This window comes from Chlorogloeopsis sp. ULAP02, from assembly GCF_038404745.2.
Taxonomy (GTDB): domain Bacteria; phylum Cyanobacteriota; class Cyanobacteriia; order Cyanobacteriales; family Nostocaceae; genus Chlorogloeopsis.
Genome location: NZ_JAYKTT020000061.1, coordinates 1 through 57,671, shown reverse-complemented (window position 1 = coordinate 57,671; position 57,671 = coordinate 1). Strand labels below are relative to the sequence as shown.

General features: G+C 40.5%; 41 protein-coding genes, 1 tRNA gene and 1 pseudogene (1 of these 43 running past the window's edge). 17 read left to right on the top strand and 26 right to left on the bottom strand.

From position 1 onward, the window contains the following. The 3 genes from U2718_RS20900 to U2718_RS20890 all read right to left on the bottom strand — a co-directional run. Positions 1 to 5,220 carry the 5' portion of a beta-ketoacyl synthase N-terminal-like domain-containing protein gene (locus tag U2718_RS20900; protein WP_342000732.1) on the bottom strand. The gene continues 282 nt to the left of window position 1, outside the view, so only the first 5,220 of its 5,502 coding nucleotides appear in the window; the start codon lies at positions 5,218 to 5,220; its stop codon lies off the left edge, out of view. A gap of 203 nt (positions 5,221 to 5,423) precedes the next feature. Continuing rightward, on the bottom strand, positions 5,424 to 5,702 hold the full coding sequence (locus U2718_RS20895) for a hypothetical protein (RefSeq protein WP_342000734.1): 279 nt from the start codon (positions 5,700 to 5,702) through the stop codon (positions 5,424 to 5,426). 872 nt (positions 5,703 to 6,574) lie between these two features. Continuing rightward, positions 6,575 to 7,933: a ParB/RepB/Spo0J family partition protein gene (locus tag U2718_RS20890; RefSeq protein ID WP_342000737.1), complete on the bottom strand. Its 1,359-nt coding sequence runs from the start codon at positions 7,931 to 7,933 to the stop codon at positions 6,575 to 6,577. Positions 7,934 to 9,141: 1,208 nt separating this feature from the next. Between U2718_RS20890 and U2718_RS20885 the strand changes: the two genes are divergently transcribed. The 6 genes from U2718_RS20885 (at position 9,142) to U2718_RS20860 (ending at position 16,075) form a co-directional block, all read left to right on the top strand. Further along, positions 9,142 to 10,338 (top strand): ABC exporter membrane fusion protein, encoded by a 1,197-nt coding sequence (locus tag U2718_RS20885; RefSeq protein ID WP_342000739.1) that lies wholly within the window; start codon positions 9,142 to 9,144, stop codon positions 10,336 to 10,338. A 52-nt stretch (positions 10,339 to 10,390) separates the two neighbouring features. Next, the gene (devC, locus tag U2718_RS20880; RefSeq protein ID WP_342000741.1) at positions 10,391 to 11,569 is read left to right on the top strand and encodes an ABC transporter permease DevC; all 1,179 of its coding nucleotides are present in this window, start codon (positions 10,391 to 10,393) and stop codon (positions 11,567 to 11,569) included. A gap of 88 nt (positions 11,570 to 11,657) precedes the next feature. After that, on the top strand, positions 11,658 to 12,665 hold the full coding sequence (locus U2718_RS20875; RefSeq protein ID WP_342000743.1) for an NAD(P)-dependent oxidoreductase: 1,008 nt from the start codon (positions 11,658 to 11,660) through the stop codon (positions 12,663 to 12,665). 217 nt (positions 12,666 to 12,882) lie between these two features. Then, the gene (locus tag U2718_RS20870; protein ID WP_342000745.1) at positions 12,883 to 13,353 is read left to right on the top strand and encodes a DUF2141 domain-containing protein; all 471 of its coding nucleotides are present in this window, start codon (positions 12,883 to 12,885) and stop codon (positions 13,351 to 13,353) included. Between the two features lie 159 nt (positions 13,354 to 13,512). Next, on the top strand, positions 13,513 to 14,772 hold the full coding sequence (locus tag U2718_RS20865) for a glycosyltransferase family 2 protein (RefSeq protein ID WP_342000747.1): 1,260 nt from the start codon (positions 13,513 to 13,515) through the stop codon (positions 14,770 to 14,772). Positions 14,773 to 14,809: 37 nt separating this feature from the next. Continuing rightward, on the top strand, positions 14,810 to 16,075 hold the full coding sequence (locus U2718_RS20860; protein ID WP_342000749.1) for a glycosyltransferase: 1,266 nt from the start codon (positions 14,810 to 14,812) through the stop codon (positions 16,073 to 16,075). A gap of 225 nt (positions 16,076 to 16,300) precedes the next feature. On the opposite strand, the gene U2718_RS20855 is transcribed toward U2718_RS20860, so the two are convergent. The 4 genes from U2718_RS20855 to U2718_RS20840 all read right to left on the bottom strand — a co-directional run bounded on the left by U2718_RS20855 (position 16,301) and on the right by U2718_RS20840 (position 24,656). Beyond that, positions 16,301 to 19,318 carry a type ISP restriction/modification enzyme gene (locus U2718_RS20855; RefSeq protein ID WP_342000751.1) on the bottom strand — a complete coding sequence of 1,006 codons (3,018 nt, stop codon included), beginning with the start codon at positions 19,316 to 19,318 and terminating at the stop codon, positions 16,301 to 16,303. Between the two features lie 303 nt (positions 19,319 to 19,621). Beyond that, entirely contained in the window at positions 19,622 to 21,163 is a 1,542-nt protein-coding gene (locus U2718_RS20850; RefSeq protein ID WP_342000753.1) for a GMC family oxidoreductase, read from the bottom strand. Between the two features lie 572 nt (positions 21,164 to 21,735). After that, complete coding sequence (locus tag U2718_RS20845; protein ID WP_342000756.1) at positions 21,736 to 22,569, bottom strand: SDR family NAD(P)-dependent oxidoreductase; 834 nt, start codon at positions 22,567 to 22,569, stop codon at positions 21,736 to 21,738. An 857-nt stretch (positions 22,570 to 23,426) separates the two neighbouring features. Next, on the bottom strand, positions 23,427 to 24,656 hold the full coding sequence (locus U2718_RS20840; protein ID WP_342000758.1) for a hypothetical protein: 1,230 nt from the start codon (positions 24,654 to 24,656) through the stop codon (positions 23,427 to 23,429). Between the two features lie 264 nt (positions 24,657 to 24,920). On the opposite strand from U2718_RS20840, the gene U2718_RS20835 reads away from it, so the two are divergent. Continuing rightward, on the top strand, positions 24,921 to 25,511 hold the full coding sequence (locus tag U2718_RS20835; RefSeq protein ID WP_342000759.1) for a chromophore lyase CpcT/CpeT: 591 nt from the start codon (positions 24,921 to 24,923) through the stop codon (positions 25,509 to 25,511). A 103-nt stretch (positions 25,512 to 25,614) separates the two neighbouring features. After that, a tRNA-Cys gene (locus U2718_RS20830) sits at positions 25,615 to 25,686 on the top strand. Positions 25,687 to 26,460: 774 nt separating this feature from the next. On the opposite strand, the gene cas12k is transcribed toward U2718_RS20830, so the two are convergent. Beyond that, positions 26,461 to 28,407 carry a type V CRISPR-associated protein Cas12k gene (gene cas12k / locus U2718_RS20825; RefSeq protein ID WP_342000760.1) on the bottom strand — a complete coding sequence of 649 codons (1,947 nt, stop codon included), beginning with the start codon at positions 28,405 to 28,407 and terminating at the stop codon, positions 26,461 to 26,463. Between the two features lie 70 nt (positions 28,408 to 28,477). Between cas12k and U2718_RS20820 the strand changes: the two genes are divergently transcribed. The 3 genes from U2718_RS20820 to U2718_RS20810 all read left to right on the top strand — a co-directional run bounded on the left by U2718_RS20820 (position 28,478) and on the right by U2718_RS20810 (position 31,097). Next, positions 28,478 to 28,930, top strand: a complete 453-nt coding sequence (locus U2718_RS20820; RefSeq protein WP_342000762.1) for a MerR family transcriptional regulator — start codon at positions 28,478 to 28,480, stop codon at positions 28,928 to 28,930. Between the two features lie 91 nt (positions 28,931 to 29,021). Then, positions 29,022 to 30,092, top strand: a complete 1,071-nt coding sequence (locus U2718_RS20815; protein ID WP_342000764.1) for a DUF262 domain-containing protein — start codon at positions 29,022 to 29,024, stop codon at positions 30,090 to 30,092. Positions 30,093 to 30,107: 15 nt separating this feature from the next. After that, positions 30,108 to 31,097 carry a hypothetical protein gene (locus tag U2718_RS20810; RefSeq protein WP_342000766.1) on the top strand — a complete coding sequence of 330 codons (990 nt, stop codon included), beginning with the start codon at positions 30,108 to 30,110 and terminating at the stop codon, positions 31,095 to 31,097. Between the two features lie 53 nt (positions 31,098 to 31,150). Here the strand turns inward: U2718_RS20810 and U2718_RS20805 are convergent, their stop codons facing one another. The 6 genes from U2718_RS20805 to U2718_RS20780 form a co-directional block, all read right to left on the bottom strand. Continuing rightward, a complete protein-coding gene (locus U2718_RS20805; RefSeq protein WP_342000768.1) occupies positions 31,151 to 31,660 on the bottom strand; it encodes a TniQ family protein in 510 nt (169 codons plus the stop codon). After that, positions 31,660 to 32,496 (bottom strand): TniB family NTP-binding protein, encoded by an 837-nt coding sequence (locus U2718_RS20800; RefSeq protein WP_342000770.1) that lies wholly within the window; start codon positions 32,494 to 32,496, stop codon positions 31,660 to 31,662. Before U2718_RS20800 ends, U2718_RS20805 begins: the two co-directional genes overlap by 1 nt. Positions 32,497 to 32,499: 3 nt before the next feature. Then, positions 32,500 to 34,212 carry a Mu transposase C-terminal domain-containing protein gene (locus tag U2718_RS20795; RefSeq protein WP_342000772.1) on the bottom strand — a complete coding sequence of 571 codons (1,713 nt, stop codon included), beginning with the start codon at positions 34,210 to 34,212 and terminating at the stop codon, positions 32,500 to 32,502. A gap of 470 nt (positions 34,213 to 34,682) precedes the next feature. Continuing rightward, positions 34,683 to 34,949, bottom strand: coding sequence for a type II toxin-antitoxin system ParD family antitoxin (locus tag U2718_RS20790; protein ID WP_342000774.1), 267 nt, complete (start codon positions 34,947 to 34,949; stop codon positions 34,683 to 34,685). Between the two features lie 174 nt (positions 34,950 to 35,123). Further along, positions 35,124 to 35,921, bottom strand: coding sequence for a dienelactone hydrolase family protein (locus tag U2718_RS20785; protein ID WP_342001286.1), 798 nt, complete (start codon positions 35,919 to 35,921; stop codon positions 35,124 to 35,126). Between the two features lie 96 nt (positions 35,922 to 36,017). Beyond that, positions 36,018 to 36,926, bottom strand: coding sequence for an AraC family transcriptional regulator (locus tag U2718_RS20780; protein WP_342000776.1), 909 nt, complete (start codon positions 36,924 to 36,926; stop codon positions 36,018 to 36,020). Between the two features lie 223 nt (positions 36,927 to 37,149). On the opposite strand from U2718_RS20780, the pseudogene U2718_RS20775 reads away from it, so the two are divergent. Then, a pseudogene (locus tag U2718_RS20775) lies at positions 37,150 to 38,320 on the top strand (RNA-guided endonuclease InsQ/TnpB family protein). A 161-nt stretch (positions 38,321 to 38,481) separates the two neighbouring features. On the opposite strand, the gene U2718_RS20770 reads toward U2718_RS20775, so the two are convergent. Together U2718_RS20770 and U2718_RS20765 are read right to left on the bottom strand one after the other, a co-directional pair. Then, positions 38,482 to 39,420 carry an isopenicillin N synthase family dioxygenase gene (locus U2718_RS20770; protein WP_342000780.1) on the bottom strand — a complete coding sequence of 313 codons (939 nt, stop codon included), beginning with the start codon at positions 39,418 to 39,420 and terminating at the stop codon, positions 38,482 to 38,484. 133 nt (positions 39,421 to 39,553) lie between these two features. Beyond that, the gene (locus tag U2718_RS20765; RefSeq protein ID WP_342000781.1) at positions 39,554 to 40,366 is read right to left on the bottom strand and encodes a DNA adenine methylase; all 813 of its coding nucleotides are present in this window, start codon (positions 40,364 to 40,366) and stop codon (positions 39,554 to 39,556) included. 93 nt (positions 40,367 to 40,459) lie between these two features. Between U2718_RS20765 and U2718_RS20760 the strand changes: the two genes are divergently transcribed. Both U2718_RS20760 and U2718_RS20755 read left to right on the top strand, forming a co-directional pair. Continuing rightward, entirely contained in the window at positions 40,460 to 40,972 is a 513-nt protein-coding gene (locus tag U2718_RS20760; RefSeq protein WP_342000783.1) for a GNAT family N-acetyltransferase, read from the top strand. A gap of 141 nt (positions 40,973 to 41,113) precedes the next feature. Continuing rightward, complete coding sequence (locus U2718_RS20755; RefSeq protein WP_342000785.1) at positions 41,114 to 41,854, top strand: dienelactone hydrolase family protein; 741 nt, start codon at positions 41,114 to 41,116, stop codon at positions 41,852 to 41,854. Positions 41,855 to 42,180: 326 nt separating this feature from the next. Here the strand turns inward: U2718_RS20755 and psb34 are convergent, their stop codons facing one another. From psb34 to U2718_RS20740, 3 genes are all read right to left on the bottom strand, one after another. After that, on the bottom strand, positions 42,181 to 42,351 hold the full coding sequence (psb34, locus tag U2718_RS20750; RefSeq protein ID WP_342000787.1) for a photosystem II assembly protein Psb34: 171 nt from the start codon (positions 42,349 to 42,351) through the stop codon (positions 42,181 to 42,183). 169 nt (positions 42,352 to 42,520) lie between these two features. After that, positions 42,521 to 42,931 (bottom strand): hypothetical protein, encoded by a 411-nt coding sequence (locus U2718_RS20745; protein WP_342000789.1) that lies wholly within the window; start codon positions 42,929 to 42,931, stop codon positions 42,521 to 42,523. Continuing rightward, on the bottom strand, positions 42,921 to 43,814 hold the full coding sequence (locus U2718_RS20740; protein WP_342000791.1) for a pirin family protein: 894 nt from the start codon (positions 43,812 to 43,814) through the stop codon (positions 42,921 to 42,923). The genes U2718_RS20745 and U2718_RS20740 overlap by 11 nt, the downstream gene beginning before the upstream one ends. 299 nt (positions 43,815 to 44,113) lie before the next feature. Between U2718_RS20740 and U2718_RS20735 the strand changes: the two genes are divergently transcribed. Further along, positions 44,114 to 44,650 carry a PadR family transcriptional regulator gene (locus U2718_RS20735; protein ID WP_342000793.1) on the top strand — a complete coding sequence of 179 codons (537 nt, stop codon included), beginning with the start codon at positions 44,114 to 44,116 and terminating at the stop codon, positions 44,648 to 44,650. A 162-nt stretch (positions 44,651 to 44,812) separates the two neighbouring features. Here the strand turns inward: U2718_RS20735 and U2718_RS20730 are convergent, their stop codons facing one another. From U2718_RS20730 to U2718_RS20710, 5 genes are all read right to left on the bottom strand, one after another. Then, complete coding sequence (locus tag U2718_RS20730) at positions 44,813 to 44,983, bottom strand: hypothetical protein (protein ID WP_342000795.1); 171 nt, start codon at positions 44,981 to 44,983, stop codon at positions 44,813 to 44,815. Between the two features lie 95 nt (positions 44,984 to 45,078). After that, positions 45,079 to 47,073, bottom strand: a complete 1,995-nt coding sequence (locus U2718_RS20725; RefSeq protein WP_342000797.1) for a PAS domain S-box protein — start codon at positions 47,071 to 47,073, stop codon at positions 45,079 to 45,081. A 208-nt stretch (positions 47,074 to 47,281) separates the two neighbouring features. Continuing rightward, positions 47,282 to 47,677, bottom strand: coding sequence for a XisI protein (locus U2718_RS20720; RefSeq protein ID WP_342000799.1), 396 nt, complete (start codon positions 47,675 to 47,677; stop codon positions 47,282 to 47,284). 374 nt (positions 47,678 to 48,051) lie between these two features. Further along, the gene (ychF, locus tag U2718_RS20715) at positions 48,052 to 49,143 is read right to left on the bottom strand and encodes a redox-regulated ATPase YchF (protein ID WP_342000801.1); all 1,092 of its coding nucleotides are present in this window, start codon (positions 49,141 to 49,143) and stop codon (positions 48,052 to 48,054) included. An 85-nt stretch (positions 49,144 to 49,228) separates the two neighbouring features. Continuing rightward, positions 49,229 to 49,453: a gamma-aminobutyric acid A receptor, epsilon-like protein gene (locus U2718_RS20710; RefSeq protein ID WP_289791675.1), complete on the bottom strand. Its 225-nt coding sequence runs from the start codon at positions 49,451 to 49,453 to the stop codon at positions 49,229 to 49,231. 83 nt (positions 49,454 to 49,536) lie between these two features. Here U2718_RS20710 and U2718_RS20705 point away from each other — a divergent pair, with 83 nt between their 5' ends. Together U2718_RS20705 and U2718_RS20700 are read left to right on the top strand one after the other, a co-directional pair. Continuing rightward, the gene (locus tag U2718_RS20705; RefSeq protein ID WP_342001288.1) at positions 49,537 to 51,069 is read left to right on the top strand and encodes an aminotransferase class I/II-fold pyridoxal phosphate-dependent enzyme; all 1,533 of its coding nucleotides are present in this window, start codon (positions 49,537 to 49,539) and stop codon (positions 51,067 to 51,069) included. Between the two features lie 95 nt (positions 51,070 to 51,164). Then, on the top strand, positions 51,165 to 54,743 hold the full coding sequence (locus U2718_RS20700; RefSeq protein WP_342000804.1) for a PAS domain S-box protein: 3,579 nt from the start codon (positions 51,165 to 51,167) through the stop codon (positions 54,741 to 54,743). A gap of 413 nt (positions 54,744 to 55,156) precedes the next feature. Here U2718_RS20700 and U2718_RS20695 read toward each other — a convergent pair whose 3' ends face one another. Then, complete coding sequence (locus U2718_RS20695) at positions 55,157 to 55,897, bottom strand: MlaE family lipid ABC transporter permease subunit (RefSeq protein ID WP_342001290.1); 741 nt, start codon at positions 55,895 to 55,897, stop codon at positions 55,157 to 55,159. 213 nt (positions 55,898 to 56,110) lie between these two features. Next, positions 56,111 to 57,109 carry a tRNA dihydrouridine synthase DusB gene (gene dusB / locus U2718_RS20690; RefSeq protein WP_342000807.1) on the bottom strand — a complete coding sequence of 333 codons (999 nt, stop codon included), beginning with the start codon at positions 57,107 to 57,109 and terminating at the stop codon, positions 56,111 to 56,113. Positions 57,110 to 57,671 lie beyond the last annotated feature (562 nt).

The window sequence follows — 57,671 nt, the reverse complement described above, 5'->3', positions numbered from 1 at the left end:
TCCATTATTACCTGCTTCGGTAAGGGATTTTTTCAGGTGTTTCGCCATGAAGAAGACTTGTTTCACAATTGCTTTTTCTTCTGGGAAGTAAGCCACCGTGTTATTATCGCTTGCCTGGAAGATAGGGTGAATGTGGATAAATGCTCCTACCGCGCCGTAGTTGGTTGCGATCGCTGCTAGTTGTTGTTGCAGATGTTCCTCACTTGAGTCTTGTAAGGTTACGCGATTTACGCCTGGTGGTAAGGGGGATTTTTCGGGAACGAGGGAAGGCGGGAAATTTAAAACTACTACTTTCCGCCCTTGCTTGCTCAGTAACTCAGCTACTTTAGAGGTAGTGAGGGAACCATCATCGGTGATTAAGATAATGTGTCCCTCTGGTAATGAGAATTCCCAAAAATCCGGTGGAGGTAGAATTTGCAGTTGGGCTGGGCGACGCTGGATGTTGTGCTTTAAGCTGTCTGGCTTGTCACTAGATTCAGGCTGGTACTTTTTTTTTTCCGCCCCCGCAGCCAAGCGCTGGAGGTACTCAACAATTTGCCCGATTGTACGCAGTTCTGCTAGTTCTTCGACATTACTCGGTTTGGGTAAGTCGGGGTACTTTTCTTGTAACGCACCCATGATTTCTACCCGTTTAATCGAGTCAATACCTAAGTCTGCCTCCATGTCCATATCCAGTTCTAGCATTTCTACTGGATAGCCTGTTTTCTCGCTGGTGATGGCTAACAAGTCGTCTGACAAGTGGCTCAAATCAACATCTGCTGCGGGGGCAGACGCTTCGGCAACTGTGACGATAGTTTCTGCTGTAACTGCTACACTTTCGCTGACTGTGGTTGAATCATTGTTAATAACAGGCTCAATGAATGCAGGTTCGGGATTGCTAACTACAGCTGGTATAGGAGTGCTAACCACTTCAGTTACTGTTGCTACCGGGGTAGAAGCAGAAACCAGAGATTTCAAATATTCAACTATTTGCGCGATTGTACGTAGTTCTGCCAGTTCTTCTACGTTACTTGGCTTGGGTAAATCTGGGTATTTCTCTTGCAACGCACCCATGATTTCTACGCGTTTAATTGAGTCTATACCCAAGTCTGCTTCCATATCCATGTCCATATCGAGCATTTCGATTGGATAGCCAGTTTTTTCACTGGTGATGGCTAGCAGGCTTTGATCTAAGTCAGATACATCAATGGCTGGTGCTGGAGAAACTGTTGGCTGAGGTGGTGTGCTAACTGGAGTTGGAGGTGCAGAAAACTTACTTTCTTGAATTTCAGTAGTAGCAGGAACAGGAGTTTCTTTTTTTGCGACTTTCGTACCATTTGTAGCTACAGGTACAACAGGCTCAAGCTTAGTTTCCTGGATTTGGGTAGTGGCGGGAACAAAACTTTCTTCCTTGATTGCAGGAATGTCGCGTATGACTACCGATTCCGGCTTGCTCTCCTGAATTTTAGCTGTGGGGAGAACAGGAGTTTCTACTTTCGTAGTATTTGTAGTATTTAAAGATGGCAGGGGTTCTTGAGCTATAGGTAAGCTTACCTGAGCAGAAGTGCCATCCCCAACTAGCTGGGCGTACTCTTGCTGGACGACTTGGAAAAAGTTTTTGGTGTACTCTACTTGATGGTGGAGATATTGTTCGTGGATGCGTAGGGTTTCACTTTGTTGGGCGTGAAACTGCATCATGCTGCGATCTAAGCTGTCGATGATGCTCCCTTTAAGCTTGGCTGCTTGGGGTAATTGTTCTCCTTTGCCAAACAAGGAATTCTGCTGCTGCACAAGTTGGAAAAAGGTTCTAGCGTATTCCACCTGATGGTTGAGATATTGGGCGTGAACTTGTAAATTTTCACTTTGATTTTGTTGAAACTGCGTCAAGGCATACTCTAAGCTTTCTAAAACTCTTTGGTAATTTACAAGTTTATCTGGTACGTCATTCATTTTCGACCCTAGAACTGGTTGAGAGGAAGTAGGAGGGAGGGGAAGAGTGGGGGAGGGGGAGAGGGGGGGAGTGGGAGAGTGGGAGAGTGGGAGAGAATTTTTCTCCTTGTCTGGTTGTCTCCTTGTCTCCTTTTCCTCTTCAAGAACGGGTTTTTTACTATGTCCGTTATTTCCGTTTAACCCAATATGCCCGTTACTCTCTGGCATTGTTGAAATGGAAGTAGCTGCTGTTGCTGTCACCAGAGACTTGGAGGTAACTACTTCGCTTTTGTGCAGTTTCACCTGATGCCCATCCTGCAAAGCTTGCTCAAACCCCTTTTTCACTTTTTCTGATACGTAGTTAGTACCGTTTAACTTGACGCTCAACCCCTTGTTTTTCTGAGGTTCAGAGATAACTGGTGGCAGTTGGTAGGGATCGAGGTTTTTCAGAGACATACCAGCAACACGCAATTGTACAGCCGCTTCCCGGAGCGAGCGATCGCTGTTCTTTTGAGCACTGGGGTTAAGTGCGATCGCAATGTGGGGGCGATCGCTCAAGATTTCCCGTACTAAGTTAGTAAGTATGTTCCTCGGCCCAAATTCTACAAAACAGTAACCCCCCGCCGCATAAATATTTTCTATTTCCTGCTTAAACAACACCGAGTTCGAGAGGTGAGTTTCGAGAATTTTTTGAATTTCCGTTGGTTGTTTGGGATATTCTTTGCCTGTGACGTTAGTGTAAACGGGTAGTTGCGGATTTTGGAAGTTAACGTTTTTGATCGCGATCGCAAAAGATTTTTGAGCAAAAGCAATTAGCGGTGTATGGAATGCTGCTGAGACTGGTAGCAAAATCGCAGTATATCCCCGTTGTTGCAGTGCTTCCCGCACTTTCGCTATTTCCTCGGTGGGGCCTGCTAGTACCACTTGTCGAGGAGAATTGAGATTAGCGATCGCTACTTGCAGAAAATTCTTGAGAACTCCTTCCACTTTTTCGAGTTCTTCTTTTACCGCCAGCATGGCTCCCGTATCGTAATTCGGATCTTGGGGAGCTGCCATTGCTTGCCCTCTAGCTTTCACCAGGAAACAATAATCAGCGTCACTTAACACCCCTGCTGCCCACAAAGCCGTAATTTCACCAAAACTATGCCCGGCAACAAAATCTGCTTTAAATCCAGATTGTTGCAGTAATTTGTACATCCCAGCACTTAACATCCCAATTGCAGGCTGGGCATATTCTGTACGCTGCAATGCTGCCACTTGGGCATTCTTTTCCGCCTCTTCAAATACGGGATGGGGAAAAACTATTTCCGATAGCGGCTGAAAATTATCTTTGCGTAATAAGCTATCCATGTAGCCATAAAGCTGCCGCAGTTCGGGGAAATTCATTACCAATTCCCGCCCCATATTCAAGTATTGCGAGCCTTGTCCGGAAAATAAAGCGACTACTTTTCCGCCTAACTCCATACCAGAAGCGCGGTAGTAAATGCCTTGGGGATGTTCCCATGCTGGCGCAGAAGCTTTATTTTTCAGCAAGTCGATACTGATTTGTAGGAACTTGCAAGCTTCAGTAAGAGTTTCTGCGACAAAACCTATTCTGGCAGCATTTTGAGGAATTTCTTTGGTTTTGCAGTTTTCTACCAGTTCTAGATAGTGTTTGTCGCCTGCTTCAGACTGCAACTGGCTTAAAACTTCTTCACAACTGCTCAACAATTGGGCTGGAGTTGAAGCAAACAACAGCACCTCACCGGGAGCCTTATGCATCCGATAGGCGTTGTTGTGTTCGCCTGCGTACTCTTCTAGAACCACGTGGTAATTTGTACCGCCAAAGCCAAAGGAACTTACTCCCGCCCGCCTTGGTGGTTCTCCTTCCGAACGAATCCAAGGCCTAGTTTCGGTATTCAAATAAAAGGCAGAATTTTTGATGTTAAGCTTGGGATTGGGTTCAGTAACGTTAATCGTGGGCGGTAAAATCTTGTGGTGCAGTGCCAAAGCAGTTTTGATAATACTAGCCGCACCCGCAGCAGCTTTTGTATGTCCGATTTGGGATTTGACAGTACCAAGAGCAACTTGATGCTTTTTGGAGTTATGTTCCCCAAAAAAGTCCCGTAAAGAGGCGAATTCTGTGGGATCGCCAGCCATTGTACCCGTACCGTGGGCTTCAATCAGGCTGACAGTTTCTGGAGCAAAACCTGCATCCTCATAGGCACGGCGTAAAGCTTGCACCTGCCCTTCTTTGCGGGGAGCATAAATGCTCTTATAGCGTCCATCACTGGATGTGCCAATACCTTTGATGACTGCATAGATTTTATCATTGTCCCGTACCGCATCTTCTAAGCGTTTGAGGACTATCATGCCGATGCCTTCACCCAGCATCATCCCATCCGACTTGGCATCAAAAGGCTGGACTTTTTCGCTAGGAGATACGGCTGGCGTTTTACTGAAACTGATATAAGCCGTGATTGAGTTATCAGTATCAACCCCACCACTGAGCATCATATCGCAGCGATGCTCTACCAATTCGCTAACCGCCATTTTTAGGGCAGCGAAGGAGCTAGCACAAGCAGCATCAACTGTACAATTTATTCCGCCTAAGTTTAAACGGTTGGCAATGCGCCCGGAAATTACGTTAGCTAACATACCGGGAAATGCATTTTCATCCCATTTCACATAGGCGCTTTGGATTTTTTTGATAATTTTTTCTGTATCCTCATCGGATAAGCCGCTACTTTTAAGTGCTTTTTTCCAAATCGGATATTGCAGGCGAGCAGCAAGGGGAATTCCCAGTTTCAATGCTGCCGAACCCAAAATAACTCCAACTGTTTCGCGGTTAAATTCCCGGCTTTCCCCATAGCCGGCATCTTCCATTGCTTGTTTGGCAACTAACAAGCCTAACAGTTGCGAAACATCTGTAACTTCTAATATATTTGGTGGTATTCCAAAGTCCATTGGGTTAAAATCAACGTGGGGAAGAAATCCACCTTTTTTACAGTAGGTTTTATCTTCAGGTGTTCTGGGGTTTGGATCGTAGTAGTCTTCTACACTCCAGTGGGTTGATGGAATATCAGTAATGCAATCGAGTTTGTTAACAATGTTTTGCCAGTACTCTTGTACATTTTTAGCTTGGGGAAATAAAGAAGCTATGCCAATAATGGCAATAGGATTATGTTGCAATTTTCTGTTAATCTTTTCGACTGTCATTGATTGATCTGACATCTGTTTTTTGTCCTCAATAAACCTCACCAAAGCCTTTTCACAATCGTTTATCTGTTCTTCCAACTGCGTTAAGGCAATATCAATTGAATGAGCAGACATAAAAACTAGACTAATGTTTGGTAGTGTGGGTTGATAGAACAACTGCAATTTCTGTAGCGAAGTGATGCAGCAGCTATCTTATACATAAAGGTTCAATACTTGTATTGACATTAACTCAAAATAGTATATGTCACCCCGTTAAGTTGACGCTGTACCTGATCAAAATCATGGCGATCGCGTCTGGTAAAATTAAATAAAAAATATTACACAACGCTCGACTCCTGACATTCTGGCAACAAGTCAATAACGTTGTTGTAACTGCTAAAATAGTCTTGCAGTGCGTTAGCTGCCTGACCCGTGAACTCAATCCATTCGTAATGATGGAGATTGGGTGAGATGCTTTCCCACTGGAATAATGGAAACTTGGGAGTAACTAAAAGAATAGAAACGCTTTTTTCTCCAGAGCCAGTTTGATTATCTAGCTTAACTGCGGCAATGTGACTGGTGTTAATGACAACGTTCTGGATCTTGATGAATGCCATAGCAGTTTCGACTTCCAAGATAATTTATTCTATAGATTTTGTCAATGAATATTTGACAAATTAGCTACACTCCAAACACCACATTTCATCCGAACTCACGAGTCAATGCGATCAATCATAGAACTAGTAATTGACGATAGTATTAGGTGATTTTTAGTTGTCATTACTCAATCGACTAAATAATTGACCGTGCCGCTTTAAAGAATGAGAATTAATACCAAACTAGCATAATTGGCATCAACTATATTGTTCGTAGAAGGCAATTTTAAAAAAAATCTGATGTCCGTCTTGGACTAACTAAAAAAAGTAGCATTTCTGACTGTGAATTAGTAACAATAGTCTTGAAACTCAAATCCTTTAACATAAATATAGTCTGAATCAAAAAGACGATTATCAATGGTTTAATTTATTATTTTCACGAGGCTTTGAGTACATTAATGCTTTCAATGAGCTTCAGTATACTTCTTATAGATACATGATAATTTAGGCAGAAGTAGTATTGACTTTTTCCAAAAAATTAATTTGAGATATTCAGTGTATATACAAGTCAATAATAATTGACATTATATTGATTAGTATAAATCTAGTTTGTGAATGTTAATAAATAACAGAAATATTTATTTATTACTCTCATAAATAACAGTCTCTGAACCCCTGAATCGAGAGGTTATCGAGACTGCTGTGAAATTTTAATATATAACTTCTCAATTTTCAGATTGCAATTATACGAATATCGAAGAAAGGCAGAGGAGCCGTAGGGTGTGTTAACGCGAAGCGTAAGGCACCTTCTATCTATTAGGTGTAGGCGGTGTGTTACGGCGTTAAGCCTAACGCATCCTACTGGATAATTTATTTTTTGGCAGTCTCTAAAACTACTTGACATAACTTGTTGAATTGGTTTTTTCAGCTTGCTTTCCTGTCCATTTCTCCCAGCGCGTAATTCCACGACTAATAAATTCAGGATTCTCGTCTCCAATAAAACAGATACGTCCCATCCTTTCACAATTAATGAGGATTTCACCATCTCCCATAAACGGGGCAATGACAAAATTATCTTGATGACTGGTATACAAATTGATCAGGTAATTGATTGTTCCTTCTACGCCTTCAATATTAATTGGTATCTGAGGCTGGGTTTTAGGCTGGTGAGAAAAAATGCTTACATATAAGTTGCCAATCACAAATTCATATTGAAATGGCATTCGCACCCGACTGCAAAATTTGTAGATATTGCCCCCCGAACGTAGTACTGCCACAACCCGTGCTTCATCAATCAAGTAGTCATGATTCCAATTTGGTGAAACTGTCGCGATCGCCAAAGCTGCATTTGAGGGTAGCAGTTCCTTGAATTCTTTGCTGCTAGTATCGCCACAATAAACTAAATGCCGACCAAGTATCAATTCGTCACCCAATTTTACTTGCGACGAGTGCAGGGCGATCGCTCTTTTGTCAGGAGTTTTTTGTACCTGTGTAGGAACTTTCTTAAGAGCCGATTTTGTTTCCTTTTGAGCCATCGCACTTTGGAAAGCTACCAGTTGTAACTCTTTTTGCTTGGTTCGTGCTTGTTCGGCTACTTTCGCTTGTTTTTCGGCTTCTTGTTGCTTTCCCATCGCTTTAGCTAACTGAGAAGCTTTTTCTGCTTGTTCTGCCACAGCCCGTTCTTGAGCCGCAGATCTGGCTATCTCTAATTGGGCTGTAGTACTTTTGGCGATCGATGTCCCTTTAATTAGCTGTTTAATTTCTGGATGAATGCCTTTAGCAATCTGTAAACCTTGCTGGAGAGTACGTTCAGAAAAACCAGCTTTTTTAGCCATCTCCTTAGTAGTCTTAGGAGGAGGTGCAACCATTTCACCACCTTTGAGAGTGTGTTGGTTATCTCCTGGTTTTGCTCTCAGTCCCAACTTTTGCAGAATTTGTTCTCTTTCTAGCCAAAGTTCATGACGCTCCAGCGGCTCTAGCTCATTGCGGATTAAATTCTCATCAATCTCCGCTAAACGAGCTTGTTCAGTATCTTCGTAGTTAATGACATTGCACTCTATTTCGTTTAAACCCAGCATCTGACAGGCTGTCAAACGGTGCAGCCCAGCTATCAATTTATAATCTCCATCTACTGTGATTGGGTTTAGTAAACCCATTGCCTGAATAGATTCTTTTAACTCCTTCACTTTCTCGCCGTTTAATGGACGGCGATTCACACCTATTTTAATTTTGTCTATAGCTATTCTAGGCATAATTACTGTTTTTTGATGCCGTCAGTGAAATCATCAGCAAGACGATAAACCTAATATATTGCACCAGTATTCTTAAAAACGGAAATTTTGTGAGAACTTTGATGAGAATGTCTTATGACCTATAGTCAGCTTATCAACTGTTTATCAATTGAGAGCGGTATCCATTGATTTAGTAGCTCTATGAAGTGAGTCATCATCAAAAAGTTCCTGATCCGAACTTAGACATGATAACGAAAACTGATTGTTGGGTATTAGTTATCAATGATTCAGTTATTCAGTTATCCTTCACTATTCTTAGTTCCTATCCTCTAGTGAATAACTTGACAGCATCGCACTTCTTTGCCATACTGGAAAGCAAGTTTTTTGATTTTATTATTGTAGTCGCTTCGTTACTACTTAAGTTTTTTCAGAACGAAGAGTTTTTTATTTTACCTTGTTTTTAAGCCACCATTATCGGTGCAGGTCAAGAGTAAATTTGAAGAAACTTTGGCATCCATCAAGCCCTATTGATTTACCGAAAATTTACTCATACTATAATCCGCCTGAGCATCTCTTTTAGAGTTGAAAACTAGATAAAACCAGTCGCGTGTCTACGGTTACATAAATACATTTAACTTTGAGTGAGAATTGAAAAAAGGGGTACCTTGAGATTGGATTTAGTATTATTGACCAGTAGATAGGCATTATTAAGCATAAAATGCTTATTCCCAAAAACCAGATAGAATAGGCATTTTCCCTACTGTTATCTGCCTACTGCCATCTGTCTTGAAAATAGGGAAATCTTAACAGGGAACAGAAAAAGAAATATTTTCATTCCCTCGTTGTGTGATTTATCACATAATTGTCTGACTTGAAAGTCGGAAACAGGGAACAGTAAAAATTCCACTTTCATTCTTGGTGATAAAACTTGTTTCATTGGGACTACCCACGGAAACTTTATAAGCAGGCAAAAGTAGAGTTAGATTAAGGCCATTACTTATTGCAATCAAAACTTTTGTCATATTTGCTATTTTCACAATGACAAAATTGAAAGCTGAAATATTTTTTTTTGCAATCAAAATGACAAAAGAGGGATAGGTAAATAACGTATTTCTCTTGTAATTGTTCATGGTTAATAGCTAATGGCAATGAACAATGAACAATGAACAATTAACTATTAGCAATTGGCAATTAGCAACTAAAAACTAATACCAAATTGGGATGAAAATATGTCAGCAGACAAGAAAAGTTTTCTCTTTGTAAAACCTGCTAGTAGGTGGCCACTTTTTTTGGCAGCTTTTATAGCTTTAACTACAGGGTTGGTATCTTTCTTTAGTTTGTTACTTTTTCGCTCCAATGTGCAAACCCAACCACAAAAGCCCGTTAAAGCTGCACCCGCAAGAGTTGCTGTTACTGCTTTGGGGCGTATAGTACCCGAAGGTGAAGTGACTCAGTTGTCTGCTCCAAGCTCGCTAACTGGTGTAAGAGTAGAGAAGCTGTTAGTGAAAGAAGGTGAACAGATTAAAGCAGGGCAGGTAATCGCATTACTAGAAGGATATGCTCGCTCTCTAGCAAATGTACAACAGGCTCTAAGTAATGTTGATGTTGCTCAAGCTAAATTAGCACAAGTAAAAGCTGGGGCAAAAATAGGAGATATTGATGCCCAAAGAGCAACGATCGCCCGAATTGAATCGCAGTTACGAGGAGAAGTCACTGCACAAAAAGCAGCGATCGCCAGTTTACAAGCTCAAGCTGACAATGCCCAAACCGAAAATAGCCGATATCAGCAGTTATACCAAGAAGGCGCTGTTTCCGCCTCTACTGCGGCTAGTAAAGCTTTACAATATCAAACTGTACAGCAGCAACTTGTTGAAGCCAAGGCAACCCTCAACCGTACAGTAGATACCTTAGAAGAACAACTCAGCGAAGCAAGAGCCAAGCTGGGAAGTATTAAGGAGGTACGCCCAACAGATGTACAACTTGCCCAAGCTGAACTCAAAAGTGCGATATCAGCTGTTAAACAGGCAAAGGCAGAACACGATCTCACCTACGTTAAAGCTCCCATAGATGGTAAAGTTTTGAAGACTCACACTAAATCAGGAGAAGTAGTCGCCACAGCCGGAATTATTGAAATCGGCAAAACTTCCCAAATGTCCGTGATTGCAGAAGTTTATCAAACTGACATTCAGAAAGTCCGCCCAGGGCAAAAAGTCGTAATTACCAGCACAGCCTTCCCCAAAAAATTGCAAGGAACTGTCAGCGAGATTGGCTTGTTAGTTGACAGACAAAGCATCTTAAGTATCAACCCAGGAGCAGATACAGATCGTAGAGTCATCCAGGTAAAAATTCGCATCGATAATCCAGCAGATAGTGAACTAGTCGCTGGTTTAACCAACTTACAGGTAGATGTCGCCATTCAAATTTAACCGCAGCAGGCATTGTTAAATTACTCGCACACGATCGCATTTATCTTGAATCATGGTGTTTACAACTCCCGTAGCTTGGCTACAACTAGTCAGAAACAAAATTCGTTCTCTAGTGGCTATAGCTGGCATTGGTTTTATTGTGATTTTGATGTTTATGCAACTTGGATTTCAAGATGCTCTTTACTCCAGTGCTACCCAAGTACACCGCAATCTCCAAGGAGATTTATTTTTAGTCAGTTCTCAATATAAATCTTTGACTGCAATTCAAAGTTACTTTCGGTCTCGATTGTATCAGGCTTTAGGGTTTGATGGTGTAGAGTCCGTTAGCCCAATGTATTTGGGATTCGCCAAATTTAAGAATCCTGAAAATGGCGAGAAATATTCAATCTATGTGATTGGATTTGAGCCTGGCAGACCTGTGATGAATATACCAGAAGTGGAGAAAAACATAGACAAAATTAAAGTTCCTGATGTAGTACTTTTTGATCGCAATTCTCGACCAGAATTTGGCCCAGTTGCTCAAAAGTTTACTCAAGAACAAACAGAACAAATACTTGAAATTTTTCCCTTTGATTCATTAAGAGGATACAGAGTCAGAGTTGGTGGATTGTTCAGTTTGGGCCCTTCCTTTGGTGTAGATGGTAATTTGATGGTTAGTGATACAACTTTTCTCAGGATATTTCCTAATAGCCGTCCTTCAGAAATGATAGACGTAGGTGTAATCTCTCTCAAATCTGGTGCTAATCCTGAACGAGTCTTAAAAGAATTACAAGCTAATTTACCTGATGATGTGAAGATTTTTACCTACCAGGAATTCATAGATTTCGAGAAAAAATATTGGGCAACTAGAACACCCATTGGTTTTATCCTTAATCTCATGCTAACAATGGCTTCTGTTGTTGGTATAGTGATTGTCTATCAGATTCTCTACAGTAATATTTCTACTCAATTAATAGCCTATGCAACATTAAAAGCCATAGGTTATGCGAATAACTACTTCTTGCATTTAGTCTTTCAACAAGCTCTAATTCTGTCGTTACTAGGCTACATCCCAGGATTTCTTATTTCCTTATTCTTATATAATTTTGCGATGGATGCAACCAAATTACCTATCATGATGAGTCTTCATAACGCAGTCATTGTATTGATATCGGCAGTTTTAATGTGTATGACTTCTGGAGCACTTGCTATCAACAAACTTCGTTCTACAGATCCAGCTGATATTTTCTAAAGGATGAAGTCTAAAGTAATCAAATAATATTTACTCTTCTATCTTTTCCCTTCATTCTTCACTCTTCATCCTTTATCCTTTTTCTGATATGAACTTCAAAAATAAATCTCTTCTCATCACTGGAATTGGCGAATTTGTAGGCTTACGTGCAGCAGAAAGAGCTATAGCAAAGGAAATGAAAGTATCTGGGCTACAAAGTTCAGCAGATAAAGCTAAAAAAGCACAGAACTTAGGCGCTAAAGTGATGATTGGCAGTATCACCAATCCTATGACTACTGAGTCAGCTTGCCAAGGAATAGATATTATTTTACATACAGATGAAATAGCCAAAGAAGGTGGTTCCATAGAAGAATTTCGTGAGGTCAATGTTGGCGGAACTCTCAACATTGCTAAAGCAGCCAAGAGTCATGGTGTTAAAACCTTTATCTATATTTCAAGTGCTTTAGTCTATGGCTTTAACTATCCCGATCGCATTACAGAAGATGGGCCACTTTCTGGTGAAAATAACCCCTACTGCCAAACAAAAATAGAAGCCGAAAAAGCACTTTTAGAACTTAACGACCCATCCAATTTTGGTGTCATTATTATTAGACCAGGTGATGTTTACGGGCCTGGAAGTATTCCTTGGATTGTTCGACCATTATTGTTAATGCGGCAAAAATTATTTGCCTATGCTAATGATGGGCAAGGAGTAATCAATCACGTATATATTGACAATCTCATTGATGCTATATTTCTCGCCCTAGAAAAAGAAACTTACGGAGAAATTTTTAATATTACTGACGGGCAAGAAACTTCCTGGAAGGAATATTTTACCTACCTAGCAGAGATGGCAGGTTTACCAGCGCCATTTTCTTTACCAAAAGATGAGCTGAAATTATTTCTTAAATTACGCTACCAAGGACAAAAACTATTTCGCAAACAAGCTGATATTTTGCCAGAAGTAGTAGATTTTATGACTCGTCCCTATGCTTATTCAATAGATAAAGCTCAGAAAGTTTTGAATTACCAACCAACAATTAATTTGCAAGAAGGAATGCAGCTAACTCAAGAGTGGTTGAAGAAAACTGACCTCAAAAAAATGATGGCTCAATAATACACAAAGCTGACATAACAAGGTCAATTTTAATTGTAGTTAGTACTTTAAAAATAAAGTACTACTACAAAGTTAATAATCATAGGTTGAATTATAGCTAGTCTCGAAAAAATAGTACATAGTGAAACGCAACACATACTTTCTACACACTTTTATTACTGAGTCTAACTAAAGTCTATTGCTTCATAACCGATACTGCAAACTTATCAGGAAAAGTATGTTAATGAAAGCCTCTAAGATTGCTTATTTTTTACTGCCTGCTCTACTGAGCATGAGTTGTGGTTGCAAAGTCAATGCAGAGCCAACATCTACACTTACTGTAGTAGTAAAAGGTATAAAACATCAAAAAGGTCAGATTTGCATCCGAGTTTTTTCAAGCGAAAAAGGATTTCCTTTAGATAGTAGCGGCGAAGTAAAAAGTGGCTGTACTCAAATTGCAGGAAATTATGTAACAAAACAATTTACTGGTTTGAAACCAGGAACTTATGCAGTCGCTGTCATCGATGATCAAAACAGAGATTACAAACTCGACAGAGATTTTTTAGGTATTCCCAAAGAAGGTTTTGGTATTTCCAAAAATCCAACTGTTTCACTCATAACTGGTACACCAAAGTTTAGTGATGCTAGTTTTTCATTGCGAAAAAATAAAACAATCAACATTTTCATGAAATATGGACTCGATCCATAAGGTAGGGGATAGGTGATAGGGGACAGGGAACAGTAATTCCCTCGTTACCAGGTTGAACCTGGTAACGAGAATTAGAGCCTCTGGCTCTCTCACTACCCAGTACCCCCAGTACCTAATTTGCATAGATACACAGACAGAATGGGGCATGGAGAAAAACAAATGACAGAATTGGTACTATTGCTATTTAGGTTTTTAGTGGGTTGGCTAGCGATTCAGGCATCTATAACATTGGTATTTTTATTGTTTTTGCAATCGCCTCAAAAAAGTTCTTTACCAGACGAAGAATTACCGAAAGTAGCAGTGATTCTTTGTCTGCGGGGAGGCGATCCGTTTTTACCCTATTGTTTGCGATCGCTCTTGCAACAAAACTACCCACAATACGATCTCAAGCTCATCGTCGATAGTAAAGAAGATCCAGCTTGGAAAATTGCCAATGATGCGATCGCCTCTTTAGGAGCTACTAATGTCCAAGTCAGCCCATTGAGCATCAGAAGATACAACTGTAGCCTCAAATGCAGTTCACTGGTACAAGCAGTCTCAGAATTGGATGACTCCTACAAAGTAGTTGCCTTAGCAGATGGGGATGCAGTAGTTCATCCCAATTGGCTGCGTGACTTAGTCACGCCTCTAGACGATCCAAAAGTCGGGGCAACCACAGGTAACCGTTGGTACTTACCCACTGGCAAATATTGGGGAACTACGGTGCGTTACTTGTGGAACGCCTCCGCAGTTGTGCAGATGTTCTTTTACGGAATTCCTTGGGGTGGCACATTAGCTGTGAAAACAGAAGTTATCCACCAAACAGGACTGTTAGATAGATGGGCAAGAGCCTACGGTGAAGATACAATGATCCGTAGAGTCTTGGGACAACATGGGTTAAAAGTTAAGTTTGTACCTTCACTGCTAATTCTCAATCGTGAAGAGACAGACTTACCTCGATTACTAGAGTGGATGAAACGTCAACTAGTTTCTTCGCGCCTGTATCATCCTCAGTGGTGGGCTGTAATTGCTGACGCGATTCAAACTGTGATACTTCCTAATCTACTCTTGGTGTTATTTTTAGTGGCTTTATGCACCCAACAATGGGATGCTGCTATTTTGGCTTTAACCACTTTTAGTGGCTATATTTTAGGATTACTCTTGCTTGCGATCGCACTGGAAAAAGGAGTACAGCAAGTAATCAGCAAACATGGTGAACCGACAGCCAAATTGTCACCTGCCACAGTCGTAAAAATACTAATCGGTATTCTCCTCACAAATTGGACTCACGGGTTTGCACTCCTATCTTCCCTATGGATGTCAACAGTCAACTGGCGTGGTGCCATCTACCGAATTAAAGGCCCTTGGAACATCAAGCTCATCGAATATCGCCCTTATCAACTGCTAGATCAACCTGTTGATAGTAAAGTTTCTCTTTAATTTTTCTCTGAATAAATACAATTACCTCCTTGCAGCTATGAAAAAACAACCTCTTCGCATTGCGCTGATTACAGGATTGTATGCGCCATTCTTAACAGGGGTTTCGGTTGCAGTGCATCAACGGGTGCGCTGGTTGCTACAACAAGGACACGAAGTCTTTCTCATTCACCCAGAAATTAACGAGCAGTACCCCAAAGAGGTTGGTAGCCGTCCCATGCCAGGGCTGCAAGAATTACAGTCTTTTCCCAACTTTTCCTCTTATGCATTCCCCACCCAGCCCCTGATCTTCTACAAATCTCTCCCTCAACCCTTGAGCTATCGCCATTGGAGTGATGCCAAAGTCTTGGAGAGTTTTCAGCCAGATCTCATAGTGGTTGAAGAAGCGCCGCAAATGAGGGGATTTTATTCAATTTTCTTGCAAGGTTACGGACGCCCTGTCGGCTCAGAATACGCTCGGCGAACTGGCACACCAATTATCTCGCTATTCCATACCGATATCGTTGCTTATATTCGATATTACATGGGCAACCAATTTTTCAGCTTTATTCGTCCCATGTTGCCAATGTTTATCAAGCAATTCAGCGAAGCTTACGACTATAACTTCTTTCCTTCACGAGAACAGCTGGAAAAGTACAAAAATCTACAATCTCAACGCAGCGAATACCTAGCTTATCAAGGGATAGATTGCCAAAAATTTAATCCTAATAATATCTGTCATAACCCCATCCCCAAAGATAATCGCCCAACTCTACTCTTCGTTGGACGAATTGCCCCAGAAAAAAATGTTACCCAACTCCTAGACATCTACCCACTTGTTGCCGCCAAAATTCCCGACGTGCATTTAGTAATTATAGGCAGCGGGCCTTTACAGGAAGAAATACGCCACCGTGCCGCCAAATTTGGGCCGGGTGTGACTGTGTGGGGAGAATCGCATGGCACAGAACTGCTGGGTTGGTACTCACGAGCCGATGTATTTGTCAACCCCTCCATTACCGAAAACTTTTGCACCTCAAACAACGAAGCCTTAGCTTCTGGAACTCCTGTAGTTGCAGTTAAAGCACCCTCAACATCAGAACAGATATCCTCTAGTAGCAACGGCTTCCTTGCCGAACCCAACAATCCCTCAGATTTCGCCGACAAAGTGATTAGAATTCTCGAAAATCCTGAGCTTAAAGAAGAAATGTCTATGCACGCTCGCTTCTCTATACTTGAATATGATTGGTCTATGTGTATGGAAAAATTTGAAGATAAGCTATACGAAATAGTTAAAAAACCAAAAAAATTGGCAGCAACAACTGTTTAATTAATAGATAACTTGCACTACCCCTTAACAAGCCAGAGAATCAATTCTCTGGCTAATAGCACAAGTCCCTTTAAACGGACTCAAAGAATTTTCTAGTCAGATAAATCTGACTTAAGCTCTTAGCCAAGAAATTTATTTTTTAGCGAAATTAAAAGCTAATACAAGAATGACTAGTAGGGTGCGTTAGCGACAGCGTAACGCACCGCCATTACCAAAACACAAAATTTAATTATCCATCTCTTGAATAATCCGCATTGTTTCTACACTCACCGTGCAGACTCGTTGCAGTAAATCTATTACCTGTTCTTTGTAATCTGCAAAGCGGTAAGTATTGAATTTTTCAGCAATAGTCGGATCTTTTGGTTTTTTTTCCTTATATTGATCCAAAATCCACTCTAAAGCGCAACGGTTGCCAAGGTGATATTCCCAAGCAATTTTAGGGACACCTTCTAGGGTAGTCAATTCATCTAAAATTATCGTCCCCTTAGTTTTATCAGCTTTGAGTTTTGCCTTGGGAGTTATTCTACTGGATTCATCAAAAGGCAAATCAATTCGTTTTAAAGGATAGAGTGCGACAGTTTCATAATTGATGTGCAAATCCATCAACTGTTTACCCCAGCTAGCCCATTGGTGAAAGCCATCGTAGAGGGGTAAGCGGGGGAATTCTCGTTTGAGATTGAGTTCGTATTTTTGTCGATAAGCGGGATTGTTTAAGACGGCGTAGGTGTAGTGAAAAATATCTAATTTAGTGATTGTGGAATCTTTGTAATGGTTTTGGAATTGTGCTAATCCCCAATCGGTGATGTTATCGATGCGGTTTCCGTCTTTATCGTAGCGGTACAGAGGAAGGCATTGAGTTTTTTCAAGAAAATCTAAACAAGTAATATGATTGGTCATTAAGCACTGAAAAGATTTTGATGCACCAATTCCAGGTATACAGAGATATAGGTTTTGCTCACCCTCTTTGTAGAGATTAAACCATTGATAGGTTCTTCCATTGAAGTGCTTGTCAAAGTACAAGTACTCTTTGTAAAAAGGTCTATAGAGACTTTCTATAATACTACTTATAGTAAAGTTTTTTGTAATTCCTCTCCTTAAATAACTTCTTAAATCTTCATCCCATTTAATTGATATTGATAAATCATTTATATTCTGATTGTAAAGTTCATTTAGGTAAATTTGTACAAAAAATGACATTTTGTCAGCAAGATTTTGTTTAGATAAATCATAAGCCCATTCATCTCTCTGAGTTTTGATACCTGAAGAGAACAATTTAAACACCGCTTCCTCTGCTTTACCAGCTTTCACATCTTTATCAACTAATGGTAGCAGAGTATCAAAGTCATTATCAGCTTGATTAATCCAGTTATAATTTTTATCTGGTATGATGTGTTCAAAAACAAAATTTTGAAAAGTATTTTCTCTTAAATAACTAAGCTTATTCTCTCTCAGTTCATGAAGGTGAAATGGATTAGAATAAAAAATCTTACATCCTGGTGATTTGCTATCTTTAATAAGAAAACAAATTACAATACCAGTCATAGCACTTTTTCCAAAAATTGTATGTTTCTCGGAAATAAATATTCCATTTTTTTCTGATATTGCTCTAACATTACCTCCTAAATCAATGAAATATGCAAAAGAAAAATCATCTTGAATACATTTTCTGAATCCATCAAGTGCTATACCATCTAAAAGAGAAGAATTAGTAATAAAACATATAATGCCATCTTTAACTCTATCGGTAGCCCAGCGATAGAAACGTGTATACATATCATAAACAACATTCCTATTCTGAGCTTTACTATATTTTATATAAGTTTCTTTGATAAGCTTATCTATCGCTGGATAAGCACGATTAGCATTATTTTGATTAAAATTCTCTTGTTTGGCATTATAAGGAGGATTACCAATAATCACAGAAATATCACACTCGTTCTGCCGCCTAATCCTCTCTGTATTCTCCACCGACATCGCAAACAAATCTAATTGCTTGCCATCAAACGAGGTATGCTCTAAAGTATCAACAAAACAAATATTCTCAAACTCCTCATACACACCCATCTTTTGCTTATAGGTGTATTCAATATTTAAATTAGCAATGTAATAAGGCAAAATCGCTACTTCATTGCAATGGATTTCATGCTTATATTTATATGCCAAACTATCCTTAGATAAATATTCAATTAATTCAGTAACAAATGTTCCTGTTCCTGTAGCTGGATCTAAAATCTCTACCCCTTTATCGCCAAGCAGCTTACCAAAATGCTTATGAGTTAGATAATCTACACTTTCAATCATGAAGCGCACGATTTCGTTAGGCGTGTAGACAATTCCTAGCCTATCAGCAGCTTTAGGATTATACGCTTTATAGAAATTCTCATAAATAACCTTTAAAAACTTCTGCTTTTCATGATGATTGTAAATATTCGCAGCAGTTCTTCTAATCACTCCATAGTAACGCTCAATTGTACCGAGAGTATTTCTTTTGATACTGCCTGTAAAGAAAGTATCTATGACTCTTTGTAATTCTCGCGCTACATTATTTTCCTTATGAAACTGAGACTCACTAAATATATTGATAAAAATATCTTCTGTCAAAATATGCTGAATCATCATTTCCCGAATATCCAGCAAACTGATTTCAGGATTTATTGATTCCTTACAAATATCCCAAAACTTATTTCTTGTCTTTTGAAATTCAACATTCGTTTCAGCTTGATTGTCGATTAAATCTCGCAATGCCTCTAAAATAATCGGCAAATCTTCTTTAAAATTCTCAATAGCCTGCCGAAAATCTTTAACTTCCGGGCGAATATAGTTAATAAAAGTGGTGATGATTTCATCCAAACCGTCCGTATCTTTCATCAAGACGCGTTTAGTTTCTTGTCCACTTTGAATTAAAACTGCTGTTTGTGAATCTTCAAACAGAATATTACTATCTGGGTAGCCTTGGAGAAATTTCTTTTCAATTTCTTCGTCTAGTTTATCGTATTGGTCTTTACTTTCCCAATAACCCCAATCTAAACGTAATGCATCTTTGACTGTACCATCCGGATAAACAACTTTACCATTTGGCGTTTTATAATCTAATTCAGGAATCAGTCTAAAATCTCTAGGTTTACAATATTCATTGAGCAAATTCTGAAAAGCAACACGAATAGAAGTTTCTTTTCTAGAACCACCGTAATATATAATTTTTTCTACTTCTGCATGATATTGGCTAATCAGAAGCTTGGACATGATTATAATGATTTAATATTTATAATCCGTCCAATCTAGCCGCAATCAAGTTATGACTACCTCAGCAAATCTAGGTATACAAAACTCAAGCTGTTTATTATCTCCGTAAAAACCAAGAGACGCGATTTCTCGCGTCTCTACAAAATAAATTATGAATAAAGAACAAAGCCACGCTAGTAGTGACACGAGCCAGAGGCTCTAGTTCTCGTTACCAGGTTGAACCTGGTAACAAGGGTGATAGGCTGCGGCTTCCCCTAGTAACTACTAATTGTACAGACGCAAGTAACCGAAGCGTCTCTACTACTAACTCATCCTTTCTAACAAATGTTCTCCCACTCGCAAAGCATTCGCCATAATCGTTAATGATGGATTTAAAGCAGTACTAGACGGGAAAAAACTACCATCAACAACATAAAGATTATCCACATCATGAGTACGGCAGTTGATATCAAGTACTGATGTTTCTGGATTTTCACCAAAACGACAAGTACCGCACTGATGCCCAACATCTTTTAAAGACATTTTTTGAGGCATAAACACAGAAAAATGCCCTCTTTGAGAGTTCAATTTTATTGATTTTAAAACAGAAATCCAGCGCCGAATGAAACGATTAAATGGCTGTTCGTTGTTATTCGTATATTCAAGAATAATTTTCTCACCCTTAACACGCACCCGATTATTTGGATCTGGCAAGTCTTCAGTAATCAATAACCAAGAAACAGAATGATTTGCTATTTTTTCAGCTATTATATTGGGCGTAAAAGGTGGTGCATTAGCAGCTACTCTATCTTGATTAATATTGCCGAGTAATTGTATGCTGCCCATTGGATAAGGAAAATCCTTCTCTCCCCAATAAAAATCATTAACACCTATAGTTTTTTGAAAAACTGTAGGGTTAGCTTTTGTTGATAAAGCTATGACTACCCCAAATTTATGAGCCATATAATTTCGCCCTACTAAGTTAGAACTATTAGCTAAACCATTTGGGTATTTGTCGTTCGCGGATTTGAGCAACAATACGGCTGAGTTGATTGCACCACAAGCAAGAACAACGATATTCCCAGAGAAGATATATTGCTTACCTGCAATTTCTGTTTCTACTCCTGTTACTTCTCGCCCGGATGTATTTGTGTGCAGGCGTATAACTTTTGCTTGAGTGATTAAAGTCAAATTTTTATAAGCTACCGCTGGGCGAATACAGTTAATGTCAGCATCAGATTTAGCATTCAGAAAACAAGGGAAGCCATCGCAAGTCTCACAACGAATACAAGAACTTAAAAACCGATTAGCTTCATTCAATTTAATACCAAGCGGCAGATAGAATGGATGTAAGTTTTTGTATTTTAAGGCATCATTAATTTCTTGAATGTATGGTTCGTGGCTAATTGGGGGAAACGGATAGCCTTCATTAATCTGAGGCTCAGTAGGATCTAAACCTTGCTGACTATGTACTTCGTAAAGTTTTTCTGCTTGGGCATAGTAAGGGGCAAAATCCTGATACTTTAATGGCCATTCAGGAGAAATGCCTTCTTTATGAATAACTCTGTTAAAATCATTTTTGCGAAACCTAAATAACGCACCACCGTAAAATTTTGTGTTACCACCGACGTAATAGTGTGTTAGAGGGCGAATTGTTTTCCCGTGTTTGTCATACCAAACTTCTGCTGTGCGGTAGCATTCTTTTTTAAATATTTGGTGAGAATCCCAATTGGCTTTTTCTCTTGGTAGGAAATTACCACGCTCCAGAACTAAAATTTTTTTCCCACTTGGTGCTAATTTATATGCTAGTGTTCCACCACCTGCACCTGTACCAATGATGATAACATCATAATGACTATCAATCATTTTTTCTCCATTTGTTGAGTTAATGGTGATGCACCAGGTGTAAGGAGATAAGAAATAAGTTTGAGAATTTTGATGAATAAAATTAATACAAAATAATCCCTGAAGAGTATCAATTGCATCTGTGTAAATACATCTAAGCAAGTAGAGTAGTTATATGTCTAGCTGCTTACATGGATTTGGGTTAATTAGCCGCTTATGGTATTAGTCAAGTGCAAACTATTAATGGGAGTAAATTCATCAAAAAGCAAAAGGTTGGAGTTTTCAGTAATAAAGTTTGCAGTTTTAGATGGAAAAATGATTAATTTTTATTTAAAAATCTGTGTTTTAGTTGCTAGATTAGTATAATCTGCATCTTGCAACAATCCCAACAGCCTGGAGGCAAAGCCTCGAAATCCTCGTTACCAGGTTGAACCTGGTAACGAGAACTAGAGCCAGAGGCTCTCTTAATCAAACGGTGCCAGTCAAAATACCCTCACTCTGGAAAAGTGGGGCTAGACAAACAAAGGCTGTCTTCACAATACCAGGTGGGCTTTGTTCCTTTAGCCTCAGGCTTCTAGCCTGTGGGCATATCACTAGTTAGGCAAGCGCTTTTCGGCACGCATTTGATTTTCTGCGCAAGTTAGGTTCAAGTCAGTTAAACCAATCCAACGGTAAATTGCATCTCCAAATTCTGGAAAAAGTTGGATGTTAGAAAATAAAAGCCTTGTCAGAACTCCATCCAGTATGACTTCTGCTTTGTTTTGCTTAATGGCTTCCACAACTGCGATCGCTACAGCTTTTGGTTCGGAAACACGTGCTAATTTAGGTGATGGTAAGCCAAACTTCAGAAACATCCCTGCTTTTGTGTATCCTGGACAAACTACTGTAATTCCTACACTAGTATTTATTAATTCTTGCCGCACTGCATCTGTCCACATAATTAAACCTGCTTTACTAGCAGAATATATACTGTTGTAAGGTGCTCCTTTTTTCCCAGATCCAGAGGCAATATTGACGATATGACCGCTATTACGCTCTAACATACTTGGTAAGATCAACCGGGTTAACTCCATCCCAGCCATTAAATTAGTTACTAAGATTGACTGGATATCTTTAAAGGAGTAGTTTTGGAATGGTCGATATTTTTCGATGGCAGCATTATTAATCAAAATATCGATTGGCCCTACAACTTCGTTAACCTGCTGCACCAGAGATGGTAATTCTTCTACTTTACTGATATCAAATGGAATAGTTATACCTTTACCACCTGCAAATTCGATCTCAGCACGTATTTGATCTAGCCTTTCTTGGGAACGAGCAATACCAATTACTGTTGCCTTTTCTTTTGCCAGCGTACGAGCAATAAATGCTCCGATACCACCGGACGCACCAGTCAATAGCACTGTTTTACCTGCTATACTTTTCATCGTTACTTGTGACTAATTTGGTTTTGTTGGTAGTTGCTTTTTAGGAGCAGGGGCGGGAATATTATAGATATTCTCATCATCTGAATAGAAATTGCTTTCAAACCCGCCCGTAGAGTTTTTAGTTAGTAGAAAATGTCACCATACCCCAACAAAATTAAAAGTGGAGTAAGCTTAATCATTTCTTGCATCCACACTCTTTTCTGCCAAGAAATCAATTTCAAGGGCTAAAACCTAAATTCTACTAAAGTAGAATAAGTAAAGTTTTCAGTCAGTACCCTAAGGGCATCTTCCAGGCATTTTAGGGGTGAAGTGCAAGATGTGAACTTATGTACTTTCCATTAGCACTTTTTTCGTTCAGACTATCACTAGATCAATAATCAAAGGAATTACGAAATTCCTAAAGACAGCTATAGCTCCACTGATTTCTGTAGAGCTTTTATATCGTTCATTACTCATGCGTTTTGAGAACAGGTGCAATTAAAAATATCAAGTGTCCAATTACGCTTAATTCCCCTAAATACTCTTAGCCCACTTCCAGAAAATTGACACTCAATATCGAATGCAGTATTGTTTCTGCATCCTTGTAGGGATTAATTGCTAATTTAATTTAATTAAACCACAACTCATTAATTTTCACACCCTTTTTCAGTGATACACAAAACTTTTATTTCTATAAAACTCAAATTTTATTTGTTATTATCAACATTACAGACAAAAAATAAGGCAAATTTAAATAAATTTATCAATATTTTTTGACAAATTCATTAAATTTTGAAACTAGCAAATAGAAAAAAGTATTTCATCGGTAAAGTGGAGAATTTTTCGGTATAGTAAAATTACTATACCGAGTTATCAACTTACTGAGGCATTTGTCCATAAACTTTTTTAATTTGCTCAGAAAAGTGATTTTCCTCATATTTCAGTTGTTGAGCTACCTCTAATCCTTTATGAAAAGCAGTTAGTGCTTGAGGGTAATTCTTACGCTCTAAATAAATTTGCCCCATTAAATCGTAAGCATTCATCAAACCATAAAAGTTTGAGGCTAGTTGTTGAGACTGTATCAAAATTTGGCTAGCTTGTAATGCCTCTTCTATTTGTCCCTGAGAACGATACAGCGCAATTAACTTTTGTAGAGCTTCTCCTGCACGTACATACTGTTGTAATTGCCAAGCGGTTGTATAAGCTTGTTGATAGTTGGCAAAAGCCTCTTGCAGCAGATTGGGATTTTCTCGTGCTAAAGATTCATAATCTGAGCCGATCGCTAACTTCAAATTTGGTAACTGGGTAAGGTTATTTTGATTTTGGTAAATTTGTACTAATTGATTGCGTATTTTGATCGCTTGCTGGGGTTGTTTTGCTTGCTCGTAAATGTAAGCCAGCTGTTGTAAGTATGTTACTTGACTTGTACTATCGCCACTCGCGACAGCAAGTTTTAATAATTGTTCATAACTTGCCGCAGCTTTAGGATAATCAAACCAATCTAGATGTAAATTTCCTATTGTCTGGAGGGTTTCTACTTCTTTTGCTGCATTTTGTTGCTGGCGGAACATTGCCAAAGCTTGGTTATAAACATCCACAGCATTTTGAGGCGATCGCACTTGTTGATAAGCTTGTCCTAGCGCTTGTAGCAGATCTAAATCGGGCGGTTTTTGAGATTGTGCCTGTTTTTGAATTTTTTGTATTCGCTCAGTAATATATTGCACTTCTAGACGATCATTTTTCTGATAAGCGATCGCGCCGACTCGCCCTAGTGCTTGTACTTCTTGTAGCGCTCCCAAGTAGCGACGCAGCCGCAGTTCTCGGTTCCAGGTATTAAAAGCTCCTTGTGTATCACCTGCTTGCAATTTCGCCGTAGCTTCTTGATTCAACTTATCCAGCGCTGCTTCTAACTGTTGCCGTTGTTGGGCAGATAACGGCTGGTTTTCAGGATTACGTGGAAGTAGTGGATCGACTGTATTAATTTCTAGTGGTGATGGAGGAAACTGATCTGGTGATTGAGATTTCTCTGTCTGTGCCAGTGTCACCGAATTGCAAAGCAGCAAAAATGTAGTAGTAGCAGTAATAATCTTGCTTAAGCGTCGTAACATCGGAATTTTACCTTTGAAAGGCTAGAAGATTGGAGATAGGAAATAGGGGACAGTTTTCTTCTGTTCCCTGTAACCATCTGCTATAGAAGGAAGTAACTTTTCTCCCTTCTCAGGGTACAGGTTACAGTTTTCTCCTGTTCCCTATAACCTGTAACCCATAACCTAATTTGACGTAAGTTACTTAAAAATTCTCCTGCCAAACAGGTAGCTACAAGTTTTACAATACTTCCAGATTCTTTTTAAGCAACTGGTGTATTGTCTGTAATGACTCATTCCACAGATCTTGCCACCTTAGCCCAGTGGATGGCAGCAGATTTTAGCAATCAAGAACAAGCTTTTGAAAACCCACCCTTATTTGCCCATATTCGTGTTTGTATGCGTCCCCTTCCCTTAGACTTGCTCTCAGGAGTGAGTTTTTATGTGGAACAAGCTTATGACTATATGCTGAACGATCCTTATCGTGTAGCGGTAGCAAAGTTAGTGGATGCAGGAGATCATATTCAAATAGAAAATTACAAGGTTAAAGATGAAGAAAGATTTTACGGTGCATCCCGCAATTTAGAACGCCTTAAAACTTTAACAATCAATGATTTGGAAAAATCCTGTGGTTGTAACATGATTTTAGAGTGGACAGGCTCCGGCTTCAAAGGCAGGGTGGAGCCAGGAAAATCCTGTTTTGTTTATCGCAAAGGGAAAAAAACTTATCTAGATAGTGAATTTGAAATCGACGGAGAAAAATTTATCAGTCGCGATCGCGGGCGCGATCCAGAAACTGATGAGCATATTTGGGGATCTGTCGCTGGCGCATTTCACTTTGTCCGTTGGCACACTTTTGCCGATGAGGTAAGAGTTTAAGATTTCCACTCCCGTGTCTCGTGGCGACGGGAGTGTGAAAAATTTACAGCTGTGAGGATGCAATCTTAGATAAAATTCTGATAATATAATATTTCGTGGGTATGGCGGCATAGCCAAGTGGTAAGGCAGAGGTCTGCAAAACCTCCATCCCCCGGTTCAAATCCGGGTGCCGCCTTTTAATGTACATTAACTAATTATTTGTCACTGTTAACAGATTGATGTCATGTTTAACAAATTGATGTCACTGTTAACAGATTTTTTGTCACAACTACAATCAGACACCTATGACAAAGGCAGACCTCTGCCTTACCTTTCAACCCACCATAAATCTAGCAAAGTTTTAGCACAACTACTAAAACCTCAAATTTGTAAAAGCTTACTCAACTCGAACTTGATAGAGGTTGGTTGAAAGAGCGATGCCTACGCTTACTTGAAAAAGTGTGAGTACTCAATCTTCAATAAGCTTTTAGATAGAAAGCTCTTTAACTCTCTCTCTGTTGTCTCTTTCAACCCATCTAACTTGAAGGGGTTTTTAAAGCACCCTTTGGATGCGCTAAACTTTTCCTCTAAGAATCTTTCAACCCTCCTAATCTAAGAACGGGAGTTGAAACTGCTCGAATCTTTAACCCCTTTCAAAAATAATTAAGGTGGGTTCCTCCTTGGTCGGAGGTGATTCGGTAGCCACCCTTCGGGTTCGCCACTTTGCCGGAAAGAAAATCTCCCCGGCAAGTGGACTCACCACTGCGGTATACCCGCACCTCTATTACTGGGGGCGCACCTGATTCCTGTCTACAAGAGACAGCAGCTTCAAGGTGGGCAGCTACTAGGGTCAGAAAGCAGGACTGTGTTCCCACAGTCAAACTAACCCAAACTTTTCACAGTTCAGCGGTTGATTACAACATGAACTGCGGCGCTATTACTTATTCTATTTTCAAGGTTCAAGCTTTTGTCAATCAACTATTTGGCGTGATTTGTAGGCGGCGATCGCCAACTCTTTTGCTTTCTGTTGTGGGCTTCCTCGGATAGGCTGTTTCCCTTGTTCTATAACAATTCCAGCTTTAGTCGCTTGAGTTTGAATACACTCAAGCAATCTGCCATAACTCCACTGATGGACACTATGCCGATACTGTTTGGCATAATTTTTCTGTGCTTCTAGGCAATCTGGACATTTTTGTTCAGCTCTTGCTTGAATTTCACTGTTGACCTGCTCTCGTATATCGCCTAATTTGGGAACGGCTATGCTACCAGCAGAGTATGTTTGAGCAAGGGCGACAATTTTTTTAGCTATTAATCTATCTATGTACTGCCCTAACTCAGATTCTTCAAATGGGTTTGGTGAAGCAAAGATTTGAGCTATTTGGCGTTTGTGAGATAAAGTTTGTTTTTCTCTTTGCTGTCTGTTTAAGAGTTGGTAGTTATCCCCAAGTAGCTGTTTGATGCTTTGATAGGTAATAACTTTATCTGTAATGCCGTCCACTACTGCTACTGTTGCAGGTTGTTTTAGACCAAGACTAACACCTACCAAAATATGAGATTTACCTTTGTACAAAGGTTGACTCGGACGAGGAAAGGAGTTATTGATTCTAGATAGTGTCGAATTTTTCTGCTTGATAAATCGTTCTTGTTTAGAGTTGAGATTGCCTTTCGCTTCGGTTCTGGTGATGATTTTGGCGATTTCTTCTGCTCTTTCTTGCTTTACTTGTTCTGTACCTTCAGCCGTCCACAGGCGGGTATCCACACAACAGTAGAGAGTTAGACTGTGAACGTTCCAGGGTTCACCCTTACCTTCCCCTTCCTGCCAAGCAATGCGACCACTGCGAAGAGTGAACAAACTGCTGGAATGCTGATTTTTACTGTTGCGTTTGATTTGCTGGTCTTCTAAAAAGCGTTTAAACCAATGTAGCTGTCTATTATCGCAGTACACTTCAAAGGTATGTTCGCTGATACCGTTGAATTTTACACAAATGCGTCCTTTTTGGTTTTTAAACCAAGTCATTTCTTCGCTGCTTTCATAAGCTACTGGGAACGGTACAGAACTAGATTGTCTCAAAAGGCTATTTTGCCAAGATTTCGCCTCGGTTTCGTTTTCAGGGATGTTGTATGTAGCAGTGAAGAGTGTTTGCAACCATTTAGTATTAGTTAAATCTCGACCTTTGGGAATTCGTGCTTCTAATTGTTCTTTTATACGTTCGATCTGAATCTCAACTTTACGGCGGCGTTGAGTAAATTTTTCGCAGTCTTCTTCTTCATCAGAGACTTTGCAGCTATTTTTAAGTAAATAGCTAATGGCACAACGAGTCAGGATGTCTTCGGTATTGCGGTAAATTTCAAATAAGGTGTTAAATAGATGGCGATCGCTTGTTTGATGTGGGTGCTTCACACCATCTATCTGTGAAACTGTAGACTTTTTGCTTTTTTTGACCTTGCTACTCTTTGGTTGTTGAGTGACAACTGTATTGAGTGGAGCGATTTGATTCAAAATTTCAGTTGCTTTATTGCGAATTCCATCCAAAGATGCACCACAGATTTTAACTAATTCAGCATCACTTTTGAGCATTTCCAGCCAGTAGGTTTTGCTATCCAGTTGGGACTGCAACCGCTTCATTAACGCCAGCCACGATTTATAAGTGTAATTCACTAATGCGATCGCACTGGCATAAAACCGAGAAGGTTGACCACTATAGCGTGAGTCAGTTTTGAGTGTTAGACATAGTTGCTTGACGATATCAGCAGGAATTCTAGCTCTTTGTCGCCAATTTTCCAGGTCTGGGTGATGTCCCAATTGTTCCAGTAACTCGTTAATCAGAGGCGTGTTTTGCTCTGCCATTAACTTCCATAAGTATTGGCGGGTAGATGCACTGGCAACCAAACGGCACTGAATCGTGATTTGGCTCATGACATTTTAAACAATATATGTCTAATAATAACATATTTGTCTTATAAACAGCCGTGTGTAAAATTATTTCATGCAAGAGACATTTTTTACGAGCAAACAAGCGGCTGAAATCACAGGCTGTACCCTGCGTCAGCTACAGTACTGGCGAGAGAAGGGGGTAATTGTTCCCGTTATCAGTGAAACGGGAACAGGACGTAGTATTTATTACTCAAAAGCCAATTTGGTGGAATTGGCTGTGATGGTATATTTTTTGTCTGCTGGGTTGAGTTTTGATCTGGCTGGTGAAACGGTCAAAACCCTGAAAGACAAGGAGCCTGAGTTATTTAAATCTGGTCAAGGGAAGCGTTTTATGCTGTTGGGAGCAGTAGGAGAAAAAGCTACCAAGGGAGGAACAGGGTTGATGCTTTCCCTTGTGGAGTTTGACCGAGACAAAGCGATCGCTTCCGTAGTAGAAGGTAAGCCTGTCATTCCCGTGTGGTTAGATCAGATTTATAGAAGATTGGAAAAAAAGCTGATAGTCTAATAAAAATGCGATCAAATTAGCCGTGTCAAAAGTATTTAAAGAATGTGCCAGAAAGAGCATCTCAATCAATACTATATGCTAAAGCAATCTAATGAGTAGAACAATTAACTTTCAAACTGTTTCTTGGTTTTGGGATCTCTATAATAGAAAACTCCTTGAGCTTGATCCACCTTATCAAAGACGTAGTGTTTGGAATCAAGACTATAAAGATTTTTTTGTTGATACTGTACTTAATGGCTATCCTGCACCTGCAATATTTATATATCAAGAAATTACTCCTGAAGGAGTATCTAAAGTTAGTATAGTTGATGGCAAACAAAGATTATCTACTTTATTTGAATTTGCGAATAATGAATTTCCTGTTTATGAAAAAGCTACGATTGAAAGATTTCGTGGTAAATATTTTAAAGATTTAGATAATGAAGATAAACAAAATTTTTGGAAATATCAGTTTGCTATAGAATATGTTCCATCCTCTGATGAAAAAATAATTAGTAATATATTTGACCGTATAAATCGGAATGTAATTAAATTAACGCCTCAAGAACTTCGTCATGCAAAGTTTAACGGAGATTTTATTACTACGGTAGAAGAATTAACTAGCTGGATGTTTGAGTATTTGGGTGGAAATTTTCCAACAATTGATCGAAGATCCAAAAAACAAATGAAAGATGTTGAAATGGTTGCTCAACTATTACTTTTTCTAGAAGAAGGTGTTAGAGCTTATAGTCAAGAATATCTTGATAAAGCATTTAGTGATCGAGATATTAATTGGGAAGTAAAAGCAGAAATTGAGAATGAATTTCGTAATATAGTTAAAGACATCAAAGATATATTAGATTTATCACAAGATATAAATTTATCTAAAACGAGATTGAAAAATCAAGCTGATTTTTACTCGCTGTTTGGTGCTATTGCTGAGTTAAATCGTGAGAGTGACGATGGATTGATAATATCTAAAGATATTGGTGAAAGAATTAATAATTTTCTGAAAGTAGTAGAAGATTCAGAATTACAAAATCAGTCTAAAGATTCACTGACAGACTATCAGAAAAATGCACTAGAGTACTATGAAGCGGTTAAGTTCTCATTTACAGATGCAGGTACAAGAAAAACTAGAATTAGAATTATGAAATCTGTAATTCAGGGAAATCTAAACTGATAAGAACTTAGATGTATGATTTATCCTTCTATACTAGAGCGTAAATATAATGAATATAATCCTTTTGTTAAAAGACTTGCAGAGACAGTTAAATCAACATTAGTAAATTTTTGTGAAAGCAAAGGATATGCTTTTACTTCGCGCATTAAAACTGTTGAATCTATTGCGGAGAAAATTGAAACAGGTAGATTTAAAAAATGGTCAGATTTAGACGATTTATTTGCTTGCACTATTATAATACCTACTTTGTCTCATGAAGAAGAAGTGATACAATTTTGCAACAATACTTTTAAGAATATACGAACAGTTAAAAGAGGACAAAATAAAAAAGCACCGGATATTTTTAGGTTTGATTCGACTAGAATATATGCTCAAATTAAAAAAATTGATGCTTTAAATCCAGATAATGAATTAAGTATTTATAATATTAGTTTTGAAATTCAAATTAAAAGTGCTTTTGAACACGCTTGGTCAGTTTCAACTCATGATTTAGTATATAAAAGTCCTGAAATAGACTGGAAAAGATTACGTCTAGCAGCACAAATTAAAGCAAACGTTGAACAACTAGATACGCTTATTCTTGCTTTTGAACAAACATCTCTTATTATTCAAGAAAATAATTATCCTGATATAAAAATCAAACGTAAGTTAGCTACTGAAATTAACAAGCTATTTGAAAACGGTAAAATTCCTAATGAACTACAACCAAAGGACATGAACCGTTTTTGTGATAACTTATATCGTCTTGCTGTCGATGCTAAAAAAGAAAATAACATACCAGAAATTATTGAAAAACTAAAAAAAGAAATTAATTCGACTTCACTTAAAAAATTTCCTCGTAGTATTTCATTATTTCAATATTTTTTTGCTATATTAATACGTAATAAAATCATTGAAATTCCTATAAAAAACTACCATTGCCACATAACAGAAGAATTAACTACTTTATATCCCGATATACAGATAGATAATGATTTTATTTTTCTCTATAGTGAAGATCGTTAGTTTATCAAAAAAATTTTCGCCTTTGGCTTAAATCAATATCTAAACACAAGAATCTAACAATAAAAAAGCTTTTGCTTGCTAGTCATCTCTGCAAATGGCATAAAACACCTCTGACACCACCCATCTACCCATAAAGCCGGAACCTTAAACCTAGCTCCACAATTAGGACACTCGGACAATAACCTTAACTGATGACGCTTACACCCCTGCGTTACCTGAAACTGCCACTCAATTTTGTGACAAGGCGACTCGGCATAACAAGCTGCACATAACCGAATTGGCTCCATCTTCATTCCCTCCCCAGCAGGTGGTAACATCTGCTCTAACCTATCAGCCTCAACTCCCACCACAATAGCCAACGCTTCCAACTGCTGACGTGAGGGAGGGGGATTAAACCGAAACTTTTCCCAACGTGCAACAGCACCCCCAATTCCTGCTGCTTTACCTAACCCAGTAGGCGTTAATTCATTGGCTCGTCGAAAACGTCCCAAAAAATGACTCAAACTTTCGCCCTCATATGGTTCCACTCGAAACAGCCAGGGTTGGATATCTTCGGCTTTCATTACCTATACTCCCCAGTTACTTCCTTCAAAGTTTCCAGGTCAATTTTTTGTAATCCTTTCTTCAAAGCCCGAATAGCCGCTTCTCTGAGAATCATATCCAACAGCCCAATATAACCCCCCGTTGCTTCACCCAAAGTCTTCAACATTGTCTTGCTGGAGAGATTAGAAGCCACCGACAGTTGCAAAACTTTCTTTTCCCAGATATCCACAGTCCGCTTAAAATCTTCTCCTGACATCTTGCCAAAGCGATGACAAGCCCGAAAACGGTTATAAACCTGCTCATCTCGCTTAATTACAGCATCCAGGCGGTCTGTTCCCACCAAAATCACGGCAATTTCTAACTTGTCAAAAATATCGCGCACCTCTGCAAAGGTTTTCGGTTTCAAACGGTCAGCCTCATCAACAATCAGCATCTCTACGCCGCAACCCTTGAGAACCCGAAACGTGCGATCGCGAATCTCTGCAACTGTACCTTTTGTTACCTGATACTTCAAATGCTCAAGAATCACCCCAAACAATTCCTTAGCACCACACTCTTGCGGAATTTGAATATAAGCAACAGGCACAGTTGGCGGTTGTCCTGGTTCTTGCTTGGGTTTATGTCTGAGCCTGTAGGCATCACAAGCCATTGTTTTACCAGTTCTTGACTCACCCACAACTCGTCCAGACTGACGTGCTTGACGTTTTCCTTCCAGCCAGTCATGGAGAATTTTGACTTGTTCGAGTGGGACAAAACTTTTACGATTCAATCTTTGAATTTCTGCTTGTAATTTTTCATCAGTGAGGGCAATATCGCCCAATTCTTGAGCGACTGTTTGAGCTTCTTTTAAAGTCATTTTTTAAAATCCGTAATCTTCGCGCATTTGTTCGTAATCAAATACTTCCGGCATCTCCGATTCTTCCTGAGTTTGGGGAGATGCTATTTCTAGCTGTTCTACTTCAACAAGCGATGGTTGTTTGGCTTTTTTCAGTTCAATCTGTTCGGCTTTTTGACGTTCCTTCTTAGTTGGCTTTTGGTTGACAAAAGTTTCACGCTCCCTGACTTCTGCCAAAATTGAGCGATTGCTAATTGTCTTACCAGCCTCTCGAATCTTACGACTACTGGCTTTGGCTTCATCCAAAGACAATTGCTCTGTTTCTAAATCTTGAGCAAATGCCCTAGCAACAAACTCCTCCCGATTTCCTTGTTGGCGGTAAACCAATATAGTTGTGATATCTCTGGGGTCGAATCGTAAAATAATACTTTCCCCCGCGTAACCTGCTAAAAGTTCACCTCGATACATGATGTTTTCAAATTGCAGGTAGCCTCCTCTTTGAATCTGCCGTCGTGTTTGTTTCATGAGGCAGATATCCAAATCTCGCTCAGACATGGCATCTGGAACTGCAATCAACCCAGATTCCCAGCGTTGAAATCGAGTTTGGTCGCCCATACGTGCATCAATTCGCTGGTTATAGTGATTGACGAGATAACGTACCAACTGCTGCTCTAGCTGTCTTAAGGTAAGACAAGCTTCTTTTTCTGCTTCTTCTGGTCGCTCTTGTACATTCGACCCCGTGTATCCTGGTAAATTAGAGAATAATTCGGTGTTAAAGGTCTTAAAAGGACGCTCGACAATACCCCCTTCACTAGGGCGATCGCGTAAATGACAAACAAAACCTAGTTGTACGGCAATCTGTTGCAAGTGATTAGAACGAAAATCTTTACCACCATCTGTATAAAAATGTTCCGGCAAACCGTAAGTACCCCATTCTTGATGAAGTCCATATTCTGAACCATACTGTTTGGGCAAAATGGCATGACGCAACGCCAAAGCGACCACCTGAGAACTAGGTGCGTCATAACCCAAATTAATACCTATAATGCAACGGGAGTAACTATCTACAACCGTTGTCAACCAGGGACGACCCAGAACTTTGCCATGCTGGTCTACCAATAAAACATCTACACGGGTATGGTCACATTGCCAAACATGGTTACTGTAATCTACTGTTAAATCCTTCCCGTCACGGGTTTTCATTGCTAGGCGTGACCCCCGCCAACCGGCACTGCGAACGCTTTTAGCTTTCTCTTGCTTCTCAATTAATGGTTGCAAAATGCGGTATACCGTCATGTGGGAAGGAGGTTTAACACCAAGTTCATCAGCCCTTACCTTGACTCTCACAGCTACCTGCTGGCGAGTCATTCTTTTACTGCCTTGATTGCCTTCCTTATAGGTTTTTAAAATAAATTCTTGCCAATTCTCGTTAACTCGGTGTTTTCCTTTATCTGCACGTTGAGTTTGAGTAAGTCCTACTAACCCTTCTTGCTCCCATTTATCAATCAGTCGCCGCACCGTTCGCACTGATTTACCCAGCTTTACTGCTGCTTGTTGGAGCCTCTGAGTATATGTTGTGCGATCGGTTGCTTCAAGTAGACTTTGAATCACCTCCATTTTTAACTTTGCCTCATCTGTAAGTTCCGAGACAATTACATTTGCTTCGGTGATACTGCTGCTTGAGTTTGTAATGCTTGTCTTGGTTGCAGGTATGTCAGAAAAATCAGCGTCCTGCATAAACGTAATTGTTTAATTGAAACATATATGTATATTATACTTACAGAGTGACATTTAATCTGTTAACTTTTCTAAAATTCAAAAATTTTCTAGTTCTTGTGAAATGACAGTTAAATTGTGAAATTTCAGGAATTGGACATCTAATTTGTTAATCCAGGCAAAATAACGTCGTGAGAATTGAGCTAATCAAGAATCTGCCATAACCTTTGTTAGGTCAGGCTTTTAGCTACTTACCTGTTTTGTGACAATATTTTGTTAAATGGACAGATAATTAGTTAATATACATTAAGAAATAGCTTAAACTTCAGGGCTTGTAAGCCCTTTTTTAATGGGAATTTTTGGATTAGTCCCATAAGCACAACCTTAGCCAATGCCTTTTACAGTTTCTCCTGCTTCCAGATTTCTGATAAGAAAGTAATCAGCAATTTCGTTTAAATCTCGAATTGCAGATGGTGAGATAATGTAATTACTCATTCCTGAGCCTCACGGGCTTTTTGAAATCTGTCGAGTATTTGCATCACTACAGTTTCACCATCTAAACCTTCCTCGCGCTCAAGTTCTGCAATTGCGACATCAACTTTTTGCCGAGTTTCTTCTACGCATTCCTGATACTCGTTATCCTGTTCTTCCAGCAATTTCAATGCTTTACTAATCACTTCCTCAGCATATGCATATCTACCTGTAGCAATTTGCGGTTGAATAAATTGCTCTATTTCTGGCTTGAGTGTGATATTCATAACTTGTACCTCAACTAAAAAATAGAACAGTTTCTGTTTGTTAGCACTCGCGATCTACCAACTTGAGCAGGAATCAGTGAGATGATTACACCTTGGACAGAAAATGAGCGATCGCTTTTTTTGATTTTAGGCAGAATTATATTACGTGCGATGTGCGATCGCTAGCTTCAAGTTTCACAAGTTGTTTTGAAAAAGTTCTAGAACGCGTTGCCAAGCATCAGGAGCCGCTTCGGGGTTGTAACTTGGGTGCTGGGCGATGAATGGGTACTCCTCTACAAATAAACCGTGAAAGAATCCGTGTCCTGCGTCGTATCGAAATACGCGATGATTTATTTGATGTTTCTTTAATTCCGCCTCAATTTGCTCGTTTTCCTCCTGGGAAACTAATGTGTCTCTTGTCCCAAAAAACACATAAATAGTACCTTTAATTTCAGAGGTGCGATTAATGGTTGGAGTATCTTCACCATAACTAGAAGTGGTAATTCCACCACCGTAAAATGAAGCCGTTGCTTTAATTTCGGGTAAGGTTGCAGCCATGTAAGCAACATGACCGCCAAAACAGAAACCAATCACCCCGATCGCATTATCATTGATATTAGGTAGAGTTTTTAAGTAAGCGATCGTAGCTTGAATATCGGTGAAGATTTCTTGATACTTGACTTGTTGATAGTATTCCAAGCCAAGCCGATAGCCTTCTGGGCTATAGCCAACACTTTCTGATTTATATTCAACCTCAAAACCGGGAGCAAAACGTTGATACAGCGCGGGTGCTACTGCTACATAACCATGTTTGGCTATGAGTTCGGTGACTTCTCGAATGTGGTTGTTAACTCCAAAAATTTCTTGAAAAACTATAATAGCGCCAAAGATTCCCTGATGTGCTGGTTGAGCTAGGTAAGCATCAATTTCTAAGCCTTTGTTGGGTATTTTGACTTTTGTAGTGTTAATTTCAATATTTGGTGTTTGTAGCATTTTTGTTTTGGCTGAACTCAGTGTCATCCCACTGTAGAAAAAATGCTACTTAGAACTCTAGAAAGAAGTTGCGGAATCTTAGTAAATTATTGCTGTTCATGTTTGCAAGAGTTGTTTCGGTGTAACGCCGACAATCCGTTTGAAATATCGAGTCAAGTGACTTTGATCACAAAAACCTACCCTGACAGCAATATCTGCAATGCTAAGTTCGCTGTGCTGTAATAAATATTTCGCTTTATCGATTCGACATTGCAAAATGTATTGGTGGGGTGTCACACCCATACTTTGCTTGAACAGACGCAAAAAGTGATATTGACTCATTTGAGCGATCGCAGCAATCTCACTTAACTTTACATCCTGCTCCAGATGTTCGTTAATATACTCCTTGACCTGTTGCAACTTCAGAGTGGATAATCCATCTGTATGGGTAGAAAGCTTAGGTTGCGTGGTGCAATAGTTCCGTAATAAATGAATAGCTAATGTTGTTTTGATACTATCAATCAGTAAATAACCGCCAATTTTTTTAGACTCTAATTCTTCTCGTAAGGCACAGAAGATACCTTGAAGCAATACATCTTGCCGAGTCATAAAATCAGGGATAAGTTCAATGCGATCGCAATCAACCCAATCTTGACCAACTTGTTTGAGGAGTGCAGACTCAATTGCCAAAATTATAAACTGGACTGAGGTATTCCAATTACAGCGATGGGAAATACCCGCAGGAATAATTGCAATGTCTCCATGATTGCGCGTCTCTCTTTTAAGCTTTCCATCCAACCATCGCTCCCCTGATAAGTCGGAAGACGAAGAACTGGCAACTCCTTGTGCAATCACGTGCATTGTGTGTTGATGCTCAGTTATCTCAAACTTTGGCTGTTGGTGGAGTTCAAAATGGATACTGTCCCATTTTGAGCTTGAGAGAACAGCGGGTTTAGGCACAAACGGATCTGATGCATTCTCTTGGCGGTAATCAATAACTTTGATCGTTTGCGCTGGCGTTCTCATGTGAGTACTCAAACAGCTGGGGGATTCATCTATTCTGACTGTTTTTTAACACAGATGGGCGATCGCAGCAGCGGCAAGCTAGGATGTGCGTTATTACTTAAAATTTTGTCAAGCTCAAATCACCTAAAACCTTACGGGAGCGTGGAAGCCGTGCGTCTTGAGACCACGGAGGAAACACGACTCGGCTATTTTAATAGCCGTCACAGGTGATATAAATTATCTTATGGAACAAGTACTGACATTGGTTTGCAAGCTTACCCCCACTCCTGAACAAGTTGCCCAAATCGAGGCAACATTGAAGGCGTTTGCAGATGCTTGCAACTATGCCAACGAGCAGGTTAAACCACAGATAACAAGCAAGACGACGATTCAAAACCTGGTTTATCAAGACTTGCGCTCATTGTTTGGACTGTCTGCTAATTTGGCAGTTAGGGCTTGTGCAAGAGTAGGGTCTAACCGCAAGACTGCTTCGCACAAAGACAAACCAGTTAAAAAGTTTCAACCTACTAGTGCCGACTACGACGCTAGAATCTTCTCCTTTAGGGAGAAAGACTGGACTGTTAGCCTTACTCTCTCCGAAAGTAGAGAACATATGAAATTGGATATTGGCAACTACCAGCGAGGCAAACTCAAAGGCAACAAACCAACATCGGCGCAGTTGTGTAAACATCGGGATGGCTCCTACTACATCCATATTCAAATCAAACAAGAAGCTCCCGATCCACTCAAACACACCAATGTGATTGGTGTTGATTTTGGTAGACGGGATATTGCCGTAACTAGTAATGGTGATAAGTGGGATGGCAAACAGATAAATGATGTTCGAGATAGATTTGCCTTAGTTAGAACATCTCTCCAAAGAAAAGCCTCGAAAGGCACAAGGTCTACTCGTCGTAGGGCAAGGCAGATTTTGCAACGGCTGTCGGGCAGAGAGAGAAGATTTCAGCAGTGGCTAAACCACAACATTAGCAAGTCTATAATTCAGCAAGCAAAGTCTACTAATGCTCTGGTTGCGATTGAGGATCTAACCGGGATTAGGGAGCGCACCAACACTCATCCTAGAAGTAACGTTGAGCGCAGACGGTCTAATTCTTGGTCGTTTTATCAATTGCGTTCTTTCCTTGAATACAAAGGTATCAACGAAGGAGTCGAGGTGATTGCAGTGCCACCTGCCTACACAAGCCAAACCTGCCACCAATGCTTGCACATTGGGTTGAGGTCTGATCAGCGCTTCAAGTGTGGTAACTGTGGATGGCATGGCGACGCTGATTTGAATGGCGCAAAAATGATTTCTTTATTGGGGCAGTCTGTTAGCCTGCCTGGAGGTTCGGGTTATTTGTGTTGTAAACGAGCGCACGGATAGCTCAGGGCTACTGAAAGCCCCGTCTCTTTAGAGCGGGGAAGCTTACTCTATAAACTGTGTAGACACAAAGTGGGTTGTCGTTAAGACTTCGCCTCAACTAAACAATAAGCGTAATTATGGTGGTGAAGTTAAGACTTCGCCTCAACTAAACAAGGATCAACTATCACTAAGATACAGATCTAAATTATGGAATTAGTAAGTTGCTCGTAAACGGCTCAAAAGATATTCTCCTGCCAGAATTGGTGGATAAATGGGAGGATGTTCTTTTTGGCAGCTCTCAAGACAAGCAATTTCTGTATTGTCGTTGGGATGGCAGAAAAATGCCACAGAATACCGAGACTGTTTGACTCTCTGATCACTGGGAATAATTACTCGATGTTTAGTTGAGCAAAATACATGATTAGTCCATCGTTGTATCAAATCCCCAGTATTAACGATGACAGTATCGGGAATTACTGGTGCAGCAATCCACTGCCCAGCTGTTGTTTGTATTTCTAAACCCCCAATTTCGTCTTGAAACAGTAGGGTAATGCTGCCATAGTCTGAGTGTTCGCCAGCACGCACTTGTCTGGGTTGGGGCAGTTTTTGCACCGGCGGATAATGCAGCAGTCGCAGAGTATGATTTTGTTCGGTATGCCTTGTTGTAAAAAAATCTTCTGGCAATTGTAAAGCCAAAGCAAGTGCTTGCAATATTTTATTAGATAATTCTATGCAAGCTCGATAAAAATCGAGAATAGAAGAGTCTTTTGCAGGAGAACTTAGACATGACACATAAAAATTTTCCGCGTCATCACGTCCCCGTGTCTCCGCGTCTTTTTGTCCCACATTAAATGCCTCTTTCAAATCACCAGGATTGTTAGCATTAAGTCGTTCTCTCTCAATTCCAACATAACCTTGATTACTAAATTCATCGCTCCAAGCTAATCGCTGTTTTAATTCTAAGGGTAAGTTGAAAAAGTCTTTGCTTTTTAAAAATATCTGCTTGATTAGGTCTATAGATATACCATGATTTTGCAAATACATAAAGCCAATTTCATGGCAAGCTTGATATATTTGCTGGACTACGATTTGTCTATCTATACAGTTATTATTACAAAAGAGAGAAAAATTAATAACTGGAATATTAACCATTTTAAAATTTTCACTATAGTTTTGGTTGTATCTAAAGCCGAAATGGTAAATTGATTATTTACGCTTACTTAAACAGTGGTACAATTCTTATTTCTTCATCACTGTTGATAAACCTGATGCAATCACACCTTGTTTATAATTTAATAGGATAATTAGTAATTAGCAATTCTTTACCTTTCTCTGCTTGATGTTGTTTATAATTGTTCATACCATATTGCAATTCCCATTCATAAATTTGGGCAAACGAAAAATTATGTTGTACCTCTTTACAGTTATCATAAGTAATCAACCATTTGTGTGAACAATTTGACATTAACTTGGCAAAGCGGACATGATCGAAGCAAGTATGTAGATCGCCTTTCTTGCCATAGAGTTTAGATTTACTCTTACTCAGATAAGGTGGATCGAGAAAAATAAATACATCGTCTCCAGGTTCTTTAAGTAGGGCGCTATAGTCGAAGTTAGTGATTCGAGTATTAATAAAACAACCATTCAAGGCTGCTAGTCGTTCAATAGAAGAGTTTGTAAATCGGGCTTTGAAAGAAGCACTACTATAACCACCACTCTCAATAGTGCCACTAAAGGTAATTCGATTGAGAACAAAGAAACGCACAGCCCGCTCTAATGGACTCATTGTACTAGTGTTTGCAACTGCGAGAGATTTAAATAGAGCACGTCCATCTGTTGTCTGTTGCTTGATTTTCCAAACTTCCTCAACTAGCTCAGGTAAATTAATTTTTACCTGAGTCCAAAAATAATAAAGTTCTTGGTTGAGATCGTTAATCCAGCAAGGCAAGTTGGGGTATTTTTGTAAGATATGAAAAAGCACAGAACCTCCACCTACAAAAGGTTCGCGAAACTCCTTAAAATTAGAAGGTATATAACGGGCAATCTGAGGAATCGCCTTCTGTTTCCCACCAGGATAGCGTAATGGACTTTTAAACATAAGGGATTATGGTAGCAGCAAACAAACATATATTCCCGACATCTTAGAGAAGTCGAGGATATTACAAAGCCAATTGTAAACTAGGAAACAAAAATGTTGAATATTCTCAAAATAGAGCCAAATTTACATAGATTTCACGTACGAGAATTATTTTTTGAATATTTAAGTTGGACTAACTCGATGGCAATAAATGAGTTGAATTTTAGTTTTGATGTTAATTCATATTTACAACAAGATATGGTAAATTTATATCAATTTATGCCACCAGAAGGAAGACTATTATTAGGAGAATACGACAGAAAAATAGCAGGATGTGCTGGCTTGCGAAAAGTTAATACTAAAACAGCAGAGCTAAAAAGGGTTTACGTTAAACCAGAATTTCGTAGAAAAGGAATAGCTCGGTGTTTAGTAGAAGCGATTATTCAAGAAGCTTGTCAAATAGGTTATACAAAAATTCGTTTGGATGCTGCACCTTTTGTCAAAGAAGCACAATCACTTTATCGCTCTCTCGGTTTTCAGGATATTTCTCCTTTTGCTGAAAGTGAAATTCCAGAAAAATTTCACTCTTTATGTGTTTTTATGCAATTAACTATTAAGCCTCGTTAAAATAAAAAATCTAGAAAATTGTACAAATATGACTTGATTTTTTGGCATAAAGGAAAATAATTAAAGATAGCAGTAAGCTGTTCTAAATTCTCATGCACTTGTGTAGAAGTTCATTTTACAAACATTACATGGAGACAAAAAGTGCAAATCACTAAACGCAATGTCGAATTGAGAGTAGATGAAAGTTTAATGCGTGTTTATGTAGCTGCCCCAAAAGCAGTAGGAATTTATCCAGGTATTTTATTCTACAGCGATATTTATCAATTAGGCGAGCCAATGATTCGTCTCGCTAACTACTTAGCTGGATTTGGCTATGTAGTGGCAGCCCCAGAGATTTTTCATCGCATAGAACCAATTGGTATGATTATTGAACCAGATGATCTCGGTAGAATGCGAGGTAATGATGATGCTCGTCGCACTCTAGTAGCTGATTATGATGCCGATCGCATTGCTGCAATTGAGTTTCTTAAAGCAGATAGTTCGGTAGCTCCAGGTAAAATCGGCACTCTCGGCTTTTGTATTGGTGGGCATCTAGCTTTTCGGGCAGCTTTTCAAAGTGAAATTAAGGCTGCTGTCTGCTGCTATCCGACTGGCATTCCCAGTGGCAAACTCGGTAAAGGGGTAGCCGATACAATCCAACGGGTAAGTGAAATTAAAGGCGAAATGCTCATTGTCTTTGGTACTCTCGATCCTCACATACCGACAAATGACCGTCAAATTATTATCCAAGCTCTTGAGCAGGCTGGTGTACCACACAAAATTTGCTCATATGAAGCAGAGCATACATTTATGCGTGATGATGGTTATCGCTACGATTCTGCTGCTACTACCTCTGCTTGGTCTGAAATTACAACTTTCTTTGCACGTATTTTTGCAGACTGAATCACTGCGATCGCTACTTTTATATTCTCATTATAAAAATCTTATTTCTAGCTTCTAGATTGAATATATATTCACTTAGTGCGTCCCACTGTTAATAGTGGGTTTTTTCTTGGGTAAAAAATTATCATATTCCACATCTTAACACTAGCCCCAACAGCCTGGAGGCGCAGCCTCGAAATTATCACTACCAGGTTGAACCTGGTAACGAGAAAAGTTAAACCCAACTAGGCACCGAGCAGCAACAAAAAACCCCAGCTTGATGGCTGAGGCTGATGGGAGAATTGGAATAACGATTTTGATACAAGTGATAAAACAGTCAAAGTTTTTTAGCTAACTACAAAGGCAACCACCACCAAAGCGGTGACAAAGAAAGCCGCAACTCCAGCCTGAATAGTGTAGCGGCGCTGCTGTTCAACTGAGGGGTAAGCTGCACAGTACATCTTGGGTTCGTTAGCGTAGTTATTTAAAATGCCTCTTTCATCTGTAGTGGTATACATAGTCTTTTCCTTTGCTTTATTAACTTATGTAAATAAATTTATCAATATTGTTACAATAAGTCAACTACTATTGACAAATAAGAGTAGATAGTATTAATAAACTTTACTTATGAAAAATGCACCGCGAGGTGATTGGCGGTGCATACAATTAACTTCAACTTCAACTGATTTACTTAGATGCGAGAACCTCTGTTACTTCTGCATGTGCTAGTACAACGCCTGGATCGCGCTGAAGAGCAACGTAGTATTTTCTTGCAAACCCATTGCCTAACTCTGATGGTGTGAGTAGCGTGCGGGTATTGGCAATTAAATTTTCGACATCTTGTTGAGATACGGGTGTATCGGCTTCGAGCATTTCATCAATGTGTACAATCAACTGAGAAATGCGATGTAGCCAAGCAAATTGTTCGTGATCGATGACAAGTTGAAGGAGTTCTTCACTTGATACGCGTCCACGCACCTTTTCATAAGTAATACGTTCTACATCAAGCAACATCTTGTGAAGGTGCAGCAATTTGTTTCTCAAATCACGCAGATATTGATGTTGACGGATTCTTTGTAGAAGAATATTAGAAGTCAATGGAACCCATCCTCCCATTACGATAGTCTTCAATAGCTTGAATAATTTCTGCTTCGGTATTCATCACAAACGGCCCATAACGAACAACTGGTTCGTTGAGCGGTACGCCAGCGATTAGCAACACATCCAATGGTGATTTTGCATCCAATGGATTGGCGATCGCCACTTCATCACCATCTTGGGTAAACAGCACCATTTGCCCTGGAGCTGCACGCTCTTTTTCTGTACCTAACAAACCTTCTCCATTAAGCACGTATGCAAAAGCGTTGTATTCTTTTGGCACAGGCTGAGATACAGTCGCACCAGGTTGGAGCGTGAAATGTAAATAAATAATTGGAGTTTGCGTTTCAATTACAGCTTTAGCTCCTAGTGCTTCCCCTGCGATCGCTTTCACTCTCACTCCTGTATCATTTGTTTGAGCAGTTGGTATTCGTTGGGCTGGAACTTCCTGATAACGAGGCTTCATCATCTTGTCACGACTAGGTAAGTTTACCCACAGTTGAAGTGCATGAAGCCGCCCGCCTGTGCGAGCAAATTCTCGTTCTGGCATTTCCGAGTGAATTACACCTGCTCCCGCCGTCATCCACTGCACGTCACCAGGGCCAAGTTTTCCCGTATGTCCTTGTGAATCTTTGTGCTCAATGTATCCCTCAAGGATGTAAGATACTGTTTCAAAACCCCTGTGGGGATGATCTGGTGCTCCCTTCGCTTGACCTGGTTCAATATCAACAGGGCCTAATTCATCAAGGAGGAGAAACGGATCAAACTCCGAAAAGCTGCTTTTGGGGAATGGACGACGAACAACCATACCCTCTCCTTCCAGCGTTTCAACACTGCTGATAATTCCTGCAATAGTCCGAATCATTCGTGTGTGAGTCTTCATTATTTTCCTCCTTAGCGCCCTAGTTGCCAGCTTGATTGTTCAGCAAGCGAAAAACAACGGATAGTCTTTACCAGTACTTGTGGGACATGGAAGTATTTATAGTTCAGGTTATCAAATCCGAGTGGCAAGCAACTGGTAGTTTATTTAACTCAAAACCAAGTCCTTACGTTTTGTGTTGAAGCACACTATTGTCTATATTACTCTAGTAAATTCTTCTTATATATGATTATTCATATATTAGCATAGTAATATATAGGCAGCGATCCAGCTTCCACTACTTTAGTTTCGGATAACCGTCTATGTCGCTAGCACATACTATTCTTGGTCTCCTTCAACAAGAAGAGAGGACGGGCTATGATTTGAAAACAAACTGTTTTGATCGATGCATTGCTCATTTGTGGACTGCGGATCAGGCACAGATTTATAGAACGCTCGATAAACTAGTAGAGCAAGGTTGGGTTACTTGCACTATTGAGATTCAGCACGATCGCCCTAACCGCAAAGTTTATAGTCTAACTGAAGTAGGCAAAGCCGAATTAGTTCGCTGGCTTCAATATCCTCAGCCCTTATCAACACCACGAGAACCGTTACTAGTTCAGTTATTTTTTGCAGCCCAATTACCGAATGAAGCCATCATTCAACTGTTAGAGCAGCACCTAGTTGCACGCGTCGAAAAGCTGAGTGAGTGTGAAAAGATTGAGTTACCAGCACTCGATGACTCCTCAGCAAGTCGTGAGCAGATTATGCAGCGACTCGTACTAGAGTTGGTGCTACGAAGAGAACAAACTTACATTGATTGGTTGAAGACAGCTATTGATGTGATTCGCCATCAGTAAAAGGAACTGGGGACAGGTAATTAGGGACTGGGAAGAAGACGCAAAGAGAAATGAGGAAAGGAAGACTAGGAGACAACAAGACTTGGGAAGAGAACCTGATTCACAATTCCCCGTGTCCCCGTGTCTCAATTTCCTTCTGCCCCCTGCCTTCTACTGTGGTGTTTATATTGGTTTAATCACAACTCGACCATTTTCAACAATGGTGCATTTTTGAGAAGACGCGCTTCGCCCGTGGTTGACTGCTGTATTAGCACACTGTTGTTGATGGTGGAAATTTTGCTCCTGTTGTTGGTTGAGAATTACGGCGCAACAGGCAGCAGTAGGGAATGACATATTCAATATTTTTAGCTCTATATTAATTTTACACTTTTGAGAGTGGAGCAATTATACATAGCGATCGCTTAATTTTTTTCGTTATCTAGTGTCCATTACTGATTCATGCCTAAAACCGAATGTATGGTATTCAATAATTTATCTGTCGTGAAGGGCTTTGACAAGAATGCTTTGACGTTAGTACTAATTGTCTGAGCTAAGTGTCGATTTGATGAGAGTCCACTTATAGCAATAATTTTGACTTGTGAGTTCATGGCTTGCAACGTGCGGATAATCGTTGAACCATCCATACACGGCATCGTCATATCAACTAATACCACACTAATTTTATCTCGATGTTCGGCATACAGTGCGATCGCTCTATTGCCATCACAACTTGTCAGGACTTTGTAATTGTATAATTCCAGTGCTGTTTGAGTTACTTCAAGTATTGCCGTTTCGTCATCAACAACTAAAATCCATTCTCCTTGCCCACTAGGCAGTTTGACGTCTTGTGTGGGTTGCGTTTGGGTTTCCTCTACTGCTTTTAGGTATACCTTAAATTGTGTTCCCTGCCCTACCGAACTCTCAACGTCCACAAAACCACCATGACTTTTAATGATACCCATCACCGTAGACAAACCAAGTCCTGTACCTTGCCCAACTTCTTTAGTCGTAAAAAAAGGCTCAAAAATTCTCTCTAGGACTTCTGGTGGCATACCAGTTCCTGTGTCTGAAACACAAAGCATGACGTAGGAACCTACACAAGCCTCAATATGCCTCCGGGCAGATTCCTCATCCAGCAACAAATTTTCGGCACAAATGCTAAGTACGCCGCCGTTGGGCATTGCATCACGCGCATTGACTACTAGGTTCATCAACACTTGATATAGTTGAGTCGTATTGCCAGAAACTGGGCAGATATCCTCGGCAAGACTTGTATAAACTGTAATGTTTTTGGGGAATGTCTGCTTAACCAACTGCTCAATTTCTAAAATCAGAGACTTAACTTCTAAGATTGTATGCTCGCCTTCTAAACCCCTAGCAAAAGAGAGTACTTGCCGAACTAAAGCCGCTCCTCGTTTGGCATTGTTTTCCACTCTCTGAAGTAAGCGCTGGCTCTGCTCATCAGAAAGTTTCATGATCAGTAATTGTACTGCCATCAGAATCGGGGCAAGAACGTTATTCAGGTCGTGAGCCATGCCACTGGCAAGCGTTCCTAAGCTCTCTAAGCGTTGGGCTTGCAGAAACTGTGTTTCCAGTTGTTTTTTCTCAGTTATGTCGGTATTAACAACTAGAATTGATTGAGAATGCCCTTCAAAATTGGATATTAACGTCCAGCGACTGGATACAATAATTTTTTGACCATTGTGGCAAACTTGATGTAACTCTCCTTGCCACGAGCCTTTCTCGACTATGGACTGGTGTATATTTCTGAGTGGTGGTGGAGTCGCCCCATATAGGAGTTCGTTGACATTCAAACTTAGCACTGACTCTGCTGGCAAGCCGTACAGGCACTCGGCTCCTTTATTCCAAAACAAAATGCGATCGCTTAAATCTTGAACCAAAATAGCATCTGTGGTGACATCGAGTAGAGCGGCTTGTTGTTGAATCTGCTGTTCGGCTCGCTTGCGATCAGTCATATCGCGCATAATTTTTGCAAAGCCGCGTAGAGAACCAGTCTCATCTCTTAAAGCAGTTAAAATCCCACAAGCCCAGAAACGTGTACCATCTTTACGTAGATGCCAGCGTTCATCAACTGCCTTACCTTCTTCTACAGCCTTTTGTAGTTCCTGGTTGTCTTCACCTTGCTCTCTATCTTCAGGAGTAAAAATACACGAAGCGCATCCACCAATAATTTCCGCTTCCTGATAACCTAAAATATTTTCGGCTCCAATATTCCAACTATCTATGTAGCCGTTGGAGTCTAGTGTAAAAATGGCATAGTCCTGAACGTTCTCAACTAATAAGCGAAAGCGATCATTACTTTCTCGCAGTGCTTTTTCAGTCTGCTGATTTTGGATTTGTAAAGCTTTAAGAACACCAACCTCTTGGCGTAATGCTACTAACTCAGCAATCAGTTGGTCTTTTGTCTTCTCTTGGTCTTTCATCTTAAAATGCAACCTAAGCATAGGTAGCATTTCACCTAAGCTAGGAAATAAACAACTTAACTAAATTTATTTATCTAAATTAGAAAATATGGTCGCAAACAAAAAATATCCGCTCTACTACCTATGAGAGTATTTTGAAACTAGCCTTTCGGGAGGGAAAACTAGAGTCGGGAGGAATAGTATTAAGAGGGCAGCACTTCGACTACGCTCACCAACCGGGCAGAGGGCAGAAGAAAACAAGTTGGACTAGGGACACTAATATTTCGATATCTTCCCATTTTTTAGCTATGGAAACAGGCTGAGAATCCGAAAGAAAAGCTAGCACAATGTCACTCTCAGGGATACCTTTTTTAACTAAGTCCTGAGTAATTCCATATTCCATGCCATCGTACTCAATTATTACTTTCCCGTTCTCTATAACCATATAAATCAGGTTGCCATGCATATGCCGCTTTCTATCCCAACCAACTTGCACCAGAGCAGAGCGATCGCGCATTTCGTCAAAGATGACATCTAAGCGTATGTTGCCGTGGGATGGGCGCAGTTTGGCATAATCACTAATTACCTGCTTGACAATTTCTCGATAGAACGTGATGGTATCCATGTGTTGATTTCCTTTCGCTCTAAATTACAATCATCAGCTTTAGAGGTATTTGAGCGATCGTTAGTTTTCCAATTGGTAATCAATACGTTGTTGAGCTATATAATCGAGCTTGTCAGCTAATGGATAAAGTTTTGTATCAAATAATAAACCTATCTCTTCACTACTACTTTTTATAAAATCCCGTGAAACCTTTTTTGCTGAACGCTCAAATTTTTTAACAAGTCCCTAAACAGCCATCCCATCATTTTCCCATCATTTTTAAGTATCCTTGTATTGCTCGAATTACAAGCGGATATTCTTACAAAAAAACACCCCTTTTTCAGGAGTGTCGAGAAAAATATATTGCTGAAAAATTTAGTGTAATTGCGGTTGCTCTACACATTAAATCGGAATAACATCACATCGCCTTCCTTAACAATGTAATCTTTACCTTCACTGCGAACTAATCCTTTTTCCTTCGCAGCATTCATCGAACCAGCCGTAACTAAATCATCGTAAGCTACAGTCTCTGCTCGAATAAATCCGCGTTCAAAATCACTGTGAATCACTCCCGCAGCCTGTGGCGCTAACATCCCAGCTGTAATTGTCCAAGCACGAGTTTCTTTCTCTCCAGAAGTGAAATAAGTACGCAATCCTAATAATGTGTAAGTAGCACGAATTAAAGATTTTAAACCGCCTTCTTCTACACCCAAAGAAGCAAGAAACTCACCTCTTTCTTCCTCTGGTATTTCAATTAATTCTGATTCTACTTGGGCAGAAACAACAACCACTTGAGCATTTTCTGATCCTGCAATTTGCCGCACTTGTTCTACATATTCATTACCAGTTGCCAAGTCATCTTCAGAAACATTAGCAGCATAAATTATGGGCTTAGAAGTCAACAATCCTAGTGGTTGAATCACCGCAGCTTCTTCTTCTGGTAGACTAACTTGCCGCACTGATCGCCCTTCGTTTAATGCCGCAGCTAATTTTTCCAGTACCGTCAATTCAAATTGTGCTTCTTTGCTAGCACGAGCTTGCTTGCGGGTGCGTTCTATTCGCCGCTCTAGTTGTGCTAAATCTGCTAAAACAAGCTCCAAATTAATGATTTCAATATCACGCGCTGGCTCGACCGAACCAGCGACGTGAATAATGTCATCATTTTCAAAACAACGCACTACATGCACGATCGCATCAACTTCCCGGATATGAGACAAAAATTGGTTACCCAGCCCCTCTCCTTTGCTTGCGCCTTTAACCAACCCGGCAATATCCACGAACTCAACACGCGCCGGGACAATTTGTGCCGAATTGGAAATCTTGCCTAAAATATTTAACCGCTCGTCTGGCACTGCAACAACGCCAACATTCGGTTCAATCGTACAAAAAGGAAAGTTAGCAGCCTCTGCTTTAGCATTAGCAACCAAGGCGTTGAATAACGTAGATTTTCCAACGTTGGGAAGTCCGACAATCCCGGCTCTTAGCATTTTTAATTTTGGATTTTGAGTGCAAACTAGACGAAATTCATTTTAGCTTTTGGGGGTTCAGCAGTGGATAAGCGCCGGGAGGATATCACACAGGATTGGGAATTGTTTGGGGAATTGGTGCTGGAACTGTTTGAGGAATAGTACCGGGAACTGGTTCAGGAACAGGCCCTGGTATGGGTTCAGGAACAGGGCTGGGTATCGGTTGTGGGGGATTAGTTGGCCCTGGTGTCGGTTCAGGACGTGGTAGAGTTGGTTCAGGATCGGGAATTTGTGGCTCGTTTGGTAAAGGATCTGGTGTGGGATAAATCATGATCAGCGTAGTAAAATTATTCGACTTTACCAACCTAAATGACAGGCAACTATGTTGCCATCTCCCAAAATGGCTACATCCAAATGCTCGATCAAAATCAAACACCTTTATTAGATACTTTAAAAGCTTGTGCTGAACGTCCTCACGCACATTTTTACACTCCTGGACACAAGCGGGGACAAGGCATTTCCCAAAAAATAGCTGATGTTTTCGGTAAATCTATCTTTCGTCTCGATTTACCGGAATTAACAGAGTTAGATAATCTGTTTGCTGCTAGTGGTGTGATCCAACAAGCACAACAACTGGCAGCGCAAGCCTTTGGTGCAGAACAGACATGGTTTTTAGTCAATGGTTCTACCTGTGGAGTGGAGGCGGCAATTCTGGCGACTTGTGGTGCTGGCGATAAAATTATCTTGCCGCGCAATGTTCATTCTTCAGCGATCGCCGGATTAATTCTCTCTGGCGCGATGCCAATTTTTATTAATCCAGAATATGACTCGGTTTTAGATATTGCCCACAGCATAACTCCCGATGCTGTAGCAGCAGCCCTAGAACAACATCCCGATGCCAAAGCTGTGATGATGGTTTATCCCACCTATTACGGCGTCTGTGGAGATATCAGCGTGATCGCGAATATTACTCACCAATACAATATTCCGTTACTGGTAGACGAAGCCCACGGCGCACATTTCGCCTTTCATTGCGAACTACCCACTCCAGCCTTAGCCGCAGGTGCTGACTTAACCGTACAATCGATTCACAAAACCCTGGGTGCTTTTACCCAAGCCTCAATGCTACATCTTCAAGGAACGAGGATAGAGAGCGATCGCATTAGTAAAGCATTGCAATTAGTACAGTCTACCAGTCCTAGTTATTTACTCCTGGCTTCCCTCGATGCGGCACGTCAGCAAATGGCACTGTACGGTCAACAATTCATGTCTCACACATTGCAACTAGCAGATGAAGCAAGAAGCCGGATTGAGCAAATACCAGGATTATCAGTTTTTAACCTCACCCCGCCTGCGGCACCCCTCTCCTTTCAAGGAGAGGGGCTGGGGATAAGGTCAAATTTTCTTGCTTTAGACAAAACGCGATTAACAGTCACTGTTTCTGGCTTCGGTTTAACTGGCTTTGCTGCCGAAGAAATTCTCGATCAACACTTCGCTGTTACGGCAGAATTTGCTTCCCAAAAACATCTCACTTTTATTATTAGCCTTGGCAATACACAACAAGATATTGAGCAGTTGGTTGAGGCATTTACTAGTCTTGCCCAAATGAGTTTGCCTCCTAACTCCCTCGGCTTGAACACAGCTTTGACAGACTTCAATTTGCCCTACATTTTATGGGATGATTTTATTAATATGGGGAATACTGTGCATATTTCACCACGAGAAGCTTTCTTCGCCAAAACAGAAACATTACCTATCCAAGAAACTACGGGGCGCATTTGTGCAGAAATAGTCTGTCCTTATCCGCCAGGAATTCCTGTATTAATGCCTGGAGAAGCTATTAGCCAACCTGCTTTAGAATATCTGCAAACAATTCAAACTATGGGTGGATTTATTAGTGGTTGTGCAGATAAAAGTTTTAGAGCTTTGAAAGTCATCAAAATGTAAAGTACAGAATTTCATATAACTTAACCTAAATTGACTGTAAAATAAGAATTTGTGTCTTAATTAGACATAAGTTACTGCCAGGAATACAAAGCAGTATGTTAAAGGTCCAGTTCTATCAGTTGCAGCGTTACAGTTTTTCTATTTTGTCAGTCTTATCAGCGCTGCTACTGGGCTTGTTGCTAGAACAACTGCTGCGGCTAGAAGTTTCGCTACTTTTTTGTGCTGCCATTGCCTTTAGCAGCTGGTATGGCGGCTTTGCTACCAGTTTGGTAGCTACGGTATTAGCTGTTTTCGTCAACAACTACTTTTTTTTACCACCTTTCTACTCTCTGTTACTGTACAGTGGAGATGAACTCTTACAGCTAGTTATATTCAGCTTGGTAGCATTATTAATTAGCTGGTTAATTTCACAACTACGTAACGCCAAGCAAAAATCAGAAGCAGAGCTAGCAAAATTACAAGTAAGCTATCGTCGCCTGTTTGAGACAGCTAATGAAGGCATCTGGATATTTGACAGTGAGGGAAAGACAGAATATGTGAACCAACGGCTAGCCCAAATGCTTGGCTACAGTGTTGAACAAATGCTTGGCTGTTCAATTTTCGAGTTTATGGATCATCAAGCTCGAATTGAAGTTGAGCAATGGCTAGAGCAACAAAGGCAAAGTGTTCAAGAGGCTAAACAGCAGTTTGACTTGCGTTTGCGCCACCAAGATAAGTCTGAACTTTGGACAATTCTCTCTACTAGCGCTGTGCTAGATACCCAAGGTGAATTTTCAGGCGCGATCGCAATGTTGACTGATATCACTAAACATAAGCAAGTAGAAGTTGCTTTGCGAGAAAGTGGAGAGCGGTATCGCTCTTTAGTAGTTGCAACTTCCCAAATGGTATGGACAACTCAGCCTGATGGACAGGTAGTTGATATGCCAGATTGGAGAGCTTATACAGGGCAAACTCAAGCACAAGTCAAAAGTTGGGGTTGGTTAGAAGCATTGCACCCAGATGATCGGGAACGAACCGCCCGGATTTGGACTCACGCAGTTCAGACAAAAAGTATTTATGACAATGAATACCGAATTCGTGGTGCAGACGGTATTTATCGTTATTTTTCTGCTAGGGGTGTGCCTGTTGCGACAGAAGACGGCAAAATTCGTGAGTGGGTTGGAGTTTGTAGTGATATTACTTACCGCAAGCAAGCAGAAAAGGCATTGCGACAGAGTGAAGCGATCGCCAAAGCACGGGCTGAAGAACTTGAAACTTTTATGGAAACAGTTCCGGCTGCTGTTTGGATTGCAAGCGATCCCCAATGTCATCACATGACTGCAAACCTAGCTGCCTACAAATTGATGCGGTTACCTCCAAGCTCAGTCATAACAGCTACTCCAGCTGGTGGAGAATATCCCTTTAAGTTCAAGATTCAAAAGAATGGTCAAGACATTCCAGTGACTGAGTTACCGATGCAACAAGCCGCTCGCACCGGAGAAGAGATTGAAGGAGAATTTGAATTTGTTTTCAGTCAAGATGATGTGCGATCAATTTACGGCAAAGCTGTACCATTACGGGATGATTCTGGTGCCGTTAGAGGCGCAATTGGAGCGTTCATTGATGTCACCGAACGCAAACAGATAGAAGCAGCATTGCGTCAAAAGCAAGAATGGCTCGATTTGGCTCAAGCGGCGGCAAAAGCGGGTAGTTTTGAGTGGAATATCCAAACCAATGTTAACACCTGGTCGAAAGAGCTAGAAGCAATCTATGGTTTAGAGCCTGGTGAATTTGGCGGTACTTATGAAGAGTGGGCGAAATGGGTACACCCCGATGATTTAGCCAACGCAGAAGCAGATATGCGACGTGCGCTGCAAACAGGCGAGTTTTTCACCGACTGGCGCGTAATTTGGAAAGATGGCAGCGTTCACTGGCTGCATGGCAGAGCGAGAGTGTTTGATGATGACGACGGCAAGCCCTTAAAGATGCTCGGCATTAATGTTGATATCACCGCTCGCAAGCGGGCAGAAATAGCCTTAAAAGCTAGCGAAGCTCGATTTCGGCGGATTGTTGACTCCAATATTATGGGTGTATTTTTCTATGACTTGAGCGGCAACATCACACAAGCCAATGATGCCTTTCTCCAGATGGTTGGTTACGCCCAGGAGGATTTATTGGCAGGCAAGCTAGATTGGCAAGAAATGACTCCTCCAGAACACGTAGAGCGGACTGAACAAGCGGTTGAAGAACTGAAGTTGTACGGGGTTTGTAGTGCGTTTGAAAAAGAATTCTTTCGCAAAGATGGCAGTAGTGTGTTTGTGGCTATTGTTGCTGCATTATTTGAGGACACTTCAGAACAGGGTTTCGCCTGTGCGCTCGATATTACCGATCGCAAACAAGCAGAAGCTGAACGCGATCACTTGCTGCAACTAGAACAGGCAGCCCGTGCTGAAGCCGAAGCAGCCAACCGGATCAAAGACGATTTTCTCGCAATTGTTTCCCACGAACTACGCTCCCCACTTAATCCTATTCTAGGTTGGTCGAAACTCCTCCTTACCCGTAAGTTGGATGTGGCAAAAACCACTCAAGCACTAGAAACTATTGAGCGTAATGCTAAATTACAAACACGCTTGATTGACGATTTACTCGATGTCTCGCGGATTTTGCGCGGTAAGCTGAGTTTAAATATCTGTGCGGTTGATTTAGTTTCCACAATTGAGTCAGCATTGGAAACGGTGCGTCTGGCTGCTGAAGCCAAATCAATTCAAATTTATACACACTTTGATTCTGGAGTAGGCAAAGTCGAGGGCGATCCGAACCGCTTGCAGCAAGTTGTTTGGAATTTACTCTCAAATGCAATTAAGTTTACTCCCAATGGTGGGCAAGTAGAGGTAAGGTTGGGGATAGGGACTAGGAAAAGGACAAGGGGACAAGGGGACAAAAAGACTAGGAGAGAAGAGCTGCATGACGATTGTGTATCCAATACCCAGTACCCAATCCCCGATCCCCAATCCCTGATCGCTAACTATGCCCAAATCACCGTTACTGATACCGGCAAAGGCATTAGTCCTGACTTTTTGCCCTACGTATTTGAACGTTTTCGACAAGCAGGTGAGGCGACGACAAGAAAGTTTGGTGGACTAGGATTGGGATTAGCAATTGTCCGCCATATTGTCGAACTCCACGGTGGCTCTATCCAAGTAGCGAGTTTAGGAGAAGGACTAGGAGCAACCTTTACAGTCACACTACCTCTAATAAACGATGTCTCTCAAACTAGTGAAGAGAACTCTTTGCCCGAAACTTCTGCTAATCTTCAAGGATTGCGGGTGGTAGTTGTGGATGATGATGTTGATACTCTGAATTTACTAGTCTTAATTCTTGAGCAGTATGGCGTTGAAGTTCATGGAGTTGCTTCGGCAACAGAAGCACTATTAGCGATCGCCCAAATCCAGCCAGACTTACTGTTAAGTGATATTGCTATGCCTGAAACCGATGGCTATATGCTGATTCGACAAGTTAGAGCTTTGGAAGCAGCCTCACCAAAAAAATTACCAGCGATCGCTCTTACAGCCTTTGCAGGAGAAGCTAACTATCAAAAAGTCATCTCGGCAGGTTTTCAAAGACATCTCACTAAGCCTGTCGATCCATCTGAACTAGCGATGGCAATTGCTGCTCTCACTAGACGCAACAGTTAATCACGATACACATGAATTTTTAGAACTTACGCAAAATCCCTCTCAAATCCTCTTTCCTCCATTTCCTCTGCGCCTGGAGCGGTTTATTATTCATAACTCGTGTGTAAGTCCTGAACCCTTCTGCCCTCTGACCAACCCCCTTCGGGGCGGGTGTAGGGGTGCAGGGGAGCCACTGCGGTGGACGGGTTTCCCGGCATAAAGCATGTGGCGTTGTAGGGGTGTAAAGCGATTAGCCCCGAAGAAAAGGATACAAGCCCCTGCTTTTAAGCATGGAGAAGAAAAGAAGATGTATTTCGAGATACGTAGTACGAGAAATACGGCGTCCTTGTTTCAAGCCCCTAAATTTATTTATGGGGTTCCCTTACACCCCTATACCCTTATCCCCTTACACCCCTAATTCTTGACTTCTACTTCTAGAAACTTGGCTTTTCATATAGCAGCAAAGAGAGGAAAAAATCAACTATAAAAATTAACACCCAAGTTGTGACAACTGCTGCTGTAGCTGATTCTCCTACCTGTTTTGCTCCACCGATAGTAGTTATTCCCCAACTACAACCAACCACAGCAATCATTAAGCCAAAAATTAGTCCCTTAAATAAAACTATCAATACATCTGGTATTACTAAAAAATTTCTAACTGATTCTAAAAATACCTCTGGAAGTATTTGGTAAAACTGTTCAGCGGCAAAAACACCACCAGCAATACCTACTACTAAACCTATGATTGTTAAGATTGGTAGCATTAAACTACAGGCAATTACCCTTGGCAACACTAAATAATCGATCGGATCAGTTTTAAGCATATGTAGTGCATCTATCTGCTCTGTGACGCGCATCTCACCGAGTTCGGCAGCAAAAGCAGAACCAACTTGTCCTGCAATAATACTAGCGGTTAAGATGGGTGCTAATTCTCGGCAGAATGCTAAAGCAAAAGCTCCTCCCACTGTACTGACTGCATCAAATCTTACCAACTCTCTAGCAGTCTGAATGGTAAAAATCATGCCTGCAAAACCATTGACCAACAGTACAGGTAAGATAGAGGCTGGCCCAACTGCGATCGCATGTTCGAGAATTTGGCGGTGGCATGTCTTTCCCTGAAGCAAATGCAACCATACTTGCCCTAATAGCAGGATAGTTATACAAAAACGGATCATCCACGATTGCTGGTAATGCCCAAAATCTTTTTGTGTTTTCAATTTTTATGCCACTTCCAACATAGTATTAGTGTTTTAGCTCACTTTGCTGCCCAGGGCAATCAGACAGGTATAGCCGGTGACAGGGGACAGGGGATAGGGTTAAAAGTTCTTTGGTGTGTGAGTTTTACACTTGGGGTGTTGCTATCAATTATTACTGGCACTCCTATACATTCACATCTGCTCAATCGCTCGATCCATTAAATCTATACCCTGCTGCACAGTTTCCACTAAAGTCAACTGTCCTCGCAACTCTGCTGCACCCACAAAGCCTTTGGCGTACCAAGCCATGTGTTTGCGAGCTTGACGAATACCGCGATCGCCTTTGTATTCCCATAACGCTTGTAAGTGTTCTTTAGCACATTCCAAGCGCTGAATTGGCGTTGGTGGTGGTAGCTTTGCCCCAGTTTTAAGAAAGTAGTCAATTTCACCCACTAAATACGGATAACCCAAAGTGCCACGAGAACACATTACACCATCAGCACCAGTTTGCTCTAAACACTGCACCGCCGATTCCACCGAGAAAATATCACCGTTGGCAATTACTGGAATCAAAAGCACTTCTTTAACACGACCAATCCATTCCCAGCGAGCGTTACCATTGTAACCTTGGGCGCGGGTGCGAGCGTGGACTGTAATCATCTGCGCTCCCGCATCTTGCATCCGTTTGGCAAAATCGAGGATAGTAATTTCCTCATCATCCCAACCAATCCGAGTTTTAACAGTTATAGGTACATCTGTTGCTTTTACCACTTCTCGCACTATTGCCTCAGCAACCTCTGGTTGACGCAACAGTGAAGAACCGCCACCTTTTTTTGTAATTTTATTGACTGGACAGCCCATATTGATATCAATTGTATCTGCACCTTCTGCTACCGCTTTTTGTGCTGCTTCAGCTAAAAAATCAGGACGACAGTCAAACAACTGAATGCTTATCGGTCGTTCATTAGAGTCTACTTCCATGATTTTCGGCATCTGCTTAAGGTGGTGTAACTCTGTAGCGCTCACCATCTCTGTATACATCATTGATTCAGATGCGTAGCGACGCACCAGACGACGAAATACTAAGTCAGTCACTCCCGATAAAGGCGACTGCAAAACCCGACTATTCACCTCAAAATTACCAATTTTTAGAGGTGATGAGAGTCTAGTTTTGAGAGTAGCAGAGAACATAAACGATTGTGGGTTTCAAAAGGGTAGATATTTAATAGTATTCCATCCACTTCAGAGGCTTGTGCAATTCGATGAAGAAGCACTGTAAGACATAACAGATGTAGCAGACTTGGCGATGAGATGAATGGCGACATTGCAGATAGAATTAGCAGGTAGCGTCTCATCCGGAATAATTTGGGCGAAAGTACAATTTGCCAACAAAGCACTGACGCCACCGATCGCAACACTTAATAACTAACTCAAATAAGTACCAATCTCGGACATCGCACTCTTTCAAGCCACACATTCACGGATAGTCAAATTAACGACGCTTAACTCTCATTTTTAGGCAAAAACTTTTATACACAACTCATTATTTCATTAAATTGACATAGCTGAACACAGATGTTGTAACAATGCATCAACTGCTTGCTGCGATCGCGCTTGATATTTTTCTACCAAGTTTAATATCACAACGCACCTAACAACGCCTGCTTAAACCCTATTGCACTATTAAAATAAATTTCTGGCTTTTCCACTAACGCTAAATCGGGGCTGCAATCTTTTATGATAGTTGATTTTG

What these genes read in the sequence shown, in the direction of transcription:
- U2718_RS20895 (WP_342000734.1), bottom strand. Translation starts at nt 5,702, where the DNA reads ATGGCATTCATCAAGATCCAGAACGTTGTCATTAACACCAGTCACATT.
- U2718_RS20890 (WP_342000737.1), bottom strand. Translation starts at nt 7,933, where the DNA reads ATGCCTAGAATAGCTATAGACAAAATTAAAATAGGTGTGAATCGCCGT.
- U2718_RS20885 (WP_342000739.1), top strand. Translation starts at nt 9,142, where the DNA reads ATGTCAGCAGACAAGAAAAGTTTTCTCTTTGTAAAACCTGCTAGTAGG.
- devC (WP_342000741.1), top strand. Translation starts at nt 10,391, where the DNA reads ATGGTGTTTACAACTCCCGTAGCTTGGCTACAACTAGTCAGAAACAAA.
- U2718_RS20875 (WP_342000743.1), top strand. Translation starts at nt 11,658, where the DNA reads ATGAACTTCAAAAATAAATCTCTTCTCATCACTGGAATTGGCGAATTT.
- U2718_RS20870 (WP_342000745.1), top strand. Translation starts at nt 12,883, where the DNA reads ATGTTAATGAAAGCCTCTAAGATTGCTTATTTTTTACTGCCTGCTCTA.
- U2718_RS20865 (WP_342000747.1), top strand. Translation starts at nt 13,513, where the DNA reads ATGACAGAATTGGTACTATTGCTATTTAGGTTTTTAGTGGGTTGGCTA.
- U2718_RS20860 (WP_342000749.1), top strand. Translation starts at nt 14,810, where the DNA reads ATGAAAAAACAACCTCTTCGCATTGCGCTGATTACAGGATTGTATGCG.
- U2718_RS20855 (WP_342000751.1), bottom strand. Translation starts at nt 19,318, where the DNA reads ATGTCCAAGCTTCTGATTAGCCAATATCATGCAGAAGTAGAAAAAATT.
- U2718_RS20850 (WP_342000753.1), bottom strand. Translation starts at nt 21,163, where the DNA reads ATGATTGATAGTCATTATGATGTTATCATCATTGGTACAGGTGCAGGT.
- U2718_RS20845 (WP_342000756.1), bottom strand. Translation starts at nt 22,569, where the DNA reads ATGAAAAGTATAGCAGGTAAAACAGTGCTATTGACTGGTGCGTCCGGT.
- U2718_RS20840 (WP_342000758.1), bottom strand. Translation starts at nt 24,656, where the DNA reads ATGTTACGACGCTTAAGCAAGATTATTACTGCTACTACTACATTTTTG.
- U2718_RS20835 (WP_342000759.1), top strand. Translation starts at nt 24,921, where the DNA reads ATGACTCATTCCACAGATCTTGCCACCTTAGCCCAGTGGATGGCAGCA.
- cas12k (WP_342000760.1), bottom strand. Translation starts at nt 28,407, where the DNA reads ATGAGCCAAATCACGATTCAGTGCCGTTTGGTTGCCAGTGCATCTACC.
- U2718_RS20820 (WP_342000762.1), top strand. Translation starts at nt 28,478, where the DNA reads ATGCAAGAGACATTTTTTACGAGCAAACAAGCGGCTGAAATCACAGGC.
- U2718_RS20815 (WP_342000764.1), top strand. Translation starts at nt 29,022, where the DNA reads ATGAGTAGAACAATTAACTTTCAAACTGTTTCTTGGTTTTGGGATCTC.
- U2718_RS20810 (WP_342000766.1), top strand. Translation starts at nt 30,108, where the DNA reads ATGATTTATCCTTCTATACTAGAGCGTAAATATAATGAATATAATCCT.
- U2718_RS20805 (WP_342000768.1), bottom strand. Translation starts at nt 31,660, where the DNA reads ATGAAAGCCGAAGATATCCAACCCTGGCTGTTTCGAGTGGAACCATAT.
- U2718_RS20800 (WP_342000770.1), bottom strand. Translation starts at nt 32,496, where the DNA reads ATGACTTTAAAAGAAGCTCAAACAGTCGCTCAAGAATTGGGCGATATT.
- U2718_RS20795 (WP_342000772.1), bottom strand. Translation starts at nt 34,212, where the DNA reads ATGCAGGACGCTGATTTTTCTGACATACCTGCAACCAAGACAAGCATT.
- U2718_RS20790 (WP_342000774.1), bottom strand. Translation starts at nt 34,949, where the DNA reads ATGAATATCACACTCAAGCCAGAAATAGAGCAATTTATTCAACCGCAA.
- U2718_RS20785 (WP_342001286.1), bottom strand. Translation starts at nt 35,921, where the DNA reads ATGCTACAAACACCAAATATTGAAATTAACACTACAAAAGTCAAAATA.
- U2718_RS20780 (WP_342000776.1), bottom strand. Translation starts at nt 36,926, where the DNA reads ATGAGAACGCCAGCGCAAACGATCAAAGTTATTGATTACCGCCAAGAG.
- U2718_RS20770 (WP_342000780.1), bottom strand. Translation starts at nt 39,420, where the DNA reads ATGGTTAATATTCCAGTTATTAATTTTTCTCTCTTTTGTAATAATAAC.
- U2718_RS20765 (WP_342000781.1), bottom strand. Translation starts at nt 40,366, where the DNA reads ATGTTTAAAAGTCCATTACGCTATCCTGGTGGGAAACAGAAGGCGATT.
- U2718_RS20760 (WP_342000783.1), top strand. Translation starts at nt 40,460, where the DNA reads ATGTTGAATATTCTCAAAATAGAGCCAAATTTACATAGATTTCACGTA.
- psb34 (WP_342000787.1), bottom strand. Translation starts at nt 42,351, where the DNA reads ATGTATACCACTACAGATGAAAGAGGCATTTTAAATAACTACGCTAAC.
- U2718_RS20740 (WP_342000791.1), bottom strand. Translation starts at nt 43,814, where the DNA reads ATGAAGACTCACACACGAATGATTCGGACTATTGCAGGAATTATCAGC.
- U2718_RS20735 (WP_342000793.1), top strand. Translation starts at nt 44,114, where the DNA reads ATGTCGCTAGCACATACTATTCTTGGTCTCCTTCAACAAGAAGAGAGG.
- U2718_RS20730 (WP_342000795.1), bottom strand. Translation starts at nt 44,983, where the DNA reads ATGTCATTCCCTACTGCTGCCTGTTGCGCCGTAATTCTCAACCAACAA.
- U2718_RS20725 (WP_342000797.1), bottom strand. Translation starts at nt 47,073, where the DNA reads ATGAAAGACCAAGAGAAGACAAAAGACCAACTGATTGCTGAGTTAGTA.
- U2718_RS20720 (WP_342000799.1), bottom strand. Translation starts at nt 47,677, where the DNA reads ATGGATACCATCACGTTCTATCGAGAAATTGTCAAGCAGGTAATTAGT.
- ychF (WP_342000801.1), bottom strand. Translation starts at nt 49,143, where the DNA reads ATGCTAAGAGCCGGGATTGTCGGACTTCCCAACGTTGGAAAATCTACG.
- U2718_RS20710 (WP_289791675.1), bottom strand. Translation starts at nt 49,453, where the DNA reads ATGATTTATCCCACACCAGATCCTTTACCAAACGAGCCACAAATTCCC.
- U2718_RS20705 (WP_342001288.1), top strand. Translation starts at nt 49,537, where the DNA reads ATGCTCGATCAAAATCAAACACCTTTATTAGATACTTTAAAAGCTTGT.
- U2718_RS20700 (WP_342000804.1), top strand. Translation starts at nt 51,165, where the DNA reads ATGTTAAAGGTCCAGTTCTATCAGTTGCAGCGTTACAGTTTTTCTATT.
- U2718_RS20695 (WP_342001290.1), bottom strand. Translation starts at nt 55,897, where the DNA reads ATGATCCGTTTTTGTATAACTATCCTGCTATTAGGGCAAGTATGGTTG.
- dusB (WP_342000807.1), bottom strand. Translation starts at nt 57,109, where the DNA reads ATGTTCTCTGCTACTCTCAAAACTAGACTCTCATCACCTCTAAAAATT.